This window comes from Microcoleus sp. CAWBG58, from assembly GCF_020883045.1.
GTDB lineage: Bacteria > Cyanobacteriota > Cyanobacteriia > Cyanobacteriales > Microcoleaceae > Microcoleus.
The window spans coordinates 1-57,671 of the sequence record NZ_JAHRFA010000016.1 but is presented as its reverse complement, the minus strand read 5'-3'; the positions used below and the strand labels follow the sequence as shown (position 1 = coordinate 57,671).

Sequence of the window (57,671 nt, the reverse complement as noted above, 5' to 3'; positions counted from 1 at the left end):
AACAAAATCCGCGTCCGTTCATCAGTCCAAACGCTAGTTGGAGGTGGTAACTTGATGATTCCTGTACCCGACAGGAATTGCCAAATGAACAGAAACCCTAAAAGTCCTAAAATTGGCGGCAATATATTTGACGAATTCTTTTTCCAAAACTCGCCAAAGGCTCCTTGGACATCTACTCCGCCTTTCCGATTTGTACTTACAGCCATGCTGCTAATCTCCTCTATTTGGTGCTGTTGGTTTGCGAGACTAAATTATGGGAAGTTAGAACCCCATCACACTATTAACTGTCAACGGTTACACAATCTTGCTGTCAACTGTCAACGATTACACAATCTCGTTGTCAACTGTCAACTGTCAACTGTCAACTGTTTAATCACACTTTTTTAATAGCCAAACTCTTGAGGTAAGCTTCTGGCTGCTCCGGATTAAATTCTATGCCATCAAAGAATTTCTCCTTACCACGAGACGTACTTTTGGGAATATCAGCCTCAGCAACTCCTGCTAATTTAGCTGCTTTCTTCCAAATATCTGAGCGGTTGACTTTATCAATGAGTCCCTTTTTGTCTGCCAAGGTTTTTGTTGGCAGGAAACCCCAGCGAACGCTTTCGGTAATGAACCACAAATCGTGGCTCTTGTAGGGATAAGAAACGTTGCCGACAGGATCTTTCCAGTACAGCGGGCCCATGTTGATGTCGTTGATGTCGGGTTTGCCGTCGCCCATCACATATTTGCCTGAAAAGGGAGGGGTCAAAACTGCCGGAGATACATCAAAGAAGCTTTTTCCAGAAACAATAGAAACCAATTCGGCTCGATTTTCGGGCTTGTCGCACCACTGCTGTGCTTCAATTATTCCCGCTAGCAAGGCTTCGGTGGCTTTCGGGTGTTTGTCTACCCAGTCGCCGCGAATTGCTAGATATTCCTCTGGGTGGCCTTTCCAGATTTCGGCAGTCAGGGCTGACATGAAGCCGATTTTTTCTTTGACAATTCGCAGAGGCCAGGGGTCGCCTGTACTGAAACCGTCCATGCTGCCGGTTTTCATGTTGGCCACGGTTTGGGCTGCCGGTACTGTTAGCAACTCGACATCTGCGTCGGGATCGATGCCGTTGGCTGCTAGCCAGTAACGAAGCCACAAATCTTGGTTGGCTTTGGGAAAGGTGTAGGCTGCTTTGAAGCGGGTACCTGCTTTCTTGAGTCCGAGAATGTAGTCTTGGGCGGATTTGTCTAGTTTGAGTCCGAGGCCTTTACCTTCATGTTTGGCAGCGATCGCAATTCCATTTCCCTGAGTGTTTAGCTGTAACAGCACGTACATCGGGATGCCGGCTTTCTCCTTGGTGATCAGGCCTTTGCTAATCAAGTAGGGCATGGGCATTTGCCACTGGCCGCCATCAATGCCGCCGCCTGCTGAGCCGATTTCTACGTTGTCTCGGGCGGAACCCCAGTTGGCTTGTTTGGCGACTTTGACATCTACCATCCCGTATTTGGCAAAGAAGCCTTTTTCTTGGGCAATAATTAATGGTGCTGATTCGACGATCGGGATATATCCCAATGTAATCTTCGTGCTTTCGATGCCTTCTACTCTTTTCTCGTTTGCCACCGCAACTGCTGATGTGGCAACAGGGGCTCCTCCAGCCTTACCAGCACCACCGTCAGCAGTTCCACCGGGCTCGGGCGGATTTCCCAAACAGCCTTTGAGCAGTACGGAACTGACGGCAGATGCACCTGCTGTAACTATAAATTTGCGCCGCGAAAAATTTTCAGAAAATTTGGTCATAGCCTAGCCTCGCTCCAATACATAATCTTCTGTAACGACATCACTGAAGTTTATCAAAGCACTTTTTGCTGTTCGCTAAATTTGGCTTAGGGAACTGTTTTAAGCGCGGGTTGGCAGTAAGGATGAAAAAACTTATTGTTACCATAAGCTTTTATGATATCCCTGCTGATTTGACTCTTTTGATTAACTCAATATTGCGATCGGCCAAGTTGTGTTAACTCGCCAAAAGCGAGTTCTACATTTAATTGGCTTGTTTATTCAGTTTACCGTACTCTTGTTGTGATTATAAAACAAATATTAAATTTAAATTATAAGTAAATGTTTTAGGCGGTTGTTCTCAATAAGTAGCTGTTTTTTGCAGGTCGGGTTTGAATTCGGGAAGTGTTCATATAAAAGTCTCTTGTTTATAAGGGTTTTAGCGTAAGGCCCTCTGGGGGGGATGCCACCTCATTGTCAATAAGCCGGAAATTAGGCTGCCGCCAGTCATTAATATTGCTTAATAAATCTCTAATTTTTGGCAAAACCGAAAAGAAGTATTCTGCGATACAGAATTATCGTACAATAATGTTGTAGGGAAAATTTATCATCAAAAACAGTCGATCGCCCTTAGGGATGGAAATGGCGATCGGGAATTCAATCCCTAAGGGCGATCGTCAAAACCTGTACAAAGCGACCCAACAGCAGTAGTAGTCGAGTCTGGTTTGTCGCCACCAACAACCCAGGCGGGCCCTCTTGGCACAGCCCCTTGAATCCACATTACCGACAGCGTTGCAGATACATCCTCGCAACCATATCTCCAGGATTAGCTTGCAAACATTTCTCAAACAGTTGAAAGGCAGTCTCTTTATCCGAGGAATGATAGAAAACGATCGCCTGTTCAAAAGTGCTTTTCATGGCTAACTTCCCCTCTCGCAATTCGGGCACATCGGCATCGAAAACCTCATACACAGCTACCTGTTCGGACTTCCCCTTGACTCGAACGCGATCGATCAAACGAATGTGATATTTTCCCGGATTTTTCAATACCATAAATGTGCGATTGCTAATCAACAAAGGCACACCGTACTGTTTGGTTAATCCCTCCAAACGAGATGCTAAATTCACCGCATCCCCGATCGCAGTACCATCCATCCGAGATGCACCACCCACCGTTCCTAGTATTAATGTCCCAGTATTAATACCAATCCCAATTTTAATTGGCGGACGTTCCGGTCTCGTGCGCGTGATATTATAGTCAGCTAGTCTTTGTAGCATCGAAATTCCACCCCTAACTGCCCCATCTGCATCTCCACTAAATAAAGCCATAATTGCATCACCAATATATTTATCAATAAACCCATGATTTTCAATAATTGCTGGTTCCATCCGAGAGAGATAACCATTAATAAACTTAAAATTATCATCCGGCGTCATCCTTTCTGATAGACTTGTAAAATCTCGAATATCAGAAAACAACACCGAAATTTCTTGCTGAATATGTTCGCCTAATTGAATATCAAGAAAACTCTTTTTTTCCAATAACTGAAGGAACTGACGGGGTACAAACCGTAAAAAAGATTCATTGAGTGCTTGCAAATAACTTTCTTTTTCTTGAAGTTCGGCAATTAGTTTAGCTTGCTGGCGAGTCAGCGCTTCTAACTCTTGATTCATTTCTAGAAGTTTAGCATTTTTTTCTGCCAGTTTCTTATCTTGAATGTAACTGTGAACAGCTTCTGCTACCGTTAGTCTTAAATCTTCATTATGCCAAGGTTTACCGATGTATCGATAGAGTTTAGCGTATTTGACCGCATTAGTAACCGCTTCAATAGTAGCTTGACCCGTCAGCATTACTTTCAGCGTTTTTGGGGAAAGTTCGTGAACGCGGCGCAAAAGTTCGTCTCCCTTCATATCCGGCATAATGTAATCGGAAATAATTAAGGGAATTTCATCTCCATCTTCAAGTAATTCTCCAAGCAATTCTAACGCATCCTCTCCCCCTTCAGCGATCTCGACTCGATACTCTTCTCCAAATGATTTTCTCAATTCCGCTTTCAAACTCGTCAAAATGATAATTTCATCATCTACACAAATAATGACAGGTTTTTTTGCAACTTTTGTCATAGTTTTTTTAATCCAGACTTGACGATATCGATCGACTGATTGGGCGACCAGGGTTTAAACAAACATTTATCTACCTTAGCTGCTGCATAAGCCCGCTCGATAGCTTTTTTATCTGCTTGTCCTGTCAATAAGATTTTGACAATTTTAGTAATTTTCTCATTAACTGAAACTAGAAATTCGTTGCCTTTCATTCCGGGCATTAGCCAATTAGAGACAACCAATAAAATGCTAATATGATGTTTATAGCCTTTCTCAAAAAGATGAGGTACGTCTGAGATCTGGTATAACCGCTTAGACTAAGAGGGCTTAAGCCCAACAACATACCTCATCTTTCTGATAACCGCTATATTTAATTCATCAATAATATTTAGTGCTTCTTCAGCATCTTGGGCAATTTCACAAGCATAGGAACTGCCTAGTGCTTTTCTCAATTGGGCTTTCAAACTTTCCAAAATTACAGTTTTATCATCAACACACAAAATAACGGGTTTAGACATGGTAGTTAATCGGTTGACGGTTGACGGTTGACGGTTGACGGTTGACGGTTGACGGTTGATAGTTGATAGTTGATAGTTGATAGCACTTGACAAAGGAAGGAAGATAATTGGAGGAATGAATAGTCTGATTTTAATTTCTCTCGATCGGGCTTGGGGCTTTAAACCAATTCTTTGCGGTAACTGTTGGCGGAGCAACCCGCGACGCAAATCAATTGCTGAACCATTGTTTAAATTGATGTTAATCGGTTTAAATATATGCTTGATTTGTTGAATTTTAAATTGTAGACTAATATAGTTCGGGACTTTTTTGTGGTTAGAGGCGGGTTTGTTTAACCTGTTTGCGGGCTTTGGGATATTGATGAATCTGCCCCTACAGATTGTTGAAAATGATGCACGATTTCAACCAGCACGAATCGACTGGACATGATATTAGTTGCTGAATTTGTCAGACCTGATGGATCTGAATGTAGAGATACCTAATGGAGTAGAGACAAGAAAATGATTCCTGAAGCAGAAACTTCATTATCTTTACAACTGCTTTGCAGTATATCAGGATTTTTTTAATTTGGTTGATATTTATAATTTATTTTGAGTATTAATTCTTGATTCTGATCTTGACTTTGGCTTCGGTGTATGTATAGAACAATAATTGTTTTTTTATCGGAATAATTTACCGCAGAGGATGCAGAGGGAGTGAAGAGAGAGATGAATAATAGCGATGCTAATGGAATTGATATTACACGATCGCACTTTTGATCGTAAACCATAATTGGTTTGAGGGTGATGAATGCGAGTTAGGCGTCATGGATGCGGACTCGCATTCCTCACTACGAACCTTTGTCATGGATGCGGACTCGCATTCCTCACTACGAACGTTTGTGAGGACTTTAATTCTAATTTTTGCGGACTAAAGTCCTCACTACGAACCTTACTGCGAACTTTTAGCGAATGCCGAATCTAGTTAGTTGGGCGGATCGAAGCGGTTGACAGACAGCGCAACACCGATCATTGGTAGGGCGACGCCGAAGCAAATCAGCCACTGATCTAGGTTCATGGGGGCTGTCTCGAAGATGCGATTGATAAACGGAGAGTTAGCAAAGATGATCTGCAAGATTACAGCTGCGACAATGCCGACACCGAGGGCGGGAGCTCCGCTAACTTTTTCCTGAGAACCGCTAAATTTAGCCATTAAAGAAGGCAACAACTGGCTGAGACTCAGTAGGTAAAAAATTCTGCCCATTACTAAAGCTTGAATCGCCATTGTTCGGGCTAGCGGCAAAGTTCCCCACTCGGCTTGACGCACCCATTCAAACATTCCGAAAATTATCGTCCAATTGTACAGAGAAATAGCTAAGATGCGTTTGATCCGATTTTCTGTCAGGAAAGGTTCGTTGACTGGGCGCGGCTGCTGTTTCATCACTCCGGGAGACTTGGGTTCGAAAGCGAGCGGCACAGTCATGGTGATTGAATTGAGCATATTCAGCCAGAGGATTTGTAGCGACAAAATCGGCAATTCTCGGCCGAGTAGAGTGCTGAGCAAAATTGTCATTGATTCTCCGCCGTTGACTGGGAGAATGAAGCTGATGGATTTAAGTAGGTTTTTGTAGACCGATCGCCCTTCTTCTACCGCATACTCGATCGACGCAAAGTTATCATCGGTCAAAATCATGTCGGCGGCTTCCTTAGAAACCTCTGTACCGCTACCCATGGCGATGCCGATATCCGCTTGTTTCAGGGCGGGGGCGTCGTTAACGCCGTCTCCTGTCATGGCGACTATTTCGCCTTTTTGCTGCAAAGCTTCTACGAGGCGCAGTTTTTGTTCTGGGGCGACGCGCGCAAAAACTGAGCCTGCTTCTACGGCTTCGGCGAGTGTGTTTTTGTCCATTTCGGCGAGTTGGGCGCCGGTGTAGGCTACAAGTTCTCTATTGTGTTTGGTTTTGCGGAATCCCATGCGGCGGGCGATCGCCCTGGCGGTAGCGATGTGATCGCCGGTAATCATTTTAACTTGAATGCCGGCGGTTTGGCAGGCTTGGACGGCGGCGATCGCAGAGGCCCGCGGTGGGTCGATCATGCCTTGGAGTCCGAGGAAAACTAGCCCTGATTCTACGTCTGAGTGAGCAACGGAACTCTGTTCGTGGGGAACGATTTTTTTAGCAAAAGCTAGGACGCGCAAGCCTCGATCGGCCATTGCATCGACTTGCTGGTGGATTTGCTGGCGATCGACTTCTGTCGGATTTCCTTCAGTATCGAGACTGGAACCGCAGCGGGTGAGAATTGATTCGACAGAACCTTTGACATACAAAATTTTGTCGCTTGTCGGAGTTCGATGCAGTGTCGCCATGTATTGAAACTGAGATTCAAAGGGAATTGAATCTAGGCGCGGCATGGATTTTTCCAAGACTTGTTGGCTGAATTCTGCTTTTTTACCTGCTGCAATTAAAGCTCCTTCTGTCGGATCGCCGACGACAATCCAATCATTATCTTTGAATTCTAAGTGAGAGTCGTTGCAGATCATTCCGGCTTGCAAACATTCTTGCAAAGCTGGAGATTGAGTGACACTAATTGGCAGTTGGTTGAGTTCAATGTCGCCTTCTGGACTGTAACCTGTACCTGTAACGGAGTAGGATTTGCCACCAGAATAGATTTCTTGCACTGTCATCTGATTTTCTGTCAAAGTTCCGGTTTTGTCGGAACAGATGACTGTGGCGCCACCTAGGGTTTCTACTGCGGGGAGTTTGCGGACGATCGCGTGTTTGGCGGCCATTCGGGAAACGCCGACGGCGAGGGTGACGGTGATGACGGCGGGAAGTCCTTCGGGGATGGCGCCGACGATGAGGGCGACTGCTGGTTCGACGGCTTCTTTAAAGGCTGAAACTCCGGCTGGTACGGGTTTTCCCAAGCGCACGGCGAAGGTTAAGGTTGCCATTGCGAGGACGAATAGCAGCCAGTTTTGACTGAATTGGTTAAATTTGCGGGTGAGGGGTGTGGTGAGATCGATGTGGCGATCGAGTAATTGGGAGATTTTGCCGGTTTCGGTGTTGTTGGCGATCGCAATTACAATACCGCTACCTTGGCCGAAGGTAACAAAACTGCCAGCATAGGCCATGTTATCGCGTTCTGCGAGCGGCGTTTCTTGTGGCAAAACTAGATCTCCAGACTGTCCGAGTTGTTTTTCGACAGCAACGGATTCGCCCGTAAGTCCAGATTCATCTATTTGCAAGTCGCGCACTTTAACTAAGCGCAAGTCTGCGGGTACTTTGTCACCGGAAGTCAGGGTTACTAAGTCGCCCACAACGAGTTCTTTTGAGGGAACTCTTAATTTTTTGCCGCCTCGAATTACTGTAGCTTCTGTGGTGACTGCTTGGGCTAGGGCTTCGATTTTTTTCTCAGCCCCGGCTTCTTGGATGAAACTAATAGTAGCGTTGGTGGTGGTGACGCCCCAAATGACGCTGGCGTTGAGCCATTCTCCGATTAGTGCTTTGATTAAACCTGCACTCAGCAATATAATCAGCAAAGGTTGGTTGAATTGCAGGATAAATTTTAGCCATGCTGGTTTCCCTGCTTTGACTGTTAGTTCGTTAGGCCCAAATTTTTGTTGGCGGCTGGCTGCTTCTGCTGGATCGATACCGTTTTCCAGATTAGTTTCTAATTGAGTTGCAACTTTGGATCTTTCTAAGTAGTGCCAATATTTCTCTGCTACGTCTACATCGTTGGCGGCTTTTGCTGGCATAATTTTTCCTGGATTTTTGTTGTTTGGCGAGCTTTCTTTTATCGATCTTGAATCAGCACGCTCAATACAACTCCTCGCTCTAAGGAGCGTGAATATATTGAGCGACAAGAGAGTTGATTAATTGTTTGAAAGCGTTGTATAGCGGATCTAGCGAAAGATGAGGTATGTTGTTGGGCTTCAGCCCTCTTAGTTGAACTGGTTATGTAAGCTGTCAGTCATACCTCACCTTTTTGAGAAAGGCTATAACTTCCATCTATCCTACAACAGATGTGTTTGTCTTTGTGAATTGGTTTGGGAAAGTCTTTTCGGTGCTCAATCTTTTTTGGGAGTTTTCCGAACAAGTAAAAAAAGCTACTCAACTTCTTGACAGATGGCAAGTTTTAGGTTGTATAGAGTCCCTATCTCTTTAGCATAAACGGTTTGATTTCCGTACTCTTTAACTGTCTCAGGTCAATTGTCAACTATCTACTGGTACATAGCGCTTCTCAGAAAAGTGAGGTATGCCCTATGCCCTATGCCCGGTTTGGCCTATCCCCTATCCCCATGAGTACCTCATCTTTTTGAGAAAGGCTATATGTCTTCCTTGTCTTGTTTATTTTGTAGTTTCGTGCTGTGAGATTTTCCGACTGTCGGATTCGCCCACGGGCGATCGCGAGTGCGCGCGTGTTACAACCTAGGTTAAGCAACAAAATTGTGATCTCATGGAAATAGTGGTAACGCTGCTGGTGGGTTCGGCGCTGTTTGTCTGGGGAATGCACACAGGAAAGGCGTTAGTGCGATCGGGAGTGACGGCTAACGATCTGTTTAAGGGCCGAAACTCGATCGCCCTGCTGTTTTTGGGTTTTTATATTGGCTTGCTGCTGCTGGCGTTAAATCTGCCTCAAATGCCTGTTTTGCCGATCGAGTGGCGATTCCACGGGATGCGAGTAACTTGGACTCTGCTGCGGGTGATGCTGATGGGAGTCTGCGGTATTGGGTTTACTGTAAGTTGGCTGACGGCGCGATCGCAAGTAATCGCAGTAATTTTAATTGGCTTGTTGGGATTGGGGGGATTTACCAGTGCTGAAGCTTATTTCATGGCACCAATTTATGCTGATTTAGTCGATAATTTGCGGCCGAATGGTGTATTTCGGCAAACATCTAACAGTAGTTGCGCCCCTGCGGCTTTAGCCACAGTCTTGAGAAAGTGGGGAATGGATGCGACAGAATCAAGCGTAGCACGTTTAGCCGGCACAAGTCGTTTGGGAACTTCGATGCCGCAGTTAATTGTAGCAGCAAGAGCCTTGGGAATTAACGCCATAGAATTGAGGCCGACTTGGGAACAAATACAGCAAATCAATCGCCCCGGAGTGCTGTCAGTTTCGCTGGCTACTGGGGCTATCAAACGGCCGCACGCGGTGGCTTTGCTGGCGATAAATGACACTGTAGCTATTATTGGCGATCCGGCGTTCGGGAAGATTTTTTCTTTAGACAGGCCAACTTTAGCTCGATTTTGGCTGAATAATGAATACGTGCCGATTTTTCGCGCAACTGATATTTTGTTAAGTGACAAGCAAGCTGTTGATTATTTGACTAATTTAGGATATAATTCTGGCAATTTAACAGCAGATATCGAGCGCTTTCAAAAAGATAAAAACTTGAAAGTCAGCGGCAAGCTAGACCGAATGACCGAGTTAATGTTGAGCGGCCCTTTCTTGGAAGGAGTCCCCAGATTGGATGGTAAATAGTCATTATTATCAGAATTAATGAACCGCAGACAACGCAGAGGACGAGAGAAAAGAGCAAGAGAGAGTTTTTTCGCAGAGTGAAAATGGAACGCAAGCATCTCGTTTTCGCAAAAAGCATTTTTTTAAGTGCTGTCCGCCAAGAGCGTCGTTTCTAAAGCTTTGCTATGCTCTTCAAGGGCTCGCATTACAAATGCAAAACCCAGATGCACCCGAATGGAAAACGGAACAAGTCTGCCTTGTCTTACTTTTTACCCAGAACAGGAGACTAATTACTATGATTATAGTACACTAAAAAGTGCTTTACAACTCAATCAATATCATGTAAAGTACGAAAAATATTATATTGTTACACGCATTGCAATACAACCCCTAATCTTATGAGCAACCTTAAATTTTGGACTCCGGTTTATCAATTGTTTAAGCCGGATGAACCATTAAGGAACCAAGAACTGCAAGATCTCTATGTTCGTCGAGATGACAGCCCAGTCGATCGCCTGATGAACTTGTTGGCGATGGATGACACTTCTGCCAAGTTTCTGCTGGCGGGACACCGGGGTGGTGGTAAAACTACGGAATTACGGCGGCTGGAACAAAAATGTGTTTCAGATTACACAGTGGTTTGGGTTGATACAGATACTGCTCTCGATAAGTACAATATTGGTTATGCAGAAGTCGTAGTTCTAATTGGGCTGCAAATTGTTGAGCAATTGCAGAAGCTGGGTTGGAAGCTTCCTGACAAACTAGAAAAAGAATTATTGGCAAGTCTAGCGCGCGTTACCTATCAGGATAAGTTAACAGGAGGAGGAAATCTAGAACTTCCCAAACTTTTTCAAGAGTTGGGGATGTTGCTGAGAGTTGGGTTTCAGCGAGAAACTACGACAACTCGTGAAGTTCGCCCAGCATTAAGCGAAATTGTGCGTAAGGTTAACGAAATTATTGCGATCGCAGAACGGGAAAAGCCGAAGCTGCTAGTGATTGTTGATGGCTTAGATCGGAAGGATTTTGGGATTGCACTCGAAATGTTTTCTAGTTCTTTGATGACCGACCTCAACTGTCATATTGTTTATGCTATTCCTATCTCTCTGCGTTATTCCTCAGCTTTTCGTCAGCCGATGCAGAGCTTCGATAAATGTCTTGATTTGGCTAATATCCCAGTTTTTAAATGCGATCAAAATGCACGATCGACTAATGAGGCCGATAGCGTAGGACGACATATTCTGGCAACGGTGCTTCAAAAGCGCATCGGCAAGCTCAACACCAGCTATAGCAACCTGTTTCATCCTGATGCACTGGATTTGCTCTGCGAAAAAAGTGGAGGCGTTATGCGAGATTTAGTGCGGCTTGCCCGGACATCTGGAGAGGTTGCTTTACGCAAGAAAAGTAGCGAGATTAGTTTGAGCGTGGCTAAGGATGCTGTACGAGAAGATCGTCAAAGCTACACGGTTGAAGATTATCAGTTTCCTGAGCTACACGCGGTGCGTAAAACAGGGCAATTGACTACGAATGCGTTTGATTCTCCCAAGCACGGAAAGATTGTAATCTGCGATGAACTTTTACATAATAAGCTAGTCTTGGGATATCAAGATTCCGAATACGGACGATGGTTTGATGTTAATCCAATTTTGTCACCAGATCTCGAACGCTGGCGATCGATTAATCCTGGAAATCTATAGATTTATTGGACTCATTCTCCAATTATCTTAAAATTATCTGCATTGTGTTGTATCGTCGGTTGCATCTGCTTGACATCTGCGGTTTTTGTATCAAAGTCGGATTTATGCAAGAGGTCTTATGATGATGAATCCTGAAGGTATGAGTTTACAGTCTCTGGATTCTGTTGAGCAGGAGGAATTGGCTAAGTTAGTCTATGCCGTGGCATTGAGCGAGGGAAGTCTCTCTCTGTTTGCGATTACCCCTGATAGTGCTCCAAATCATCCCGTCGTTGAATCGTTTATAGCAGAAATTAATGACTTAGAAGATAATAACTTCGAGTTTTTGACGTTTCATTATAGCGAAGAATCATTATTTAACTTTTTGCATCAATTGCCAGCAGCATCAACCCAGATTGGACAAGCACGTCGAATTGTGATGGCATTTGGTTTAGAGCAGTTACGGCTGGATTTGTTGCGCCAGGAAATGGAGCAGCTTAATTTAGGACGGGAATTGATATTTCAACATAATTTAGTGTTGGTTTTTTGGCTGAATCGCGAAACTTTTTTAGAGGAGTTTCGGCGACAGGCGGCTGATTTTTGGGATTGGCGAGGCAAAATAGCTATTTTCAAAACACGCCCTCAGCTCGATCCGTTGTTGTATCCTTATTTAGAATGGTTGATTTCCGAGAATTCACGACTGAGAGTTAGTGGCGTGATGCAGGTAAATCGACAGGTTGATATTTCTCTCGATCGCATTTATGTGTCGCTTCAGGGTTCCTGGGAAGAGAGGCGAAGTCAGTCTTTTAAAGAGCGCATATTTTCAGCAGAAGCGCCGATGTACCTCAGCCAGCTTAGTCTGGGAGTTGCGCTCGGTGCAAATGAATGGGAAGATGGGCTGCATCAAGCCAGAACACCGCAACCCAGATTTATCGATGAATCGAGACTCGAAAGTACATTAGAGTTCCACGTAGAATCTGATACTCGGCAGCAGCGCGTGACTAAAATCTTGGATCTAGCAGAAGCGGTTCGCAAGCATACCTATTGCCTGATTTTGGGCGATCCAGGAGCAGGAAAAACAACTTTGCTGCGGTATTTAGCCAGACATTTTTCCTTGGCTCAGCGCGATCGCAAATCGGTTGTTCAAGGAGGCAAAGAAGAGGAACTAGGAGAGACGCGACTGCCGATTTTGTTTCGGATTGCTGATTATGCTGAACGCCTGACAGATAATCCTGATTTGAGCCTCGTAGATTATCTCCAGCAGTTTTATCGACAATGGGAACATCGCTTTGATTCCTCCGATGGAGACTCGGTGGCAAATCTGTTGCTCAACCGTCTCGCAATGGGTGATTGTTTGGTTTTGCTCGATGGCTTGGATGAGGTTTTTGACCAAGATAATCGATCGCAAGTAGTTCGGCAAATCAATCGATTAGTCGATGACTATCGCAATAATAAATTTGTTGTTACCAGTCGGATTGCCGGGTACAAACAGGCGGCTTTGGGGAGTCGGTTTCAGGAATTTACAATTACCCCGATGGGCGATGAGCAAATTGATGAATTCCTCAAACGCTGGTGCTTGGCAGTTGAAATGGCGCAACGTCCAGACGTTGACTCTAGCTCGCAGCAGCGAGATGCAGATCGAGAAGCCCAAGAGATTGTTCAGGAGATTTCGAGCAATCAAGGAGTCAGGCGGTTTGCGGCTAATCCTTTGCTATTAACAATTTTGGCGCTGATTCACCGGAATGGAACTCGACTGCCACAACGACGGGTTGAACTTTACCAATTGGCTGTCAAAACTCTAATTGAAGATTGGCAAATAGGCCGCAATGTTCCCTATCAAGCGCGACACCGACAACTGATTTTGGTTGAAGAAGATGTGACAGCTTTGCTGGCTCCGCTGGCGTTGCGGATGCACGAGGAAAAGCCTTCTGGTGTGGTTGCTCAGGCAGAAGTTGAAACATGGTTGACGCCACATATGGCAGAGTTAAAGGGCGTGGATGAGCCGATCGCGTTGGAGTTGGTGCGGCAGTTTTTGCGGAAGGTGCGGGAGACAACCGGGCTGTTTGTTGAGCGGGCTCCGGAAATGTATGGGTTTATGCACCTGACGTTTGAGGAATACTTTGCGGCTCGACGGATTGCGGACAATGAGATTGATGATATTTTGAATATTATTAGTCCTTATCGCAATCAGGCCAGGTGGAATGAACCGATTTTGTTGGCATTGGGATATATAAGTAACGATCAAAACCGACTTAATCGTCTTCTCAAAAAGCTATTTAGTCATTTGTCGGACTATCAGCCAAACATTATCGGCCAGGAAATTCAACTCAAAAAGGTGGCGGATGTTCTAGTTTTGGTTTGGCACTCAGTAGCAGAAGGAGATGTGCGGGAGTCGGAGGGAATGTGGCAAGATTTGCTATTTGTGGGTCAGATATTGGCGGAAGTTCGGGTTACTTCAGCATTCTCTACAAGGCCGATCGATCTTTTGGTATCAACTTATTTAGGATTGGATGAGGATTTTGCTCAGGAGCCGGTTCAGCAACTGTTAAAGCGGTTGCGAGGAATAGAGGCATTTAATCATCAAGTTTGCGATCGGTTGCAGCTAGCTGCGGATAATCGACAGTTGTCGGAGGAGCAGCGGAACCGGGCGCTGGTGGGGATGCTGTATGTGGCTTGCGGTAATGCTGGAGAGTTGTTGGCGCAGCGCGTAGGGGAGTTTGTACAGCGGTTAACGCCATCGTTGTTTAACGATTTGCGGGGGTTGGTGGCGGAGTTGGGTGCAGAGATGACGACCCCCCTGAAGTGGGGTTTAGAGTCAGAAAATCTCAGTTTTGAGTATCGAAAGTCTTTAGCCTTTGTGACCGCATTTTCGTATTTGAGGGCAGATAATTACGATCGGGCTATTGAACATTTGCAACTGCTAGCAGATCGAGATGATTGCTATTTAGATGGTTTTGTGCAGTGGGCGATCGCTATTGCCTATGAGAAAAAAGATAATTACGAGCAGGGATTGCAATACTATCAGCAATGTTCGGATAAGTTGAATTTTGATGCGGATGCTACTGAATCGTTAATTTTGTGGAGGTATCGGGGTGTCTGTCACAGATCTCACAGTCAATACGAAAAATCCTTAGAATGCTTTCAGCAGGCGATCGCCATTGCACGGCAATCGAAAAATTTCAAAGCTGAATGCAATCTTCTCTGGAACATTGGTAACAGTTATCAAGAGTGGGGCAAGTATGCAGAGGCGATCGCCCATCACGAACAAAGCCGAGACCTCTATCAGCAGTTGGGCAAAGAATCTGATGTTGCCAACCAGTGGGACTGGATATCGGATTGTTATCGAGATTGGGGCAAGTATCAGCAAGCTTTGGAAGCACAACAGCAGAATTTAGCAATTTGTCAACGACTGGAGGATAAGTCTGGAATTGCCAGTGCCTATTATCAGTTTGGACGAATCTATAAAGCTTGGAACAAATATGCAGAGGCGATCGCCCATCATGAAGAAAGCCGAGACCTCTATCAGCAGTTAGGCAAGGAATCTGATGTTGCTGGCCAGTGGTTATGGATATCCGTTTGTTATCGAGATTGGGGCAAGTATGAGCAAGCTTTGGCAGTACAACAGCAGAGTTTAGTGATTTATAAACGGCTGGAGAATCAGCCAAATATTGCCAGTGCCTATTTTCGATTGGGACGAATCTATCAAGAGTGGAACAAGTATGAAGAGGCGATCGCCCAATACGAACAAAGCCGAGACCTCTATCAGCAGTTGGGCAAGGAATCTGATGTTGCTGACCTATGGTACTGGATATCCGATTCTTATCGAGATTGGGGCAAGTATCAGCAAGCTTTGGAGGCAGAACAGCAGGAGTTAGTGATTCGTCAACGGCTCGACGAGCAGTCTGGAATTGCCAGTGCCTACTGGCAATTGGGACGAATCTATCAAGCTTGGAACAAGTATGCAGAGGCACTCGCCAATTACGAACAAAGTCGAGACCTCTATCAGCAGTTGGGCAAGGAAACTAATGTTGCCAACCAGTGGAACTGGATATCCGATTGTTATCGAGATTGGGGCAAGTATCAGCAAGCTTTGGAGGCAGAACAGCAGGAGTTAGTGATTCGTCAACGGCTCGACGAGCAGTCTGGAATTGCCAGTGCCTACTGGCAATTGGGACGAATCTATCAAGCTTGGAACAAGTATGCAGAGGCACTCGCCCATCACGAACAAAGCCGAGACCTCTATCAGCAGTTGGGCAAGGAATCTGATGTTGCGAACCTGTGGAACTGGATATCCGATTGTTATCGAGATTGGGGCAAGTATCAGCAAGCTTTGGAAGCACAACAAGAGACTTTAGCGATTCGTCAACGGCTGGATGAGCCGTCTAGGATTGCACTAGCCTATTATGAGTTTGGACTAATCTATAAAGCTTGGAGCAAGTATGCAGAGGCACTCGCCCATCACGAACAAAGCCGAGACCTCTATCAGCAGTTGGGCAAGGAAACTAATGTTGCCAACCAGTGGTACTGGATATCCGATTGTTATCGAGATTGGGGCAAGTATCAGCAAGCTTTGGAAGCACAACAAGAGACTTTAGCGATTTGTCAACGACTGGATGACCAACTCAGTATTGCCGATGCCTATTTTCGATTGGGACAAATCTATCAAGCCTGGAACAAATATGCAGAGGCGATCGCTCATCACGAACAAAGCCGAGATCTCTTTCAGCAGTTGGGCAAAGAATCTGATGTTGCTGGATTGTGGAACTGGATATCTGCTTGTTACCGAGACTGGGGCAAGTATGAGCCAGCTTTGGAAGCACAACAACAGGAGTTAGTAATTCGTCAACGGCTAGATGACCAGTCTGGAATTGCCAGTGCTTATTTTGGATTGGGACGAATCTATCAAGAGTGGAACAAGTATGCAGAAGCGATCGCCCATCACGAACAAAGCCGAGACCTCTATCAGCAGTTGGGCAAGGAATCTGATGTTGCCAACTTGTGGTACTGGATATCCGATTGTTATCGAGATTGGGGCAAGTATCAGCAAGCTTTGGAAGCAGAACAGCAGGATTTAGCGATTCGCCAACAACTGGATGGCCAACTCAATATTGCCGATGCCTACTGGCAGTTTGGCAAAATTTATTACAGATGGGAAAATTACGATACAGCCACTCAATACCACCAGCAAAGCCGCGACCTTTATCAGCAGCTAGACCACCAACAAAAGCTGGCACGTCAGCTTAGAAACATTGCCAATAGTCAATGCAAACATACTCGTCAGATAACCGTTCAGACCACAGTTCTCGCCCAACTAACTCAAGCCGAACAAAACCTCCAACAAGCCATCCAAATCAACACCAAAGGCGACTACCAAGCAAACCTCGCCTACGACCACATCAGCCTCAGCCTCATCTACGCCGAACAACTCCGCCACCTCCTTCCCAACGACCCAACCCAACCCAATCTCATCGTCCAATTTAACACCAGCTATCCTATTGGCTTCAACATCTTGACCACCCTCGGCGAAACCCTCAACCAAGCCGAAGAAAGCCTCAAAATCGCCCGCGCCTACCTCGAAACTCCAGCCCTACAAAATCTCGATCTGGCGATTACCCTCACCCAACAATCCCTCGACAGCTTCCAAACTTACAACCGCCGTAAACTTCAAGCCGAAGCCCTCAAACTCCTCGGTGAAATCTATCAACACCCAGACAAAACTAATCCCAATGCCACGGAAACCGGGCTGCAATTCCTCACCCAAAGCCAAGCCATTTATGAGGAAATAGGATTCATTGGTACGTAGTTGCGCTTGGGCGCTCTTTTTATAGCATTCATCAAATATCTCACAAACAAATACCGGGCCAACTATCAATTGACTGAGTAGATTTAACCACATTCATCCCCGCCTGCGCGAATCTTAAAAAAGCTGCATCTGCTTGTTCAGTAAAATCTACAACACCCGGAACCACAACCGGCGAAGTACAATCTTCCAACAAATAAACCTTCTTGGCTAACTGCGAATCCAGCGCCAAAATTTCAGTCAACAAATCATCAATCGTCCAAGCAACGCAGTGACTTTTAGCTTGTCCGGCAATAATTACCGCATCAAATTCTAGCAGTTTATCCATAAACTTAGCATTTTTTTCGGCAATCGGATTGCCGTCGAATCCTGCCAAAACTTCCGGGCGCAAAACCGAATAATTTTCTGTAAGCGGATTACCACCTTTGATTTCAAAAAGTGCTTGGCTTTCGCGGGCGATCGTATGAAAAAATATAGCTTCTTCCACAGCGGAAACTAAGGCGTGTCCGATGCCGCCCAGCATCGAGTGATACGGCCAAATTGTCAGGGGATATTTCCCATCGTCGCTGAGTTTTTTGACGTAGTGGAAGGCGTGTTTTTCCAATGCGTCAAAGTTTCCACCCGCGATGCTGTCAGCGACGGCTGGGTTGACTTTCCAAATTCCTTGCAGCACATCTTCCAGAGTAATTAATGTGGCGGCGGGAATAGGGTGTTCGCCTGCTGCGTTTATCCAAAATATGGGATGGAAAATTTGCATAGCCGTGTGCGTGTCCATTGTCGGCGCAATCGTAGTAATTGCGTTTAAGTTCCGATAGATGAATTCGCACAGGCGCAAGTTATCATCGACAGCACCGCTACCGGAACGCCCGCCGACAAACAGTTCAAATTCGGGAATACAAAATGTATTTTGGGCATCAATTATTAGCAAACAAATTTGCTTTTCGTCGCTAGCTGCTGGCTGAATACTATGTTTCAAAGCCCAATTCTTAGCTTCAGCCGCTCTTTCTTGATAGGGAACTCGCCAGATTTCACTGATTTTATGGGCGTCGAAATATTTTGGAATTGGAAGTTGTATTTTTGCGCTCATGGTTGATATGTTGAACAGTTGACAGTTGACAGTTGACAGTTGACAGTTGCCTCTATCTAAAAGTCCGAGGATTAGAGTAATGAATAGTCTGATTTTAGTTTCTCGGGTGCATCTGATGTTGGCAAATATATCCGTATGGGCTATAGCATGACCTCGGTGAATATGGGATTATAACTAATAACTTATATGCGATCGTGCTTCGCCCTCTTGAAAAACGAGATTCACCCAATTTATTCCTCAAGGGAGAGGCTTGCAAGCAATTGTTTCTGGTAAGTTAACAACTGCTATATAATGCTGGTATCTATCTATTTATCGGTCAATTATGGAGCCAGAAGCCAATCAGATTTCTAGCAGGTATACTTTTAAACGCAGATTGTTGTTTTTGTCGATCGCCCTTGCAGTCCCTTTTTTAATTGTAGCAACTAGATCCGCCTACGTTCAAGGACTGTTAAGAGCGGTTTTAATCCAAATCGAGCATTTAGGCGTCTGGGGCCCGATCGCCTTTATCGCTACCTACAACTTCGCTACGATACTATTTATACCTGGTTCCGTGCTGACCTTGGGAGGCGGAGTGCTGTTTGGGCTGTGGTGGGGTTCGATATACGTGTTAATCGCCGCCACCTTAGGGGCGACCTTTGCTTTTCTGATCGGGCGATACCTGTCGCGCGATCGCGTGGTAAGATATATGGAAGCTCACCCAAAGTTTCAAGCCCTCGATCGCGCCGTTGCTAAAGAAGGATTAAAAATAGTCTTTTTGACACGTCTTTGTCCTTTATTTCCGTTCAATTTGTTGAATTACGCTTTGGGGATTACTCAGGTTTCTTTGAAAGATTATGTATTAGGTTCCTCGGGCATGATTCCCGGAACTGTGATGTACGTTTACTCAGGCTCTTTGGTAGGAAATATTGCAGCTATATGTACGGGCAATCAGCCTGCAAATCCTCAAGCCGAACTTGTAAAATGGTTGATTAATACCATCAGTTTTACGGCTGCTGTCGCCGTCACTATCTATATCACTCGGATTGCTCGCAAAGCTTTAGATGAAACTATTTAATTAGGAACATTTGCTCATGTCGCAGTCAAAAGTCGATCGCCTAACAGTCCCCCCGATGGACGAATACAACCAAAAATTAGTCTCCTACTTGCATCCCCCAGATTGGGTAAACCCGCAGCCTGCTAGCAGCTACAACTTAGTAGTAATTGGCGCGGGCCCCGCCGGATTAATTGTGGCTGCGGGTGCCGCAGGTTTGGGTGCAAAAGTTGCTTTGATTGAAAAACATTTGATGGGCGGCGACTGTTTGAATGTCGGTTGCGTGCCTTCAAAATTGCTGATTCGATCGTCTCGTACTGTCGCCGATATCGGGGAAGCAAGTAAATTTGGTGTTAGCGTTCCTAACGGTACAGAAATTGATTTTTCAGCCGTAATGGCAAGACTGCGGCGCATCAGGGCGGGAATTAGCGATGTTGATTCTGTGGAACGCTACCAGCACAAATTAGGAGTTGATGTTTTCTTAGGTTCCGGTCGCTTTACTAGCAATTCTACCATAGAAGTTGCAGGTCAAACTCTTAACTTCAAAAAAGCAGTAATTAGCACAGGCGCAAGGGCGCTAGCACCGCAAATTCCCGGTTTGCAGGAAGCTGGATATTTAACAAATGAAACTGTATTTAACCTCACAGAAAAACCTCAGCGTTTGGCAGTAATTGGCGGTGGGCCGATCGGCTGCGAATTAGCCCAAGCTTTTCGGCGCTTGGGTTGCGAAGTCGTGTTGCTGCACAAAAATGCTCAGATTTTGGATAAGGAAGATATTGATGCTGCTAAAATCGTGCAGCAGGCTTTTGTGAAAGAAGGAATTCAGCTACTTCTAGAATCGAAAATAGAGCGCGTTGAAAAAACAAATGCAGGCAAAATAGTTTATTATCAATCTCAAGGCAAGGAAGCGTCAGTAACGGTAGATGAGATTATTGTCAGCGTAGGGCGATCGCCAAACGTGGAAGGATTGAACCTAGAAGCTGTCGGCGTGCAGTACGACACACGAAGAGGTGTATTTGTCAACGACAACTTACAAACAACCAATCCCCGGATTTATGCCGCCGGCGACATTTGCATGAAGCATAAATTCACCCACGCTGCGGATTTTGCCGCCAGAATGGTGATTCAAAACACTCTGTTTTTCGGACGCAAAAAGCTCAGCGCCTTGACTATACCTTGGTGTACCTATACTAGCCCAGAGGTGGCGCGCGTCGGATTGGGCGATCGCGAATTGCAAGCTGCGGGGATTGATGTCGATACGTTTTTAATTCCTTTCGATACAGTCGATAGAGCAATTATAGACGGCGAAGACGAGGGTTTTGTGAAAATCCACGTTAAGAAAGGTAGCGACAAAATATTAGGTGCAACGATTGTAGCGCGACACGCTGGAGATATGATTAGCGAGATTACTTTAGCAATGGTAAACAATATTGGTTTAGGGAAAATTGCTAGTGTCATTCATCCGTATCCGACGCAAGCCGATGCGATTCGCAAAGCTGGGGATGCGTACAATCGCACTCGTTTGACACCGTTTGTCAAGAATTTGTTTAATAAATGGCTGGCTTGGACTCGGTAAACTTTTAGAACACCCGGCGGTTAAAACCGCGTCTATAAAAACAAAACCCGGATGGTGCGCGGGTTGAAGAACGAGGGGTTAAAATTAGATATTGTCTTCAGTCCGCGGAGGCGGACATCGTTTGTGTAGACGCGGTTTTAACCGCCGTCTGATCTTTGATTGTAGCATTAGGGATAGTTTGAAATTCACCGACACTCAACAAACATTTATAATCGACCTGGTAAAAAGTAAAACCGACTAGCATTGCCATAAAGATACTTGATTCCCTTGCAATTAAGCAAACTATTGTAATCGCGCTCTTCCTTCATCAGTCATCCAGTATCGTGTAAATTCAGAACTAGAATATTTCCGCTCCTCAATCAATCCCTGTTCTTTAAGTGCCTTGATTTCGTCAATGTACGGACCAGGCATTTCTGGATGAGAGATGCTAAGGTAGCGGTCAATTTGATACCAATACCACTTACCATCATGTTGAGCTATTAACTGTAAAATTTCTTTTTTGATTTCGTTTTTCATGATTGAGCTACCAAAAGCCTCAACCATTTCGCGATTTGAAATCATAACTATCACCAAAATAACACAACAACCCAGATCAAAAATCCCCTTCATCAACTTGAAATACCGTCAATCCAAACGACCTCCACATATCAACTACTTGCTGGCGATCGTCCAAAACAAACTTAATGTTATACTTCCCATCAATATGCTGGCGGTAGATTTCCTCTTTCATAATCGCATCCTTCCTCATATCTCCGGTTTTTCGCAGATAAAGAGCGGCATAATTGACCTCGTACTGCCGCAACCATTGTTCAGTTTGAGGCTGACAGTCATCGGTTCGGCCCGATACTACGATAATATTAACGCTGGACTGCCACTTGCGGACGGTATCTAAGACGGGCTGATTCGGTAAATCGCGATCGCACTTAGAAGCATCAAAAGGATTTCTACCATTGAGAAGCGCTAATGTACCGTCCATATCCACAAGAATTGCATCCGGCAAATCCGGGTTATATTCCGGCGGCGCAATCGGAACCCGCACGTACTTATTGTACATCTTCATTATCACATCTTTGCCCACCGAATTAAGTCTTTTTAAATCCCGTTTAATACACTCCTCCACCGGAACTTGCAGGAAAGAATCATTGACTTCAACGATGGCTTTACCCTTAACCAACTCTTTGATATGATCGATGTGAGGCCCGAAATTAGTATCATCAACAATCACGTGCTTGCCACTTTCCAAAGCCATCAGAATAATCGTATCTCTCAACTGCACAATAAACTTTTCATTCGCCGGAGACCAATGAGAAGCATGGGCCATTTCTCGAAGTAAATCTTTATTGCTACGCACCCATCTTGCAGGTTCAGACAGCAGCAATTCTCTCGCAAATTGAGATTTTCCAGATGCAGGTAAGCCGACAAGTACAATAACTCTTTTCATTCTATATATCCTAGCTATTTAAAAAAAATCTCAGGTTCGTAGTGAGGACTTCAGTCCTCATTCATCCCCGGTTCGTAGTGAGGACTTCAGTCCTTATTAAGCCTAAGAAGGACTAAAGTCCTTACTACGAACTTGGAGAAGGACTAAAGTCCTTACTACGAACTTGGAGAAGGACTAAAGTCCTTACTACGAACTTGGAGAAGGACTAAAGTCCTTACTACGAACTTGGAGAAGGACTAAAGTCCTAAATTGATATAATCCAAACCCAATAACTCCTCTATCTTATGAATCGTAACATCGCGGAGAGCTTCTTTCACTCCCGCAACCCTGCGAGCCCGCAAAGAAAACAAAATCCCGGAATACGGCAAATCTTTCACAGCTAACGCAAAATCTTTCTGCACTTCGATATGTTCGTGCTGTCGGTAAACCTCCTCGATTTCTTGAACTAACAATTCATATTTACTCTTCACTTTTTGATACAAGTCAATCCACTCGGGAAAATAAGCTAAAAACTCTTCTCCTTCGTTAGTCAAAACAATTTCGATCATCCGCCGCGTCGAAAATCCTTCGCGGAGATGGGAAATCGCCACATATTGCGGAGACTTAACCTTAACTCGGTTAAAGTTATCATCGCAAATGATATACCCTTCCGAATCCATCGGATCTAAATGTTGAGCGGCTTCGATAACTTCTTTCCAGCTAGTTAAAGGATAGGATTCGACTACTTTCCAGACATATCTATTTGCCCAAAAAAGGGGATCTGTTTCTCGCAAAGTTTCAGTATTGCGAACCCCGTGCAGCACGATATCATTGTTTTTTTGTTGCACAACTATTCTATTATAAGGTGTCATCAACTCAAAGATAAAACACTCGTCTGTGGCTTCTGGTAATTCATAGCCCAATTCTTGCCAGACTTTCCAAAAAAGTTCGGCAAAGCTAAATCCAAAACCGTTAACTTCGCCCGCTGCATCGGGAGTGCCGCTAGATTGCACTCTCCATTCTCCCTGATAAAAATACAGTACAGTCAGCGAACCGTCTAATTTTTCGTAAACCTTGGCGCTACTCCAATCAATTGCTGCGGCGTGGCCTTCCCCGTAGTTAAAAAATTTGTCGTAGGGATAAGAAACAATCTCCCAATTTTGAGATTCATCTAAAATAATGCCGCGGCACTGCTGGACTATTTTTTCGCCCAGCGGGGATTCTATCTGCGAATATTTCAGACAGACTAAATCGGGATATTGGCGGTGGCGGGTAACTTTGATATGATAAGTTTCGCACAAAGTTTCTAATCCGTGCTGGCGTAAATACTCTTGCAGTTCCACGTTTGACTCCTAAATTACTCGCCTTCTCTATTTTATCTGTTACTTCATATTTCCGTGCATTTGTAAAGAAAATTTAAACTTGCTTTTTTCCTGAATGCCTGCTGTGGCTTTTGTATTTGGGAGTTGTGTTGTAAATTAAATGAACGCGGTTCAGTGCAAAACTAGACTGTTTCGACATTGAGGACAAAAATAGTGAACAATAAATTATTACTTTTGGCGACTTCTGCGTGCGTATTGACTGCTTTAGTGCCTGTATCGCAAGTTTTCGGTGCGGGAAAATTGCCGCAGATGCTGGCGGAAACAAAGCCTGTTGCTAAAGCTGATGCTGCTGTGCCTGTAAGTGAAATTTTGCCAAAGTTAAAAGGCAAAACGCAAGTACCTATTTTTATCCCCAGCTTGGTTCCGGTTTCGCAGAAACTTTACTATCGAACCCAAAGTAAACCCGACAGCTATATTGTTTCTATGGAATTTACAGCAGATTGCAAAGGTACGGGCGCTTGCACTCTTGGAGAAATTAGAGGTCAAAAAGGTGGTGAGTTTTCGACTAAGATCGAAGGGGTAACTAAGACTTTAAAAACTGTTCAACTTGCGGGCGGAGTGAAAGGAAATTTCCACAATGGTTGCGGGGCTTACTGCACGGCTAATCTTGAGTGGAAAACTCAGGGTTTTATGTATACTGTAGCGATTAGAAATGGAGCGGAAGCAGATTTAATTAAGATTGCCAATTCTGCTATTCAAGCTGGTAAACGCTAGGATAATTTGCGATTTTGTAGAGAAACGAAGCAATTTTAGTCTTGGCGATTGCTTCGTTCCTCGCAATGACAGAGAATATTATAGCCTTTCTCAAAAAGATGAGGTATGGCTGACAGCTTACATAACCGCTGAAATCAAGAGGGCTCTCTTCCCAACAACGTCCGCGAATCTTTGTGAAAACCGCTATATATATTTTGGGAGCCTTGAAACCAGTTAAGCTGGGGAAGCAAGAGAGAATGGTTGTGATGTCTACAGGGAAATCAGGATGAGGGGAAAAAGACTATTTTGGGCGATTTTTGCTGGTGTGATGACTGCTTTTACGATCGCACTTTTGACGCCCAATTCCGCGCTAGCACGTCTTGAAGTGTCTGTGACAGAAATTCGCTGGTTTAATTATACCTCCAAAGATGGCTGGCAATCGATCGATTTTATTGTGCCCGATCGCAATACCGCACAATCTACCAGCAGCCGCAAGCTGCGCCCTTACGACGTTCATCTTGCCAAGATGTTTGAAATTTCGCGTTTTTTGTGCGATCGCGATCGCACTTCTGAAGGTTACAATTGGTCTTACCAAGCCGCAAATGGCAACATTGACATGGGAATCTTCAAAATTAGCTGCGAGATAGCCCGTTCCACCGCCACAACTTACGGATTGGGCAAACCCGAAAATACAGTCATTCGCCGCAACTTTAATCAAAAAGACGGCCGCCCTTCTCTTGCCGTTGTAAAATATTCAATTCCCACTCTGAACGTTGCTAAAAATAGAGTTTTACAGTGGAGAGATTTTGTCCAAAAGTTTCCCCCAATCCCCAACAATTCAGGTGCAAATCAAGCTAAAACTCGTTTTCCTGTAAGTAACATCTTTGGGCAAATCAAAGGCAAGACGCGAGTACCAGTTTTTCTGCCGAGTATGCTTCCTCTATCGGATACTCAGGAACTTGATTTTGATATCAAAGCTGGCTCCCACGGCTACATTATTGAAATGTATTTTGGCAAAGGATGTCGCGGGGGAGCCTGTACTTTCGGCACAATTGAAGCGAAAAGAGATGAAGCGATTTCGCCGCCTTCGCAATTGCCGAGAGATACTTACAGAAGTATTGAATTAGCAGGCGGAATGAAGGGAACTTATTTCAATAGTTGTGGCAATTATTGCATTGCTTCTGTTGAGTGGCAAAGGCTGGGAGTGCTGTACCGAGTAAGTGTGAAAAATGGACGACAGTCAGATGTTGTTGCGATTGTAAATTCTGCACTTCAAGCCGGACAACGTTAATAGGTACGTAGTTGCGCTTGAGCGCTCTTTCGCACAGACAAGAGAAGAGCGCTAAAGCGCAACAACATACCTTAAAACGTACCTTAATAACTTACACTTGTTTCGCGATCGACTCGACATAAAAAGTAACGGGCTACATCAAGAGCATTTTTCATGGTTTTATGACTTTAGTGATTTGACAAATTAACTTTTGATGGTACTCTATTAGCCTGGTTGAGAAGTTCGATCGCAATTACATCATTACATTTCTGTATTAGGTACGTTGTTGCGATGAAAGCGCTCTTTCGCATAGACAAGAGCGCTTTCATCGCAACTACATACCTTAAGACGTACTTTAATAATCTACATTGGTTTCGAGCTCGACACGACATAAAAAGTAACGGGCTGCCGCCGGCTTCTAGCGCGTTCACCCGCATTAACTCTAGGAAAATCATACATCCTCGGCTGCCTTTGGCTCGAAATGCCGATCGGCTCAAGCCACCCAAGCCAACCCAAAATTGGAAACACCCTCAAAGCTCGCTGCTGCTACGGGTCAATATCTGGTATTGCTATTTTATCGCCCGAATTGTCCCAACCAGCAATTAAAGTCCCCACCTGCGGTACGCTAGATCAGGTGAATATACTGGCTCATTTCAAGCTATCCTGCGATCGATCTTATGTCCCCAACCACATCTGCCCCTTCCCGAACCGTCCGCATCGGTTCTCGCAAAAGCCAACTCGCCCTCGTTCAAACGCACTGGGTGCAAGCAGAATTACAGAAACGCTTCCCGCAACACACTTTTGAAGTCCACACCATGTCCACCCAAGGGGACATAATTCTTGATGTCGCCCTTGCTAAAATTGGCGATAAAGGACTTTTCACCAAAGAATTAGAAACGGGAATGCTGAACAACGAAACGGACTTTGCCGTGCATTCCCTCAAAGATTTGCCTACCAACTTACCCGAAGGTTTAATATTAGGATGCGTCACCGAACGGGAAAATCCCGCTGACGCCCTGGTAGTTCACTCCAAGCACAAAGACAAGCAACTTGACACCCTCCCCGAAGGTGCAGTAATCGGCACTTCTTCCCTCCGCAGGCTGGCTCAACTGCGGCACCATTTCCCTCATTTTGAATTCAAAGATATTCGCGGCAATCTCAACACTCGACTCGCTAAATTAGATGATGGCGGTTACGACGCAATTATTTTAGCAGTTGCCGGACTCGAAAGATTGGGAATGGGCGATCGCATCCACCAAGTTATCGATCCTGAAATCTCCCTCCACGCCGTCGGACAAGGTGCTTTGGGCATCGAATGCCGCGCCGGAGATCCAGAAATCCTGGAAGTTATTAAAGCTCTAGAACACTCCGAAACCGCCCAAAGATGTTATGCTGAACGCGCATTTCTGCGGGAATTAGAAGGCGGCTGTCAAGTACCGATTGGCGTCAATACCAAAATAGAAAACGGTCAATTAACCTTAACCGGAATGGTATCCAGTCTCGACGGCCAGCGATTTGTCAAAGATACTGTTTCCGGTGCAGCCGAGACTGCTGAAATGCTGGGAATAGACCTCGCCCACCGCCTGCGCGCCCAGGGAGCGAGTGCTATTTTAGAGGAAATCTTTGTCGAAGTTCAACGCGGTTCATAAATGCGATCGGCATCTATTTTTCACGGCTTTGAAACGCGATTTATCGCATTTGGTAAAATAAACATAAATGGCGGTTCGCTTTTGTTTTGACAGGTACAATAGCAGTCTGATGGTAGATTTTAGATGGTGATTTTAAATAAAATTGCCAAGTTCACAAATATCTGACTAATTTAGGATGCTCCGCAGGATGTTGAGAACCAGGTTTATGGATAGATACCTTGCTGTAATACCAATTTTTTATGAGGCCCCGTAGAATCCGATCCCCCCAGCCCCCTTTCCAAGGGGGAGCAAGAATTCAAAGTCAACCCCTACTCCCCTTGGAAAGGGGGATTTAGGGGCATCGGGATATGTGCAACGACCCATTAAATTGCTGTAAAGCCCAGGATTTTTCGTGGAAACCGGGTTTCTTTGCATCAGCCCTATAATTGTCAATATACCAATCCAAAATCTGCAATCAAACATCGACAATAAATCAGCCACCTATTTCAGGGAAATGCAAAATATGAGCGCTCAGGAAACTCAATTAAAGCTAGAATTGACAAAAGTTCAGCAACTTTATCGCAAAATGCAGGCAGATCGGAAAGCTTTGCAGCAGCAATTGAAAGAGTTGAAAACTCAGGCGGGAAACTCTTCCGATGTCGTCGAGCAAGTTTTGCCCTCCATAGTTTCAGTTTACGTGATGGATTGGGATACAGGAGAAGAAATTTCTTCCGGGAGCGGTTTTTTTGTATCTCCTGACATAATTGTCACTAACTATCACGTTATCGAAGATATTGCAGATGAAGATTACTTCTACGAAGAAGATGAAGTCGAACAGGTTTTAGTGGAAACTTACGACGGAAAGTTGAGAATGGCAGAGGTGGTATTTACAGGCAATGCGGAAGAGGATTTAGCATTGCTGTTGATTACTGGTTTTATCATCGATCCGGCAACAGGGGAACAAGTGGAGTCTCCCGAAGAATATCCTCCCCTAGAATTGTGTTTTGATGTCAAAGTGGGCGATCGGGTAATTGCTGTGGGCAATCCTATGGGACAGTTTGCTGCAACTGTAACTCAAGGTATTATTACTGAAATTCGCGAACCGGAAGAGTATGAGGTGGGCGAGGATGATGAAGATGAGGTTGCCGAGGTGAAGGTGTTGCAAACGGATGCGGCGATTAATCCGGCAAATTCGGGCGGCCCGTTGATTAATATGGCCGGTCAAGTGGTTGGGGTGAACACGTGGGGATTGGAAGATGCTGATACTATTAATTTGGCGATCGCCTCCGTTGCATTGGATGACTTTTTAGCTGGATTTGAGGAAACTTTTGAGGGTGAACCTGATGAGGAATAGTCAGTTATAGCGCAATACGGTTTACTTAACGCTTTTGATAAATTTCATCTGACGATTTTTGGATTATAAAGAGGTGAAATAGATCTTAAGAAGATTTTACCGCAGAGAACGCAGAGAACACAGAGAGGGGAGGGACAAAAGGTTTTTTTACGACATCCAAAACCCTCGCAATACTCTTCCCTCTGCGCCCTCTGCGCCCTCTGTGGTTCAAAACTCTTCTCTTGATGGAGTGGATTATAATTTAATACGGTTTACTTAACGCTTTTGATGAATTTCATCTGACGATTTTCTGGCAATACAGCCATTTTGGGCAAGTCAGATTTTTCTTAAGTAAACTGTATTGAGTTATAGCGTTCTTTTTCTTGACAAGCTTTTAGGAGGGGCGATAGCCTGTTTTTTATCTATTCACAAAGCAAAGCGATCGCCCTTCCACACAAAAAAGCCGTCCTTCTAGCGATTAGTATTGAATATTTATTTATGCAGCCTCAGTCAAAGTCCTGACACGCAAAACTTCATTACACATTAACGGTTCAATTTCCGACTCAGCTAAAGTAATTACAGCTATAGTTTCACCTAAAGCATTAAAAACTTCGAGACTGTAACCATCCTCATCGGGGTGAGGATGATGCTCAACAATAGTAGCAATATCTCCCCGACAGAGTTTGTGGTTGGGTACATCTACTCGTAATGCTACTCTTTTCAACAAGGGAAATTTCATTTTATTTTATTTTATACCTCCTTATTGGGATATAGGGTGATAAACTTGGTTTTTCGTGAAGGAAACTAAGTCATCCAAATAGTTACTAGCGAGTAAAGTAAATTTTACGCTTGACAATAGCGATCGCACTTCCCCCAAAAAAGCGATGAGCTTGACAAAAGCGTAAAACAGGTGGTAATCTGAATAAGATGAATATAAATGGAAATTTTAATTATGCCAATTGCACAATTATTTCCTCTGCTTAGTAATTTATCTCGTGTGGATAAATTAAGAGTAATAGAATTTTTGGTTTCTGAGTTAGCAAAAGAAGAAGATTTGGCTAACTTAGAGTCTAAAGATAATTATTTTGAAATGTTGCATAATTCCGATGAAGGAGCACGTCAATTGGCACAGTTTTTAGAGGAACAAAAGCAACTGCAAAATGCTTAATGGTGAAAAATACTCTTTTGCCTCTCAATTCAATCGCTCTGGCGAGGTATCTTATGCGCCTTATTTACCGATAATATTAAGCTATCGAAACCAGTCAATTGAAGTGATGGGGTTGCTGGATACAGGGGCAACCATGAATGTTTTGCCTTATGAAATTGGTTTACAATTAGGGGCTGTTTGGGACGAACAAACCTTTGTTATTTCTTGATCTGGAAATCTGGCAAATATCGAGGCTAGGGCTTTGTTGTTGTCAGGGACAGTCAGCAGGTTTGCACCAGTTAACTTGGCTTTTGCTTGGACTAGACAAAGAAATATGCCGCTCATTTTAGGCAGGTTAAATTTTTTGGCTGAGTTTGATGTTTGTTTTTATGTATCTGAACTAGGATTTGAAATTGCGCCTAAGCAATCTCACTAATAGGTGGTTACAAGCGATCGCCCTTCTACACAAAAGAGCGATCGCCCCATAATATCTTTAGGGGCGATCGCTCTTTTGTAAAAGGGGATGAAAAGAGCGATCGCGAATTAGAAGGGTAAAGGAATCGGAACGCGATTCCGAATTTCTTGTTCAACTCGTTGCTTAACTTCGTTTTTAAGGATGTTAGCAGCAACACTGGCAAGGCTGACATCGCCGCTGGCCGCCACATCAAATAAACATCCTTCTAGGCGTTCGTTTGGTACTTCAGCTTTACGACAAGTTTCTTCTGCAAGTTGTACGGCTTGGGGGGCAAGCATCCGCAAGATTACGAAACCATCAGGAAAAGATTTATTCGTGAAGCTATCCGTATTTTTGCCAGCGGGATAATCAAACAGCGATTCTGTTTGGGAAACACGCCAACTATCGCCAAATTGCCGATGAATGGAGTCTAAAAAGGCTTCCGTCAAAGGATCAATAGGGATAGGAATCCAGCGGCTAACATCAAAGTTGCTTAATACAGATCGGGCAATGTTCATCGCTTCTTTATTTTCTGCAATGACGCGACCATCACGAGTCATAAAGTCGTCTGAGGGGTTGCCGTTGAAGTTGCCGAGCAAGCCTTCGAGTTGACCGCGATCGCCTTCGCTTGCGCCCGGTGTCACTTCAACAAGCTTGTTAAAAATCTTCACGGTTACTTGCTCGCCACTGGGCCACTGCACGAGGTAGCTGCCACTGCCCGTGCGAGCAACAAAGCCACCACCCGATAGGTTTTGTTTTTCCCCTGAGATGGTTTTGCCGTTAACGCGCAAGGGATCTTGGGTGTTGTTATCAGGGAAATCTTGGGAATAGATAGCGACGCGATCGTTGCCGACTCGCATGGCGGCGGCGATATTTATTGCCAGGGATGAGCTCGATCCATAGGGGGCTTCGCGAACTTGTACCTCGAAGTGTTTGTCTTTCGATCGGGTAAGGACAAATTCACCGATCGCGTGGTGATCGTATTTTTGACCGTCAAAGCTTGTGAGATGTGGATCGCCCCAAGAAGATCCCTGAACTAGGTTCTTTGTAGCCGATCCAATCATATCAGTTGCAATCTCAGCTTCTTTTTGAAAAACCTGTGAAAAAGCATCCCTATAACCTTCCATTAAACTAAAAATACCACACCAGTTTGGATGTTCCCTGCACCAGTCCCTATAACCAAACTCATCTTTAGGGATGCTTTTGTAAAATTGAATAGCCTCATAAGCTAGGTAGGCCATAGAAGCAAGTGTAACAACTTGACCAACAACAGGTATTAATCTCAGACCAACCGATCCTACACCCCTTAAGAGGGGTATAATGGCCTTCCCATTTCTACTAATTCCACTGACCATATTTCCAAGATCGCGAGCTGTTTGAGGGGAACTAATAAGTTTTCCTAGCTTGGGAATATTCTTTTCAACAAATTTATATCCTTGAGAAGATTTTTCTTTGAGTGCTTTTAATGCTGTGTCTAAAGCAGCCTTATATTGTCCTGGAGATTTATTTTTGGCGATGTCCTTGAGGTTGTTTGGTGTCTGAGTTTGTTTTCCACTCCACGTAACCGTATCCTCAGTAATACGCTGTCCTAATTCTTTTCCTGTAAAACTAACATTACTGGCTCCTATTGAAGCATAATCAATAGGCATCTCCAAAGACTTTTGTAGGGTAGGCATCCTGCCTGCCATTGACGGGCTTTTCTGAAGATTTTTAATTGAAATAGCGCTCTGAAAATTTGTATCATAATTTAGGTTTACAATCGAAAAAAATATTTTTTCACTGGCTGTAGAGGACTCAAGCTCACCCCAGTAAAGTTTGTGATTTTTGCCTGAAACTGTTGTGGTTTTTAAATCTGCTCCTTGTGCTATCCACGCTGTATCTTCCACTTGAAAGTCTTCATCCTGCAAGTTTAGATTGCCTATAGCATTGAGGCAACTATCCTTGCAGACATTAACTTGACTTTCTCCGGCTTCACTCTGCTGAATATCAAAGACGGTGGCGAAAAGCAGATCATCTTCGTTCGCATTTGATGAAATATATGCCCTATAGAACCAAAGGCTAGAGCCTGATTGCTTAATATTGTTAGGATTTTGCCGCTCAGATGGCTGACGATCATTATCAAAATCAGGACGCACCGGCTGATTCGGCCCCGGATCTTGAGGAAACGGCGGCGCTTGCGGATTACTCCCAGGCAGCACATTCGGTGCATCATCAAACTCCCCCGGAGCTCGCTGCACTAACCAATCCGAAATATTCCTTTCCACAGCAGGCGGAGTCGCCGCCACCACCCGATCGCCCGACTGAGCTAAATTCACCGTGCAAACCGTAGAATTAAAACTAAAAACCGTACAAAGTGCAGCCAATAAAGCCCGATTGACAATCGTACCAGGAGCCAGCAAAGCACTCATTAAAACAGCAAAAAAGCTGACAATACCCAGAGCATAAATACGAAACCGACGCATAAAATACCTCACGTAAACAATTAACTAAACATCCGCATTCCGATCGATCTTGTAGGGGCGGGTTCGCCAAGATATTTGACACCCATCGACAAATTCGTAAACCCGCCCCCACCCCACGCAAAAATTAAAGAATGAATTGAATTTAACGGTGTGGGGGATGTTATTCGGGTTTATTCGTTGGGTGGGGGCGGGTTTATCAAGATTATCTGTGGGTGACAAAATTCATCGGCGAACCCGCCCCTACGAATTTTATTCATGTTTTACTATCAATTTCATCCCTCATTTTGCCACCTCATGAAAGTGCGATCGCCCTCACGCCCTAAAACGGTAAAATCCTCCGAATACCCCGTTGAATCACATCTTTAACAATATCTTTACCAAAATCTCCAAACCAACCCTGAGCCTCCCCAGGCTTTACCTCTTCCGCATCCACATTAACTGGCGGTTTATTATCAATTTTAAAAGCAGATTTATCTATCCCCACCTGCGACATCATCCCCACAAAAGTATTAATCGGAATCGCTGAATTAAACCCCGTTTTCGCCTCTCCCGTATTTTGTCCACTCTCATTTTGAACTGCTATAATACCGTCAGTATCTCCCTGTCCGTGAATACCAATCACTCGACCACTAACATCAAAAACAGGCCCGCCACTCATTCCCCGCCGCGTCACCGCAGCATAACGCATCGTATATCCTTGATCGTTACTTGACCGGACATTAGTAACTTGCCCATTGGTAAACTGATATTCTCGTTCTTGACTCCCCACACCCGCAGGTAAAGGATATCCCGAAATATAAACCCCCGATCCAATCGTTGCTTCATCGGAATTGCTAATCGGTGCAACGGAATATTCTTCGTCACTTTCAAATACCACAACTGCTAAATCCGGCCCGATCTCATTATTCCGCAAACCCTTGACATCCGTCACCTTATGCTCTTTCCCCTTAGAAGTCCGAATCATAAATTCAGTATTAGGATTTTTCACGACATGATTTGCCGTTAGCACCGTGTATGTTTTACCTTTCTTAGTAATAATTACTCCAGAACCACTATCTCCTGGACTCAGGATATTGTTGATCTGTACTGTAGTGGGAACTGCTATTTGAGCGACTTCTTTAGCAGTTTTTGCCATGACAGGCTGGCTAATCATAATTGCTGCAACTGTTGCAGTTCCTGCTACGATCGCCGGAACATAATTAAAACGAGAAACTCCGAAATTCATAAATAACTCCATTGATAATCTGAAACAAAATGTCAAATAATGGCGTACAAGTTCTAAATTTTGTAGGGGCAATCCCTCCGTGGCTCCCCCAAATTTCGGGGATTTTGTAAGGGCAATCCCCCCGTGGTTGCCCCAAATTTAAGGGCGCGCACGGGGGCACCGCCCCTACAAAGAAACTCGCGCATAACGCAAATAGGTACTAATCGGAATTCCCCAACTAGAATTAACCATGAGTTCCAACATTGCTCCCGATGGCTCAGTTCCATCCTCAAAGGCATAAATTCCAAAATCTGGATCGCCGTTCTTCATCCGACCATTAATCCCAATTAAAAGCCCTCGATCGTTAAAAATTGGCCCGCCGCTCATCCCTACAGCAATATCATTTGTGTATCCCAAACGATATCCTTGAGCGAGGGATTTTGGCGGCAGCACCGATACAGCACCTTGGGTAAATCTAAATGCCCGAATTCCTTGCTCGAAAGTAGTTGTTAAACTGCGGCCCCGATACATCGGAAATCCGGCGGCAAATACGGGTTCTCCTACTCTTAATAAATCAGTGCTAATTTGGGCGACTTGATAGGTGTTGGAACTGCGAAATTGGACGATCGCCAAATCCGCATTTCCCAACTGTCTCGGAGCACCCAGCAGCCGATACCGCTCACCGTCCGGGGCGATCGCGGTATGCTGCTGGCTGAAACCGACAACGTGCCAATTTGTCAGCACCGTGTACACTTGACCCTGCCGCTGGACGATCGCCCCGGAACCTGAAGCATCAGGCGTTAAAATACGTACCGTCGTTAACTTTGCCAACCTTTCAACATCGGCATTTTGAGCATCAGTAACGGGAGAATTTGCGCTAACTGGTTGGGCAATAACGCTGCAACTAGCTGGAAAAATACTCAGCACAACCGCACAAACTCCCGTCAGTCCCAGTCTTCGCAAATTCATCACCTTAAAGCTCCCGCGATCCGGCACCAGTGCTCGGTTGGGCGGGGGCTACTCGCGGTTGCCCTGATGCGGGTGTTGGCGCAGCTACGGGCGCGATCGTACTTCCCTCGTCCCCCAACCTGCCGCTGACATCAATGAACGGAATACTGTCCTTGCTTTCAGACAGAGAAGGCGCACCCGCTTGTCCCTCCCGCCAAGCCAAGAGATTATTCAGTGTTTTCACTGCATCTTGATTCGGTTTCAGTGTAAATATCAATCCTTGGCAGCGGCCGTTTACTTGGCTGGCAGTGCAAACCACTCGCTGTCCGTTCATTAGCCCTACAGTGATGAACTTAAGCTCTTTGTTACTGCGGAAAGTTTCCAGGCGACTGCTCACCTCGCGACAACGAGTCGCAGGATCGTACCCAGCACCGGAGAAATCATTAGAAACCCACCGAATCCAAGGTTCTCGATTTCCCTGTACGTTTTGATACATCGTAATCGGCACACCGCTTGAATTGTCGCACCAAAAACCGCGCTGTCCCGGTGCCGGTTGACTTTGAGCGGGTTTAGCGCTTAAAGATACGCTGCTAAGGGCGATCGCGATCGTCCCTACTGTCAAAGCAGTCATTGATTGCCATTTGCTCATGATTATTAACTTCTCTCAAAAAACTAATTATTTGCCAATAAACAACTAGCCGGAAAAGTGACAAATGCGATCGCACGGATCGCCTGCTGCCATTTCCCCAGCCCCGCGAAACTCACATCCGTCACAGACTAGGTTTTATGTCACCTATATTCAGTTGATTCAAACTTTAATGCTGTCAGCCCTCACAGCCGTACAGCTTAGATGCACTTTAGGGTTGAAAAACCCTAAAATGAAATTTTACATCATTCTCTTCTATTTATCAATACCCCAATGCAAAAAATTTATTAGCGATCGCCCTCGGTTGAAAAACCCCATTTATTTAGCAGATCCCGGTAAGGAAACAGCAATGCCACGTCCCTACAGATATCGCGTAAAATCTAGCTGTTAGCGTGTTTAACCTGACGGATTAGCGTAATAGCCCGATCGCACTTTACCTTCTCGACTTCCACTCCTCAACATCTTCATCAGTAATAAAATACCGATAATGAGTCGAACCCTTAACAGTTACCCGAATCAAATTTTTCTTCTCCCTCTCACTCTCAATAGTCACCTCTCCAAACCCAGTTTTTTCCCAAGTTTCCGACAGAATGTCCTCGATTTTATCAAAAACCAGATTAATCGGATTATCCCTACTTTCTCGCCCCGATCGCATATCTGTTTCCACCTTCTGACTGGACTTAGATTTACTATTACTCTCTCCCGCTTTGTCAGCCCGATCGCCCGCAGCATCATTTGACACAAACCCCATAGCTTTTTCCTCCCCAAATTTCAGCCTCTATAGGTGTTTAGGAAAAAGCCTTCTGTTTTTACGCATATTGGCAAGTTTTGCAACAATAATTTACACCATCGCCCCCAGCGCCATTCATACATGGTCAGGTACAATACGTGCGATCGCAATCAGTACGTCCGCCATTAGCAATTCCCAGTATTTGTATCCGAACTATCAAAACGCATCTTATCTACCAGAAACTCCATACTTCCTACCTCTAAGGTCGATTTGAGACTAGAGATTTGAGACAGGAAATTTGAGATTTCCTTCACAGCCTCTACTAAATGCTTGAACTAAGCACTAAAAAAACTGCTTAACCATCGACAATAGAGATTTATACTTGTTTTTGGACAGCACGTTAACATTGTGCCACTACCCATTTAAACTTGATCTAGACTAACTATCCCAAGGAACACAAAAAAATAATGCGTATTTTATTTGTATCCGCCGAAGCAGCGCCCCTAGCCAAAGTGGGCGGTATGGGCGATGTCGTCGGCGCTTTGCCTAAATTTCTGCGCCGCATGGGTCACGATGTCCGCATCTTCATGCCCTACTACGGCTTCATCCCGGACAAAATGGACGTTCCCAAAAAACCCGTCTGGAATGGGGAGGCCATGTTCCAAAGCTTCTCGGTCTTTGAAAGTGTTCTGCCGGGAACCGATGTACCTTTATACTTAATGCAACATCCATCTTTCTTACCCCGCCGCGTTTACGGCGGTGTCGATGAAGATTGGAGGTTCACTTTCTTTGCTAATACTGCTGCTGAATTTGCCTGGAATCACTGGAAACCCCAAATTATGCACTGTCACGATTGGCATACGGGAATGATACCTGTTTGGATGAGCCAAGACCCCGATATCAGCACAGTTTTTACTATTCACAATCTAGCTTATCAAGGGCCGTGGCGCTGGCGTTTGGAGCAGATGACTTGGTGCCCTTGGTATATGCAAGGTCACAATACAATGGCTGCCGCGGTGCAGTTTGCCGATCGCGTAAACACAGTTTCGCCCACCTACGCCGAGCAAATTAAAACCGCAGCCTATGGGGAAACATTAGAAGGTTTGCTGTCTTACGTCGGCGGCAAGATGTCGGGGATTTTGAACGGAATTGATACAGAATCTTACAACCCAGAAACTGACAAATACCTCCACCAACAATTCAGTGTTGATACTATTGATAAGCGCCCAGTTAACAAAATTGCGCTGCAAGAAGAAGTCGGCTTGGAAGTGAATAAAAATGCCCTGTTAATCGGCATGGTGACGCGGCTAGTAGAACAGAAGGGATTGGATTTGATCATTCAAATGCTCGATCGCTTCATGGCATATACCGACGCTCAGTTTATTGTACTCGGAACTGGCGATCGCTACTACGAAACCCAACTCTGGCAAATGACCGCCCGCTATCCCGGCCGGATGTCCACCCAATTACTCTACAACGACGCCCTCTCCCGGCGCATTTACGCAGGCTGCGACACCTTCTTGATGCCCAGCCGTTTCGAGCCCTGCGGCATCAGCCAAATGCTCGCCCTCCGCTACGGTTGCGTCCCCATGGTGCGCCGCACCGGCGGTTTAGTCGATACCGTATCTCACAACGACCCCATTAATGATACCGGCACAGGTTACTGTTTCGATCGCTACGAACCCCTCGACTTGTTCACCTGCATGATCCGAACTTGGGAAGGTTTCCGCTACAAAGATAAGTGGAAAGAACTGCAAAAGCGCGGCATGAAAGAAGATTTTGGCTGGGATATTTCTGCCAAAAAATATATCAACTTGTACAGCGAAATTTTGGGAATTTCACCAGAAGAAATCGCACCGGAAGCCGAACCAGAACCAGAATTGATCGTTGATAAAGGTTAATTGACAGTTGACAGTTGACAGTTGACAGTTGACTGTTAACTGTTAACTCTTGTTAGTTTTTGGTTCCAATGCCCAATACCCTGTTTGGCCTTCTTCCCAATGCCCAATTCCCAATGCCCTGTTTGGCCTTCTTCCCAATTCCCAATGCCCAATGCCCAATTCCCAATGCCCTGTTTGGCCTTCTTCCCAATGCCCTGTTTGGCCTTCTTCCCAATTCCCAATTCCCAATTCCCCATTCCCAATTCCCAATTCCCAATTAATCAACAAATAAATCGAGAGGTAAATGACCGTAAGTCCCGCTAACTCCATCTTCCGAGGAAAATTGGCACGATACTAACACGCCCCGATAAGTTCCAGGATAGCCATCAACATAATAGGAACCCTTCAAAGTATTGAACTTAATATAAACCGAACCAGTAAATGCAGCAAAAGCACTGGGATCTAAAACAGCATCATATCCCAAAGCCTTCAAATAAGTTGCTAAAGCTGCAAAACCCTCATCCGTCGAAGTCGCGCAAACTCCAAGCATTTGGTAATCCGACAAACTTGCTACCAGCAAAATCGCTTCACGCAGCGCCTGTTTTTCCAGCGGCGATGCTACAGATTGCATATCCAGACAAGTAAAATCCTTGAGAATTTGCTGTGCTGCTTCTACGGTTAGGGTAGTCGGGTTGTGAGTAGACATCAATTGCTCTGATATTTCCAAAAAGTACGATCGACACTCGGGCTACTCGTCAACGGATTTCTGCCATTGCAACCCTCGACCGACAGCCGTAACACTCGCGCCAGCACCGATTATAACGCATTGTGGGTTCTGGGAAGCATTTTGGGAAGCACTTTGGGCGATCGGCTTGCGGCATCCCACACTCTACCTAGATTCCAAAGAAATATCAAAAAAATGTCAAGTTAGCTGAATTTGCCTCTATTAATAGTAGAGATAAAAAGCACACAAATTGGCAAAGAAAGTATGAAGTTCGAGCAATTGTTAGAAAACATACAATTCCTGCAAAGGTTTCTTTTTCGGCAGCTACACAAAGCCAAACTGATTTACTTATTGGTAATCTTTGCCCTCAGTCTAGGTATTTCTAGCTGGACAGTAGAATCTAACTTCATCAGAATCCCTATAATCGGCTTTCACGATATTGTAGACACTCAAAATCCCGCAGAACTGCCACCGAACAGGCCAGCATTTTCCATTGACTACACCAAACAAGATTTGTCCGTATTTTTAGAATATCTAGCCAAAGAAAACTATTGGTTTTTATCATCTCAAGACTTGTACGTATACTTTATCGAAAAATCACAGCCAATACCCGCTCAAAAAATTGGTCAAAAACCGATTATGATCGCCTTTGACGACGGGTATAAAGGGGTTCATAAAAATGCACTTCCCATTTTAGAAAAACTAGCAGTTGCCCACAAAGAAAAGGGCAAGTTTGTGTTATTTGTCAACCCCCTGTTTTTAGGTGTTGATATGGGCAAAGATTTTGTGGCACATACTACTTGCAATGATTTAAGAGACGGATACAAAAAAGGTTTTTATGACGTTCAGTCTCACGGCTTTGCTCACAAAAATTTTACTCAAATTGACGGAAAAGAATTAGAATTTGAAATTGCTAAATCCAAGTCAGAGTTGAGAAAATGTATGGGAGATTTAGACAAAAATAAAGTGATAGGCGCTCACATCGCCTATCCCTACGGCGCATCAGACTGGGAAGTAGAAAAGATTTTGCCTAAATATCATTTAACAGGCTTTTTGTACAACGACCGTTTATTTAGAGTAAACCGACTGGAAAATAATTACCGAATCTCTCGTATCACTGTCGATAAAGATATGTCGCCTAGAGCTTTAATTCGCATAGCTAAAAAAGCTTCTACTCTGAGAAAGAAAGAGTAGCTTTAGGCAGCATTTCGGTTTTGTATAGCGGTTCTCATAAACAATACTTCGGACATTTTTTTAACGACTCTGTAAGCGTTACAGCGTAAGCCCTGGCATTTTTAATGTTTTTTTGAAACTCCGGGCTAGACTTAAAGATTGAAAAAATACTCATCCCTATAGCCATCAAGGGTTTGAGATACTCGATTAGATCTAAAACTGTCCGAAGTATTGATAAAGATTCGCGGACGTTGTTGGGCTTGGGCCCTAAGAGTTTAATTGGTTATATAAGCTGTCAATTATACCTAATCTTTTTGAGAAAGGCTATATATCTCCTTGATTGAGCGAGTTAATTTATCCCCAGAGTGACACAGACGCGCGCCTATTGTGTCATCGGGTAAATAAGCTATAGCCTTTCTCAAGCGTGGTGAGGTATGCCCGATGCCCATGCCCTATGCCCATGAGTACATCATTTTTCCGAGAAAAGCTATAGTAGTTTTTACTGGTGTTTTCACCTTTAAATCAATCCGCGTTTTTTCAGCTTTGCTAGCGCATCTTCCGCCGCATTTTTCTCAGCATCTTTCTTGCTTTTACCTTTACCTTCTCCATAGGATTTGTCTCCAACATAAACTTTAGCGAGAAATTCTGGCTGATGGGGTGTTCCTCCTGCTTGGACTGTCACGTATTTGGGCGGAGTGGTGTCACCGTTGGCTTGTACCCATTCTTGAAAGCGGTTTTTCGAGTCTACAGTCGATCGCGTTTCCACCACATTGTCAGGAACAGAATCAAACATTTGCCATACAAACTCGCGAACTTTGTCCATATTTTCGGTGTCGAGATAGTAAGCGCCAACGAATGCTTCAAAGGTGCTGCTGAGCAAATTTGGATTAGTAATTCCACCTTCTCGATAAGCTCCTTTGCCGAGCCGCATTTTTAAGTCTAAACTGATTTCGGTAGCAAATCTGGCTAATTGTTTTTCATCTACCAATGCAGAACGTCGGCGAGTCATTTGATCTTCTCCCATTTCTGGGTGACGCTGATAGAGATATTCGCCACTGAGAAATGTCAGCAAAGCATCGCCGAGAAATTCTAAGCGTTCGTTATCTGCTTCGCGGAATGTGGGGTTTTCGTTGACGTAGGAACGGTGGGTTAGTGCTTGGCGCAGCAGTTTTTGATTGTTGAATTGGGGAATCGTTATTTGGAGTTCTTGTGTATGGTTAGTTAATGGCATGAAAATTTAGTAATGGTTGGTGTTGTTATTATGCGAACATTAAAGAGCCGCAGATGGCGGTTGGTTTGGAGAATCTAGTTTATCAAATAAACTGGATTTTTGCTATCTGCGGCGGGGTAAATGTCGAGGTTGTTTATGCTGTGACTTTGCAAGTCTCGATCGACTTCGGCAATTCATCGATCGAGTAAAATCTATCTGCAAGCTTTTTGAGATTGTGACTATCATTACCTTTACGGGCAACAATTATTACCTTCTTCCCCTTTTCATGCAGCTTCTGAATCAAGATTTCACCGTAGCCGTCTCCAGAGACAATAATAAATGTGTGTGGATATAGGCTACTTGAAGCCTCACTAAAGCAGTCTGCTGACAAATGAAAGTCTACAGCATTTTTAATGTTTTGGGATACATGACAACATTCAAAATTTTGAGAACACAAATTTACTTGTGCGGCCTTATTTTGTTGTTGCTGCCAATTATCGTAAACTTTGCGGTTAACTACATATCCAAATTGATTGGCAAAGAGTAATAAATCTGGGGATCGTTTTAAAGTTGGGATGTTTTGATAATCCCAATAAATGGAAACTAAAGCTTGCTGTTGATAGATCGATCCATTTGAGGTTTGATGAGTGTCCATTTGAGTAATTCCTACAACTGGGTGGGCTGGACAGCCTCGACATATCACGCATCTAGCATTAATGGAGTTTTGTCTGTGGATTTGCTCAAAAATGAACATCTCGGCATCAGACAATCTGTTACCATAAAATACTGTGATTTTGTAGGATTTGATTAGCGTCTTAGCTACAGGGTTGATAGAACTGTAGCAAGCTTAGTAGCAGCCCGTTGAAGGGAAATCTAACTCTATAATGTTTCGATTTATGTCAAGCTTGTGAGTAACCGGGAAAAATTAATTACATCAAGACTCTTTACGCTTGTAATTGTTTCAGGCGAAATGCCGTGTAATTAATTCGGAACTACTACTTATTAACTTGTTAAAACGACATTAGACTTAATTTCCGCTCAACGGGATTCTAGAAACTTGCTACAGTTCTATCAACCGTATAGCTAAGACGACTCAATCAACATTCCTTAATTTTGAATGCGATATTTAGTTTTAGCTCTGCCTTTAATCTAGCGTTTTGAATTTTTGATGTCAAGTATTTAGTAAAAATTATTTTTCTGACATTCTCAGACCTCAGAGCAATATTTTCCTGAACCTAACACCGATCGCAAATTACAGACCCTGACGAGAGCAAAACTTCGTTTCTACAAGATTTGGCGGCTGCTAACCCAAAATATCGCGAGAAACCCGGTTTCTCACCCCCGTGCGATCGCCCACAAGCCCCTTTACACATCGATTCATCCTGCTGACAAGCAGCATTTGAAAAATAAATGTAAAAATATGTTGCAAAGTTTGTACTGCTGTGTTAAGTTTAGTTACATAAGGTTGAAATACAACGAGGTTTATGGTCATGGAAAACAAAGACGCAAAAGTAGGCTTCACCGAGTTCGCTGAAACCTGGAACGGTCGTTTGGCAATGCTAGGCTTTGCGATCGGCTTAGCTACCGAATTCCTCACCGGTCAAGGCATTCTTTCTCAAATCGGTTTGATGTAATCAGCTTAACTCCATACAAGAGCTGTAATTTGTGGGGGCGATCGACCCCCTTACAAGTGCGATCGCCCGCACGCAAATAAGTCCCTTCACTCACAGTGAAGGGACTTTTGCATTTTTTATTAAAAATTCAAACCAATGGCACAATCAAAAAACTTTTTCGTCTCAATATTTATCGTCAGTCAAACTCGATCTTTCCTAAGCAATTCCTACTGAATCCAAAATTCTCGCTTTAGGAGTCAAACCAGTAAGCTTCACCAAACCTTCTTGTTTGTGAGTCCGCAGGCTGTTACCTAAAATCATCTCCGACAGATCCGGCATTTCCTGCCAGCAGCGCGAGCAGAACCAATAAACGCGATTGTGGCGAGCGTGGCGTAACAATTGAGAGGAGCAACAAGGGCAACTATTCATGATATTTTAAACCTTCTTTAAGATATGGATCGATAAACCAATTGATTACAGAGATTGATGAATGCCGCTGTATCTCTACTCCAGGCACAACAATAAAAAAGCTCTTTTCACTCCAAACTTTGAGCGTCTGACAAGTAGCACTTTTGGATGCCCAACAGCAACACCACAATTAGAAGCTGAACGCCCCAAGGAGCCCAAGAGAAACCCCAAATAAAACAACCCAGTCCGGCCAAAGCCACAAGAACAAAAATATCTTGAGAGGTTTGCCAGTAAATCCAGACGGCTGCCAGAGAAACTATCAGTAGCAAAATGTAAGCTGAGGGCATAGTCGTCTTCTCCCAAGGTTTCGGCAAACAGTCAGGATCGATCCCTGACGATGTGCTTAAATTAAAACTTAAACCTGAAGAACTTATGAAGATAAGCAAGTTGTTACAAAAAAAAATATAATTCTGCCCGATTATATTCAGCATAAAAACCGAGCAGAAATAATTTGTTTTTTTGGTTAGATATTTCACAGATTTTAAGGCGCACAATCCTCTTCGAGGGCTGCGCTAACGACCTATGCTTCCTGCCAGCCGAGAGCTTCAGCCACCTGAGCAGCCAAAGACATCGGTTCAAAAGGCTTAGCAATCACACTCACCACCCCCAAATCTGCGAACATCCGCCTGTCGCTAGCGAGAGCCTTAGCCGTCAATAAAATTACCGGAATGTGATGGGTAGCATGATTAGCTTGTAACTGTTTAAAAGTAGTAGGCCCGTCTTGGTCGGGCATCATCACGTCCAGGAGAATAGCATCAGGCTGTTCGGCAAGAGCCTTAGCCATGCCCTCGCGACCAGAACTTGCGGTAAGGACTTCCCAGCCCCCCACCACCTCAAGACTGACTTGAGCCACTTCCCGAATATCTTCGGCATCGTCAATAACCAAGATGCGTTTGGCAGTCAAAATTAACATCTTTTTTAAGAATCAGAACTGATCACAGACTAGAGGCGAAATGTGAATGTTTTGTAAAGCAAACTTTTTTACCGATCGGACTTTACTGTAAAGCTGCAACACTGTACAGAAGGAAGAAGTTCGGCAACGGATTGTGTAACGGATGTAATGGATGTAACGGATGGAAGAGAAATGGAAGTCGGAAAAAGGAAAGCTTTTCTTCTTCCTCGCGAGAGAAGCAATCGGCCGCAAGGGTTTCAGCAATTAAGAACGTCCTAACCGCTTTGGTCGTTGCTACACAACGGAGTCGCCAAAAATCCGCTGTTCGATCGAAAATCGCGATTTTGCCCGTCCCTGCGTGTATAGTCCCTCTTTGCCAAAATTGACAGTCTCGATCGCACTTCAGATGCCTCGAAACTCGCTTTTTTAGCGTTTCTGTTGCTTGCAACCCAGTCTTTTGGTAAAAAAGCCTGGTTTCTGCATCCAGGATGGATTGAAAATTTTTGCATTAATATTTTTTCATTAGTCATGGCGAATGCAATCTACCTAATGGGGAATATCATCTGTCGAATACATTAACTACCTTTCGTCAACCTTCTCTCTCGCACATAACTGGCAGACGTAAGAAAAAAGTGCTGCCCTCGCCCAAAACGCTCTCCACCCAAATCCGGCCCCCGTGCTGCTGCACGATACTGCGACAAATAGCCAGCCCCAAACCAGTACCTCCCTTTTGGCGACAATCAGAAGCATCAACCTGTTGAAAGCGCTCAAAGACCATCTCTAGCTTGTCCGCCGGAATGCCGCGTCCTTGGTCTTTAACTGCAATCAGGATTTCCGAACTCACGGGTAAGTGCGGATTGGTGGCAGTCTCGGGAGACAACAAACAAGGAGACGACACTGACTTCAACTCAGCTTTTTCTGCCAAATCCGGATGCTCGATCGACTCACCGCTCAGCCAAATCGTAGCACCTGCGGGCGAAAATTTTATAGCATTGCTGAGTAAATTTGTCAATGCCTGAATTAGCCGATCGGGAACAGCGAGCAATTGCGCCCTCACAGGTCTCACAGACAGAGTAACTCCAGCCTGCTGGGCCATTCCCTGCATCTCGTCAGCCGCCTGCAACATCAGATCCGCGACATTGCAAGTTTGTTTGATGGCAGTGCTGTAATTAGAATCCATGCGCTCTAAATCCAGGATGTCGTTGATCAAGCGCACCAACCGGTCAGTATTAGCTATCGCAATCTCCAGCATCCGCTTGGCTTTCTGGGGGTGAGCCTCAAGCAGGCCGCTGTTGAGGAGACCGAGTGCCCCGTGAATCGAAGTCATGGGCGTCCGCAGTTCGTGGCTGATAACAGATATGAATTCATCTTTCATGTGCTCGATCGCAAGCTGATCGGTGATATCTTTAAAAGTCACCACAGCGCCAATAATTTCGCCTTGTTCTCGCATCGGAGCGACAACGTACTCAACTGGAAAACTGCTGCCGTCTTGCCGACAAAAAACCTCATCCGTGACACGCCGAACCTCTCCGTCTCTCAAGGTGTCTAAAATTTGAGAACATACTGGGTTCGAGAGTTTTCCCGTGGTTGGTGTGGCGCAGTCTGGGGCAAGTTGAGAGCCGGAATTGATATCTGTTGCAGGTGACATTTGCTCGTTAGCGCAGCCCTCGAAGAGGATCGCCTTCGAGCATTCTGCCTGTGAACGGTGTAAGCTTTCATACAGCGGTCGATCGAGCAAATGCTTCAATTCGCAACCAGCCATTCTCACCGCCGCCGGATTGACAAAAGTTACTTTTCCCTGTTTGTCCAACCCGCAAATTCCTTCTGCTGCGGAGAACAAAATCATTTCTGTTTGGTGGCGGAGTTGTTCGAGAGCTTTTTGAACTCGCTTGCTATCGGTGATGTCGCGAGCGATAGTTGAAATGCCCGTTACTGCTCCTGTGGCGTCTTTAATCGGAGAAATTGTCAGAGACACATCTATCTGTTCGCCGTCTTTACGCAAGTGTACGGTTTCGTAATGGTCGATCGTAGTTCCAGCCCGAATATTTTCCAGAATTTGGGGTATTTCCTTGGGGCGTTCGGGAATTGCTAAAATCTCGATCGACTGCCCCTTGACTTCCTGCGCGCAGTAGCCGTAAATCTTCTCGGCTCCTGCATTCCAGCTCTGAATTGTCCCGGCGAGGGTTTTGCCCACGATGCCGTCGTCGGAAGACTCGACAATCGACGCCAAGCGCACGAGTTCATCTCTAGCTTGCTTGTATTCAGTAATGTCGCGGCCCAAAATCACGATACTTTTACGTCTGCCGTCGGCATGAAATACGGGTACTTTAATTACATCGTAGATTTTTACAGTACCGTTCGATCGGGGAACCACTTCTTCTCCCCTACAAAGAGTACCTTTTTCCCACGCTGCTCGATCGCTCACCTCGCAAGCCTGTAGAGCCTCCCCGTAAAAACTGCTGAGTTTTCCTAACTGAGTATCTGTGAGGCTCCGGTAGTTATCTGCTGATAGCTCAAACAATTCCAATATGGCTTGATTTGCCTCCTGCCACCTGCCCTCGCCATCTTTAAAGCAGACAATATCTGGCATGGCATTCATCAGCGATTCGAGATAGGAGTTTTCTTGGAGTGCAGCTTCTACCTCTCCCCGCTTGGCGATTTCCCGTTGCAAATTTTCGTTTGCCGTTTGCAGCGAGTCGATCAACAAACTTTCTGTAAAAGTGCGTTCTTTAATTACTTGTTGAAGTCTGTGGAGTTCTAACGATAGCTGCCTGCGAGCTAACAAATTTTCTACGCGCAAGTGCAGTTGGCTGGCATCTATGGGACTTACTATCAAATCATCAATTCTGCCTTCGAGTTGTTTGGAACTCAGAAAAAACTGCTGCTCGGAAATAGTCGGCGTTTGGGATTCTATCAAGAGCAAAAACGGTAAAAAACTAGGCTCCGCCGCAGTTTTTAATGTTTCAACCATGTGCCCGATACGATCGAAGTTTGCCTCGTCGAGAATGCACAAGTCAAAAGCTATTTTTGGAATAATAAATTCTGAGTTTGGTTCGGAAGTCCAATCGAGTAGCATCACCTCATGCTCAGTGTTGAGGTGTGCGATCGGCAAGGGTTGTTGGTAGCGATCGATCGAGAGCAAAATGCGGCTCATTAGTTTGATTATTTCCCAATGACTAATGATTTGATGTCCGGTAAATTCACCCATTATCAGGTTTGTAGTCAGGACTTCAGTCCTCATAAAACAGAGGAATGAATTCCTCACTACGAACCAATTTTCTAGCGCAGGTTTGTAGTCAGGACTTCAGTCCTCATAAAACAGAGGAATGAATTCCTCACTACGAACCAATTTTCTAGCAGGTTTGTAGTCAGGACTTGTGTCCCGATCAAACAGAGGACTAAAGTCCTCACTACGAACCAATTTTCTAGCAGGATCGACCGGAGGCGATCCAACCGATCGAGGTAAAAGGCAGCCGGATCTGAAGGCTGAAATCAAGAAAAACTGATAATTCTTGAATTTTAATTGTTTGCTAGGTGAAACAATCACTGATATCAAATACGGCAACATCGGAATTATACCCTGCAAGCCGTCCCAGCAGATCTCTGTCGATCGCTTGCAGGGGGACGGCAATACGGGAGCAGGGAAAAATATGATGCCGATGTAAACGGAATTATATGCTGCAAGCGATCGCCCTGCGAGTTCGGTATCGATCGCCCGCAGGACGCAAGCAGGCGAAAATTTTAGGCTGATGCAAATGGAAACCCTATGATGACTAATGATAAGGTTCGCGAGCGGGGACAGCACTACTTACTACTGACTACTGATAAGGTTCGCGAGCGGGGACAGCACTACTAACTACTGACTACTGACTACTGACTAATCACTAATCACTTTTTACGGCATTCCAATTCCAATCAAAGAATCGAACGGCATACAGCTAGAGTAGCGCTCGCCTTCCGATAAAACCGCAATCAGCCTCATTTGCCAGTCTGGCATAATGTGCAAATCCGCCCAGGGTACTGCTACCTCCAAACATTTATCCAGTCCGACTTGAGCGCGGCTGATGCGGGGCTGCCACTCATCGCGCTCTCCTGCTTCCTGAAACCAAATCGATTTGGTGAGCAAATTAATCTCTAACTGATGGTGGAAGCGATAGTTTATGGGTACTTCATCGGGTACACCTGACAGCGGAATCAGACTGTTGTGCATTGTGCGATCGGGATAAAACCAAAACAAATTTAACTCCGGCGGGCAATCAATGCCCGGCCGCACCCCAGCATTGAAGTCGGCGCGAAGGTAAAAATTCAAGTGATCTACCCCGTACCAAAGCCGCTGAATTGCCGAACTCCGGTGCATGGTACCCCTTGCTCCCCCAACTTCAATCCGGCCGGCTTTGTCCCAATCCTGTTCGTTGCCGATACCGTCGATAATCGGGTGAATAAAGCTCAGCGGTTGGTGGTCGCCTTGAACCTCGTGTGCCTCTACTTGTTGCAGCACGGACGGGGGTACAGGCTCGCCGAGAGCTTCGTAGATTGCTGCTACGTGTTCGCGGAACAGCCGATCGAACATAGCATCTTGATTGGACGTGTGGCCTTCGCCAAACCACCAAAACCAATCGGAACCTTCCGCCGCATATAGCGCTTCCCAAGCTTCGGGATTGCTCTCTTCTGTGGCTTCTGGATGGTTTGCCAGCATTTGTCTGGCTGGGCCTAACAAATCCCAAGCGCGATTTTTGGCAGGATCGCCGATCCAAGTTGTCAGGGAACCGTCTACCCAAGAACCGGTATGCAGTTGGGCTGCGGGAATTGTTTCGGTGGCGGGGAATTTTTCGAGAAATTCCGACACTGTGACTAATTGGATATCGGGATTGTCGCTGAGAGTTTGATAGAGTGATTCTAAGAACGGTTTGCCATCTTGAGGATAGAATTCCCAGCAATTTTCGCCGTCTAGGGCGATCGTCACCAACCACGGATTTTCTAAAGATGTGTGGCCGTCGGGTTGTCGGTGTTTGAGAGTTCTGCCGATCGCCTCCAAGTGTCCCACCAAATCCGACGCTGCCTTCTTCGGTTCCATCGAACCGTAGGTAAAACCAATCAAATCAGACAACCTGTGGTCTCTAAATACGATCGCCAAATCGCCATCAGGAGTTTCTAAACGATAAGGGCGATATAACAATTCTGGTTCGCAAACATTCCCCGCCCCATCGCGGTGAAAAAAGTGTTTAATTGTCCACCCCAATACCGCCTCATCCGAGACAATCCATTTAAACCCTTGTTTAGCAATGTAGGGCAAAATTTCCGGGCTAACTGCCTGTTCCGACGGCCACAAACCCCGCGGCTTACAATCAAATCTGTCTTGATACATATCCCAAGCTTTTCTCAAATGTCTCGGAATATCTTCAGCCCACTGGAACCTGTGTTCTGGCAGAGTCATGTTAGGAATCGCTATGCGGCCGCCATTTGTGTCAGCAAGCAGCGGCAAAATCGGGTGAGTGTAGGGGGTTGTGGACACTTCCAACTGTCCCTCAGCTTGCATTTTACGGTGCTGGGGAATGATTCTGGCGAGAATTTCTTTTTGTTTTGAATAGATCTTTTTGCGATCGGCCAGATTGAAATTTTGTCCTTGTTTCAGCCACCCTGCAATCTCGGGGTCATCCCAAAACAGCGGATCGATCCAAGCTAAATTGTGCCACGCCAGCAAGTCACCAAAATCCTGCACTTTCCAGTTTTCCAAGCACCACTGAATGCCTTTTTCCTGCCGCTGAGTGTAGAGTTGAGCGTACCGGGGATGCGGCTGAATCAGGGTGTGGTAGTTGGCATCAAAGAAGTGTTCTAAAATGAACTCTTGTTCTGCGATGTTTAAAGTTTCTGCTGCCTTGAGAGTTACCGCCAAGTAAGGGTCTAATGCTTTGTCGGCGATGCAGTCTTCTATCTGCAAAATTAAGGACGGAACCAGGTTTACAGTTTGATGCAGCTTGGGATATTTTGCCAGAATCAGCACTAAATCCAAGTAGTCTTTGACTCCGTGCAATCGCACCCAAGGCAGTCGATACTCGGATGCTCCGGCGCTAGTTAGCGATCGTGATTTGTAGAGGGGTTGGTGTTGGTGCCAAATGAAGGCTACGTAAAGTGGATGAGACATAAAATTTTGGTAATGGGTAATGGGCAATGGGTCATTATAATTGGAAATTGTAATTGGTAATTGGTAATTGTAATTGGTATTTTGTAATTTTGTCTGGGAGGCATAACTTCTATCTTTAGGGTGATGCACAGCGCACCTTGTCCCTATTAAATAGCGCTTCCAACCTCTCAATTGCAGGTTGATGCTGCACGCATTACCACCAGCGAGTAGCACATGAAACTACTTTTTGTATCTAGGGCTTTCATTCAATTGATAGTTAACCGCTTGAGGGCGACCTCTAACTGGAAGGAAGAGGATTGGAGTAATGAATAGTCTGATTTTAATTTTTCCTTACAAGGGAGAGGCTTTCAACCAATTCTTTCTGGCAATTGATAAATAGTAAGTAAAAGTCAATAGCCAACATTCAATAGTCAAGATTAAACTAACTAATGACTAATGACTGCTGACTATTGACTAATTACATTACCTGTTCAACTTCGGAGATTTCTGGGATGGCCTCGCGCAGGCGGCGTTCAATGCCCATTCTCAGAGTCATTGTGGAACTGGGGCAAGAACCGCAAGCTCCTTGCAGTCTCAGGTGTACGACTGGGCCGTCGATTTCTACCAGTTCGACGTTGCCGCCGTCGGATATCAGGTAGGGGCGCATTTCATCGAGAACTGTTTCGACGTTATCTCTGGTTAGTGCTAGTGTCGTCATATTTTTGCCTCAAAAATTATTCGTACAATTGACTTAGTTCGATCGTACCGTTACTTGCCGGTGAACTACCAGACGCTGACCGATACGGCGGTACAGTGCTGGCTTCCTGATTCAACGGGGATAGCGTCCAACAAAACCGAAGTTTTGCCTCTTCGACTTACATCCCCTCCACAGGCAGAAGCGCTAGTTCCTAACGCCAAAATCCGCAAGGCTTCATTTCTAATATTGATTGCTGCATTTAGATCGCGGTCATGGTGAGTACCACAATACTTGCAAGTCCATGCTCTGACATCAAGGCTGAGATTATCAACTCGATTCAGGCAAACATGGCAAGTCTTTGAGCTAGGGAACCATCGATCAATTTCGATATATTGTTTTCCTTCACTTTCAGCTTTGTATTTCAGCATTGTGCAGAACATACCCCAGCCAACATCACTAATCGATGAAGCTAGATTAGGATTTTTAACCATGCCTTTGATGTTGAGATTTTCTACTGCAATAACTTGGTTTTCGTTGACTATCTTGCGGGATAGTTTGTGCAGAAAATTTTCGCGACATCTCGCAATTTTGGAGTGAACTTTTGCCACTGCCAATCTTGCCTTTTTACGGTTCTGACTACCTTTATTTTTACGAGAAAGTCTTTGCTGTTTGCGCTTTAAGTTCTGCTGATGCTTGACAAAGAATTTAGGATTATCAAACTTAGAGCCATCACTGGTAATCGCAAAATGAGTTAGTCCAACATCAATACCAATAGATTTATCCACTGGTACTAATTCAGGATTAGCTTTGCCATCATCAACCAAGACAGATACGAAGTATTTACCGTCAGGATTGCGAGATACTGTGACCGTTTTGATATCGCCATCAAAATCACGATGGCGCTGACAATGAACTAATCCAATCTTAGGCAGATTAATCTTGTCACCATCAAACTTGACGTTTTGGGGATAGCTAATCGACTGCCTACCATGCTTTGATTTAAATTTAGGCAACATTGCCCTCTTATCAAAGAAGTTTTTGTAAGCAGTGGACAAGTTCAAAGCTACAACTTGCAAACATTGAGAATATGAATATTTCAACCATTCATACTCTTTCTTGAGAGCAGGAAGTAAACCTTGTATGTATCCTCTAGTCAATCCCTTACCAGTATTTTTATAGGTTTCTTGACACAGGTTTAGCGCATAGTTCCAAAACCATCTCGCACAGCCAAATGACTTTGCAAGCAAGCTTTCTTGCTCACTTGTGGGATAGATTCTGTATTTATACGCTTTATACATTTATCAATAATGTAGAATACTGATAATATTATAGCAGATAGAATTGATATTGATTCGCTGTCGCTCAATTTGTTTTCTGGCTCGCTTTCATCCCGTCACTCATCCTTGTAAACGGATAGAGTGCGGGACTTCCCGTTCGCGTTAGTTAAATCAAGTTGCGTCCGAGACACTAATCGCAAAACCCGCTTTCTCCAACAAAACGGATTTTGCAATTAATACCCGTTGCCAGAATTAATTCAACTTTAGGAGAGATTCTCACTCCAGTTGTCATCCGTGATTATCAACTCTGGAATCTTCAACGCGCAAATCGAAAAGGGTATAACCCTAGACTACTGCTGGTTCTAGCAGTTTGACGTTGGAGTAGTTAAACTCGGTTGTCGTTTGTTGACCTTTTTCTTTCGATCGCACTACTTGCTTGGTCATGACATAATAGTCGCCTACTTTGTCAAAGGTATCTTCAAATTCCAGTTCTCTGATGATTTCGTTGGTTTCGGGGTTGCGGAAAACGGCGTCGTAGTGGCTCGCCAAAGAACCTTCGGGTGTCTCTAAGCTTTTGTGCGTGTCAATGACGAAAGCCATACGGCCCATCACCCGGCTGACTTGACAAATTGACAGACCTCGGATTTTATAATTCGAGCCCATCGAGTCGCCTTGCACTAAAATATCCACAGCGTCGGTACTGTCCTTCTCACCGAGGGTGAAGCTGTTTTTGCCGTGGGATTTTTCAAATGTCGATCGCTTGCGGTGGGTAACAATGTCGCGCATTTGGGTGTAAACGCTCTGCTTTACTTCCTCATCCGCAATTCCACTGACTTCCACTGTCATGTCTGGTTTAATGGAAACATGACCCGTATATACTTCGTCGCCTTGTTTGAGTTCAATATCGGCGCTGTAACCGGGAAAGTTGGCATCCCAGGTGTAACGGTGTTCGTAAGCAGCGCGAAACAAATCGCGAGCGTTGGCTGGCTCTGTCATAAATCTCTCTTTCTATTTACACCCATCTAGTTTAGCGTAACCGCTCCAAGCCCCGCACGGCATGGGCGGGTTGCCGACTCTCACAGGTTCCCGAATGGGCTGCTGTCGCTAGGCTATTAACTTTACCGCCACAAAAATTCACTTTCGGTCTCAGTTGCTATGATGTCAAAATAAAGTCACGCAATGACTGGTGATTAAGCTCGCGATCGATCGCCATACATCACTCTTAGTTATGGTTATCTTAAAAAAAATTCTGTCCGCTTTTTAGAGTTTGCACCTGTGGCAACTATTAGATTCCCTAATTAATAAAATGCTAGAAACAATTTACAAATACCTAGAAACGTTGCAGGAACAAGTTAAGCATTTACCACATCCCCAACAGGCAATTTTAATAAAAACTGTGGAAACTCTGTCAACTTCTTTGCAAGAAATGGCAACCAGCCGCCAGTTTGAAAGTGCGACAAATAACGCGGCAAAGTTAGTTGAGGCGGAAAATTTAAATCGTCTTTTGGAACGCACTGTCGCCCAGCAAGCGGCGCAACTCAGAAAGCTACAGGAGCAGTTGAACGAAGAAATCAACCAGCACCGCCGGGATAATAAAGCATTAACTAAAAGCGAAGCCAAACTTCAGGCTGCGCTCCGTAATTCTCCAGATATAATTACTATTGTTGGCTCCGACGGGCGAGTCCGATATCACAGCGCAGCGCTAGAGAGAGTTTTGGGTTACAAGCCAGAAGAGAGAATTGGCAAGATTCATGGCGAGTTGATCCATCCAGACGATTTGCTGAGTTGGAAGGCATATTTTGGCAAGTTGCTAGAATTTCCTGGAGTTGGGGCGACCATTGAATATCGCACACGCCACGCGGACGGTTCTTGGATCTACTTGGAGTCGATCGGCAATAGTTTGCTTCACGATTCTAGCGTACAGGGAATTCTGATTGCTTCCCGGGAAATTGAGGGACGCAAGCAAGCAGAAAGCGCACTCCTGGAGTCGCAACGGCACTACAAAATTATGTCACAAATTACTTCGGATTTTGCCTATTCTTTTAAGGCACTTCCCAACGGTAACTTTGTTTGTGAGTGGGTAACGGAAGCCTTGGCGCGCGTGAGCGGTCATCTCCCTGAAGAATTAACTGCCTCGGGCTGGTGGAGTTCAGATATCGTTCACCCTGATGACAGGGAAATGTTGATTAAACAATTAGAAGGCTGTACTTCTAGAGGTATGGGGGTCAATGAGTATCGAATTGTTAACAAAAATGGTGGTGTGCGCTGGGTGCGAGACTGCTGGCAAGCGGTGTGGGACAAAACTGAAGGGCGGGTTGTTCGTTTGTGGGGCGCTTGTCAGGAAATTACCGATCGCAAACAAGTAGAATTGAAACTGCAACTCGTTAACAAAGTTTGGCAAGCCCAGATTGCATCGGCGCCGCTGGCGATTAACTGTACCGGCAATGACGGCCGCACCCTTGTCTGGAACCGCGCCGCCGAAGAACTTTTTGGCTGGACTGCTGCTGAGGTTTTGGGCCAACCATTGCCGAATATTCCTGAAGGACAAAAGCAAGATTTTTACGCGCTGCTGAAATCTGCGGGTAATGGCAAGCCGGAAAACGGTTTGGAAGTGTCTTTGCCCAAAAAAGACGGTAGTTCGATCGATCTTTGGCTCTGGGCAGCACCCGTACAAGATGCAGGCGGCGAGACAGTCGGCAGTATCAACATATTTTCTGACCTTTCAGAACGCAAGCGCATAGAGGATGAGCGCCAAAAACTAGCATCCCTGAAAAATATGGAAGAACCTTTTTGGGCCCGCTATGTCAGCCCTGCAAAAACCAAGAAAAAAAATGGGGATAACTAATTCTATCAAGCACAAGTAAAAAATATTAAAATTGCGAAGCTGCAATCTTCTGCTGGCGATATCATCTCCGTTCAACAGTTGACAGTTGACCGCTTGACAGTTTGAGAGCGACCTCTACCTAGAAGGAAGAGGATTGGAGTAATGAATAGTCTGATTTTAATTTCTCCCTCAAAGGGTTCCGGCATTCAACCAATTTTTTCTGGTAAAATATCCGTTGCAGATTTGTAGTCACGAAGTCCGTATTCTGAGTTTTTTGAGGACGGACTTCCTCACTACAAAGCTATGCGATCGGTCTATCTATCCCACATAATATCATAATAAATACACCCTGATTCTACCTTTATTATTTGCTATGCTGTGTTAGACACAACCCTAATGACCTAAAAATAATTTAGTAACCAGCTATCGAAGTTCTTGAAAAAATCTATAGCAATCAGAGCGGATTGGCACAAGATAAAAACCTTTTTGTCTGGCTAGACTCCTTGTTGAACAAGGATTTAAATTTTTCTAGAACTAGCAAATAAATTAGTATTGCTATATTGCTATATAGATGCAAGTGTCACATTTTCCAGGCAGAAGACTTGTGTGCCCGATCAATACTCGAGTTTTTGAATGCGGGAATTGCATCTTTACTTGTTTAGAGATTTTTGTTGACTCCTCAAAGCGTCTAACTCTATGTGAGCCTGACAAGCTTTACTTGACTGAATGGAATCTAAGACATTACCAATTACCTTGGAAAGATGGAGAGCCGAACGGTGAGCTTCTTGGATAAAAGCTCTTTCCTCTATTGGATCGTCTGCCATATCATCTACAGTTAGTTGTAGATAGCCGATGATGTGATTTAGTGGAGTTCGCAGCTCGTGGGATGCGGTTGACAAAAACTCTTTTTTAAACTGGGACAGTTCTTTTGTTCGCTGGCTGCGCTCTTGGTAGAGGGTGGCTAGGGCGATCGCACTTCCGACTTGATCCGCAACTTCTTCTGCGAATTCGATCTGGGCTTGAGTCCAAGATCGATCGGCATTACCATCATTCTCCGACAAGTTGCCCTGGCACCGGTGCAACTTAATTATGCCATTAGGTTGCTGTTGATAAGCGGTAGCGACCACTAGCACCGAATGTCGCTCAAAAGGGTCATCGGCTGCGAAGGACTCCACGACCACCGGTTTTAGGGTCTCTAGAGCTTGAGTGATATGAGGTGCTGACGTGAGCGAGATTTCCACTCCCAGCATAGGTATAAATGGTTCTTGGCAGTATTCAGCAGCCACTTTGACTTGCTGGCTAGAACTTTGATAGGGACAAATGACGCAACGGCTGACACCTAATGTTTGTCCGAGAGAGTTGACTGTTTGTTGCCAAATGGTATCGAGATCCAAAGTTCGACGAATCTTTCTGCCAATTTGGAGCAAAAGTTTTTGCGATTGAGCTGATACTTGCTGATTCATAGCAACCCTTGTTCTACTACTAAACTGGCAAAAGTCTACCACTCCACTAACACAGCAGAAATTTACTTAATTTACCAGACGCAAACTGTCCAAACAGAGGCTTGCGTAATTACACTTAAATGTTCCCACAGTTAGTCAAAAAATAGTATATCTTTTTAGTATCTTTACAATCTCTTTATGATTCTCACATAAAACTAGAAGCGTCAAGTCTTCTTAACAAAACTTTACAATAGGGCTGTGGAAGTTAAATCAGTCCTATGGGTGGGCATTCAGTTCTGGTAAGGTTAGGGATTTTTGCGGGGGTTTATTCGCAGGTGTGAGCCGCGAAGAGACAGAGCGAGACGATCTGTTGTCCTACCCCCCCCAATGCCATTGATGCGAATTCTGCGTGGGTTCGGTAGCGGTGGGGCGATCGGTCTGAGTGGAAAACACCGAAGGAGGGAGATTGGTGGCGGACAAGGTAAAATTTGATACTGCGGCGGGCAATATAACTGTGTTTTTAGGGAAATAGCCAATTATCAATGATTTTTATGCGCTAATTTGTAATTAGGGATACACCGATCCCGATATTATGAAGTGAGTGATATATAGCCTTTCTAGCTCCCATATGAGGTACTCACGGCCATTGGTTTGTAGCATTAGGCGAAGCGAAACGGAGGGATGGGGCAAACGGGAGCATCTCAGTTTTGCTTTTTACAATGCTCGCACTGTAAAAAGAAATGTTTGTTGCAAAAATGAGATGCTCCCGGCCAAACAGGGCATGGGGCATACCCATTAGTCACAAGTTAAGCTAAAAACACTGTTGTCAATGAGTAATCTTACTCATTTTTTACCGAAATACCAATTAAAATATGACTCCATTTGTTCCCTTATTATTGCCGAAAAATTGTTCGGGACTTCTTTGAGTTCCAGGAAAAGCAGAAATAATTAGCCTGACATGAGGTTTTCGCATTCGCGATCGAATCCCTAAATCTTGATTTTTCTGATCGGCAAAATACTTAACTAGATCAGAAGCTGCTCCTTTTTGATAAGCCACAGAAAAATG

General features: G+C 44.8%; 50 protein-coding genes and 1 pseudogene (1 of these 51 running past the window's edge). 18 read left to right on the top strand and 33 right to left on the bottom strand.

The window, feature by feature from the left end; translation table 11 throughout:
- Window positions 1-206 carry the 5' portion of a nitrate ABC transporter permease gene (gene ntrB / locus QZ918_RS09685; protein ID WP_293334015.1) on the bottom strand. The gene continues 640 nt to the left of window position 1, outside the view, so only the first 206 of its 846 coding nucleotides appear in the window; it begins with the start codon at window positions 204-206; its stop codon lies beyond the left edge, outside the window.
- On the opposite strand from ntrB, the gene QZ918_RS09680 reads away from it, so the two are divergent.
- On the top strand, window positions 205-387 hold the full coding sequence (locus QZ918_RS09680) for a hypothetical protein (RefSeq protein WP_293334013.1): 183 nt from the start codon (window positions 205-207) through the stop codon (window positions 385-387). The genes ntrB and QZ918_RS09680 overlap by 2 nt on opposite strands.
- Here QZ918_RS09680 and QZ918_RS09675 read toward each other — a convergent pair.
- The 5 genes from QZ918_RS09675 to QZ918_RS09655 all read right to left on the bottom strand — a co-directional run bounded on the left by QZ918_RS09675 (window position 374) and on the right by QZ918_RS09655 (window position 8,098).
- On the bottom strand, window positions 374-1,771 hold the full coding sequence (locus tag QZ918_RS09675) for a CmpA/NrtA family ABC transporter substrate-binding protein (protein WP_293334011.1): 1,398 nt from the start codon (window positions 1,769-1,771) through the stop codon (window positions 374-376). The genes QZ918_RS09680 and QZ918_RS09675 overlap by 14 nt on opposite strands.
- A 756-nt stretch (window positions 1,772-2,527) precedes the next feature.
- On the bottom strand, window positions 2,528-3,871 hold the full coding sequence (locus QZ918_RS09670; RefSeq protein WP_293146255.1) for an adenylate/guanylate cyclase domain-containing protein: 1,344 nt from the start codon (window positions 3,869-3,871) through the stop codon (window positions 2,528-2,530).
- Complete coding sequence (locus QZ918_RS09665; RefSeq protein WP_293334009.1) at window positions 3,868-4,071, bottom strand: response regulator; 204 nt, start codon at window positions 4,069-4,071, stop codon at window positions 3,868-3,870. Before QZ918_RS09665 ends, QZ918_RS09670 begins: the two co-directional genes overlap by 4 nt.
- 96 nt (window positions 4,072-4,167) lie before the next feature.
- Entirely contained in the window at window positions 4,168-4,575 is a 408-nt protein-coding gene (locus QZ918_RS09660) for a response regulator (RefSeq protein WP_293334006.1), read from the bottom strand.
- Window positions 4,576-5,329: 754 nt separating this feature from the next.
- Window positions 5,330-8,098, bottom strand: a complete 2,769-nt coding sequence (locus QZ918_RS09655) for a cation-translocating P-type ATPase (protein ID WP_293334003.1) — start codon at window positions 8,096-8,098, stop codon at window positions 5,330-5,332.
- A 701-nt stretch (window positions 8,099-8,799) separates the two neighbouring features.
- Between QZ918_RS09655 and QZ918_RS09650 the strand changes: the two genes are divergently transcribed.
- The 3 genes from QZ918_RS09650 to QZ918_RS09640 all read left to right on the top strand — a co-directional run bounded on the left by QZ918_RS09650 (window position 8,800) and on the right by QZ918_RS09640 (window position 17,277).
- Window positions 8,800-9,825 carry a cysteine peptidase family C39 domain-containing protein gene (locus QZ918_RS09650; protein ID WP_293334001.1) on the top strand — a complete coding sequence of 342 codons (1,026 nt, stop codon included), beginning with the start codon at window positions 8,800-8,802 and terminating at the stop codon, window positions 9,823-9,825.
- A gap of 377 nt (window positions 9,826-10,202) precedes the next feature.
- A complete protein-coding gene (locus QZ918_RS09645; protein ID WP_293333999.1) occupies window positions 10,203-11,498 on the top strand; it encodes a P-loop NTPase fold protein in 1,296 nt (431 codons plus the stop codon).
- A 118-nt stretch (window positions 11,499-11,616) separates the two neighbouring features.
- The gene (locus QZ918_RS09640) at window positions 11,617-17,277 is read left to right on the top strand and encodes a tetratricopeptide repeat protein (protein ID WP_293333997.1); all 5,661 of its coding nucleotides are present in this window, start codon (window positions 11,617-11,619) and stop codon (window positions 17,275-17,277) included.
- Between the two features lie 40 nt (window positions 17,278-17,317).
- Here the strand turns inward: QZ918_RS09640 and QZ918_RS09635 are convergent, their stop codons facing one another.
- The gene (locus tag QZ918_RS09635) at window positions 17,318-18,361 is read right to left on the bottom strand and encodes a cysteine hydrolase family protein (protein ID WP_293333995.1); all 1,044 of its coding nucleotides are present in this window, start codon (window positions 18,359-18,361) and stop codon (window positions 17,318-17,320) included.
- Between the two features lie 322 nt (window positions 18,362-18,683).
- On the opposite strand from QZ918_RS09635, the gene QZ918_RS09630 reads away from it, so the two are divergent.
- Complete coding sequence (locus QZ918_RS09630; RefSeq protein WP_293333993.1) at window positions 18,684-19,415, top strand: TVP38/TMEM64 family protein; 732 nt, start codon at window positions 18,684-18,686, stop codon at window positions 19,413-19,415.
- A 16-nt stretch (window positions 19,416-19,431) separates the two neighbouring features.
- Window positions 19,432-20,967 (top strand): mercuric reductase, encoded by a 1,536-nt coding sequence (locus tag QZ918_RS09625; RefSeq protein ID WP_293333991.1) that lies wholly within the window; start codon window positions 19,432-19,434, stop codon window positions 20,965-20,967.
- Between the two features lie 282 nt (window positions 20,968-21,249).
- Here the strand turns inward: QZ918_RS09625 and QZ918_RS09620 are convergent, their stop codons facing one another.
- From QZ918_RS09620 to QZ918_RS09610, 3 genes are all read right to left on the bottom strand, one after another.
- A complete protein-coding gene (locus tag QZ918_RS09620) occupies window positions 21,250-21,528 on the bottom strand; it encodes a hypothetical protein (RefSeq protein WP_293333989.1) in 279 nt (92 codons plus the stop codon).
- Between the two features lie 31 nt (window positions 21,529-21,559).
- The gene (locus tag QZ918_RS09615; protein WP_293333986.1) at window positions 21,560-22,408 is read right to left on the bottom strand and encodes a phosphatase domain-containing protein; all 849 of its coding nucleotides are present in this window, start codon (window positions 22,406-22,408) and stop codon (window positions 21,560-21,562) included.
- 236 nt (window positions 22,409-22,644) lie between these two features.
- A complete protein-coding gene (locus QZ918_RS09610) occupies window positions 22,645-23,730 on the bottom strand; it encodes a T4 RnlA family RNA ligase (RefSeq protein WP_293333984.1) in 1,086 nt (361 codons plus the stop codon).
- Window positions 23,731-23,922: 192 nt separating this feature from the next.
- On the opposite strand from QZ918_RS09610, the gene QZ918_RS09605 reads away from it, so the two are divergent.
- The 4 genes from QZ918_RS09605 to QZ918_RS09590 all read left to right on the top strand — a co-directional run bounded on the left by QZ918_RS09605 (window position 23,923) and on the right by QZ918_RS09590 (window position 28,714).
- Window positions 23,923-24,483, top strand: a complete 561-nt coding sequence (locus QZ918_RS09605; protein ID WP_293333982.1) for a hypothetical protein — start codon at window positions 23,923-23,925, stop codon at window positions 24,481-24,483.
- A gap of 265 nt (window positions 24,484-24,748) precedes the next feature.
- Window positions 24,749-25,753 (top strand): hypothetical protein, encoded by a 1,005-nt coding sequence (locus QZ918_RS09600; protein WP_293333980.1) that lies wholly within the window; start codon window positions 24,749-24,751, stop codon window positions 25,751-25,753.
- A 656-nt stretch (window positions 25,754-26,409) separates the two neighbouring features.
- Window positions 26,410-27,381 (top strand): hydroxymethylbilane synthase, encoded by a 972-nt coding sequence (gene hemC / locus QZ918_RS09595; RefSeq protein WP_293333978.1) that lies wholly within the window; start codon window positions 26,410-26,412, stop codon window positions 27,379-27,381.
- A 502-nt stretch (window positions 27,382-27,883) separates the two neighbouring features.
- On the top strand, window positions 27,884-28,714 hold the full coding sequence (locus QZ918_RS09590; protein ID WP_293333976.1) for a S1C family serine protease: 831 nt from the start codon (window positions 27,884-27,886) through the stop codon (window positions 28,712-28,714).
- Window positions 28,715-29,189: 475 nt separating this feature from the next.
- Here QZ918_RS09590 and QZ918_RS09585 read toward each other — a convergent pair whose 3' ends face one another.
- A complete protein-coding gene (locus QZ918_RS09585; protein WP_293333974.1) occupies window positions 29,190-29,432 on the bottom strand; it encodes a DUF4926 domain-containing protein in 243 nt (80 codons plus the stop codon).
- A gap of 198 nt (window positions 29,433-29,630) precedes the next feature.
- On the opposite strand from QZ918_RS09585, the gene QZ918_RS09580 reads away from it, so the two are divergent.
- On the top strand, window positions 29,631-29,861 hold the full coding sequence (locus tag QZ918_RS09580; protein WP_293333972.1) for a hypothetical protein: 231 nt from the start codon (window positions 29,631-29,633) through the stop codon (window positions 29,859-29,861).
- On the top strand, window positions 29,854-30,069 hold the full coding sequence (locus QZ918_RS33085; RefSeq protein ID WP_367275296.1) for a hypothetical protein: 216 nt from the start codon (window positions 29,854-29,856) through the stop codon (window positions 30,067-30,069). Before QZ918_RS09580 ends, QZ918_RS33085 begins: the two co-directional genes overlap by 8 nt.
- A 314-nt stretch (window positions 30,070-30,383) precedes the next feature.
- On the opposite strand, the gene QZ918_RS09570 is transcribed toward QZ918_RS33085, so the two are convergent.
- The 4 genes from QZ918_RS09570 to QZ918_RS09555 all read right to left on the bottom strand — a co-directional run bounded on the left by QZ918_RS09570 (window position 30,384) and on the right by QZ918_RS09555 (window position 35,557).
- On the bottom strand, window positions 30,384-32,756 hold the full coding sequence (locus QZ918_RS09570) for a VWD domain-containing protein (RefSeq protein WP_293333970.1): 2,373 nt from the start codon (window positions 32,754-32,756) through the stop codon (window positions 30,384-30,386).
- Window positions 32,757-33,075: 319 nt separating this feature from the next.
- Entirely contained in the window at window positions 33,076-33,981 is a 906-nt protein-coding gene (locus QZ918_RS09565; RefSeq protein ID WP_293333968.1) for a S1 family peptidase, read from the bottom strand.
- A gap of 165 nt (window positions 33,982-34,146) precedes the next feature.
- Window positions 34,147-34,929 carry a S1 family peptidase gene (locus QZ918_RS09560; RefSeq protein ID WP_293197182.1) on the bottom strand — a complete coding sequence of 261 codons (783 nt, stop codon included), beginning with the start codon at window positions 34,927-34,929 and terminating at the stop codon, window positions 34,147-34,149.
- A 4-nt stretch (window positions 34,930-34,933) separates the two neighbouring features.
- Window positions 34,934-35,557 (bottom strand): COP23 domain-containing protein, encoded by a 624-nt coding sequence (locus tag QZ918_RS09555; protein WP_293333966.1) that lies wholly within the window; start codon window positions 35,555-35,557, stop codon window positions 34,934-34,936.
- Window positions 35,558-35,621: 64 nt separating this feature from the next.
- Between QZ918_RS09555 and QZ918_RS09550 the strand changes: the two genes are divergently transcribed.
- Window positions 35,622-35,945 carry a hypothetical protein gene (locus QZ918_RS09550; RefSeq protein ID WP_293333964.1) on the top strand — a complete coding sequence of 108 codons (324 nt, stop codon included), beginning with the start codon at window positions 35,622-35,624 and terminating at the stop codon, window positions 35,943-35,945.
- Window positions 35,946-35,987: 42 nt separating this feature from the next.
- On the opposite strand, the gene QZ918_RS09545 is transcribed toward QZ918_RS09550, so the two are convergent.
- Window positions 35,988-36,305, bottom strand: coding sequence for a hypothetical protein (locus QZ918_RS09545; RefSeq protein WP_293333962.1), 318 nt, complete (start codon window positions 36,303-36,305; stop codon window positions 35,988-35,990).
- 446 nt (window positions 36,306-36,751) lie between these two features.
- Here QZ918_RS09545 and glgA point away from each other — a divergent pair, with 446 nt between their 5' ends.
- Window positions 36,752-38,185 (top strand): glycogen synthase GlgA, encoded by a 1,434-nt coding sequence (glgA, locus tag QZ918_RS09540; RefSeq protein WP_293333960.1) that lies wholly within the window; start codon window positions 36,752-36,754, stop codon window positions 38,183-38,185.
- A 42-nt stretch (window positions 38,186-38,227) separates the two neighbouring features.
- Here the strand turns inward: glgA and QZ918_RS09535 are convergent, their stop codons facing one another.
- Genes QZ918_RS09535 through QZ918_RS09525 form a run of 3 tightly spaced genes read right to left on the bottom strand, consistent with a single transcriptional unit; the run spans window position 38,228 to window position 39,050 of the window.
- Entirely contained in the window at window positions 38,228-38,452 is a 225-nt protein-coding gene (locus QZ918_RS09535; RefSeq protein ID WP_293333958.1) for a hypothetical protein, read from the bottom strand.
- Window positions 38,442-38,870, bottom strand: coding sequence for a DUF1824 family protein (locus tag QZ918_RS09530; RefSeq protein WP_293333956.1), 429 nt, complete (start codon window positions 38,868-38,870; stop codon window positions 38,442-38,444). The genes QZ918_RS09535 and QZ918_RS09530 overlap by 11 nt, the downstream gene beginning before the upstream one ends.
- A 42-nt stretch (window positions 38,871-38,912) precedes the next feature.
- Window positions 38,913-39,050, bottom strand: coding sequence for a hypothetical protein (locus QZ918_RS09525; protein ID WP_293333953.1), 138 nt, complete (start codon window positions 39,048-39,050; stop codon window positions 38,913-38,915).
- Between the two features lie 102 nt (window positions 39,051-39,152).
- On the opposite strand from QZ918_RS09525, the gene QZ918_RS09520 reads away from it, so the two are divergent.
- Entirely contained in the window at window positions 39,153-40,082 is a 930-nt protein-coding gene (locus tag QZ918_RS09520; RefSeq protein WP_293333951.1) for a polysaccharide deacetylase family protein, read from the top strand.
- 496 nt (window positions 40,083-40,578) lie between these two features.
- Here QZ918_RS09520 and rnc read toward each other — a convergent pair whose 3' ends face one another.
- The 3 genes from rnc to QZ918_RS09505 form a co-directional block, all read right to left on the bottom strand.
- On the bottom strand, window positions 40,579-41,292 hold the full coding sequence (gene rnc, locus QZ918_RS09515; RefSeq protein WP_293333948.1) for a ribonuclease III: 714 nt from the start codon (window positions 41,290-41,292) through the stop codon (window positions 40,579-40,581).
- Between the two features lie 133 nt (window positions 41,293-41,425).
- The gene (locus QZ918_RS09510; RefSeq protein WP_293333945.1) at window positions 41,426-41,926 is read right to left on the bottom strand and encodes an NYN domain-containing protein; all 501 of its coding nucleotides are present in this window, start codon (window positions 41,924-41,926) and stop codon (window positions 41,426-41,428) included.
- 648 nt (window positions 41,927-42,574) lie between these two features.
- A complete protein-coding gene (locus QZ918_RS09505) occupies window positions 42,575-42,763 on the bottom strand; it encodes a hypothetical protein (RefSeq protein WP_293333944.1) in 189 nt (62 codons plus the stop codon).
- Here QZ918_RS09505 and QZ918_RS09500 point away from each other — a divergent pair.
- Window positions 42,762-42,905, top strand: coding sequence for a CAB/ELIP/HLIP family chlorophyll-binding protein (locus tag QZ918_RS09500; protein WP_325314842.1), 144 nt, complete (start codon window positions 42,762-42,764; stop codon window positions 42,903-42,905). The genes QZ918_RS09505 and QZ918_RS09500 overlap by 2 nt on opposite strands.
- Window positions 42,906-43,100: 195 nt before the next feature.
- Here QZ918_RS09500 and QZ918_RS09495 read toward each other — a convergent pair whose 3' ends face one another.
- From QZ918_RS09495 to QZ918_RS09475, 5 genes are all read right to left on the bottom strand, one after another.
- Window positions 43,101-43,313, bottom strand: coding sequence for a hypothetical protein (locus QZ918_RS09495; protein ID WP_293146201.1), 213 nt, complete (start codon window positions 43,311-43,313; stop codon window positions 43,101-43,103).
- Window positions 43,314-43,420: 107 nt separating this feature from the next.
- Window positions 43,421-43,639, bottom strand: coding sequence for a hypothetical protein (locus tag QZ918_RS09490; RefSeq protein WP_293146199.1), 219 nt, complete (start codon window positions 43,637-43,639; stop codon window positions 43,421-43,423).
- A gap of 233 nt (window positions 43,640-43,872) precedes the next feature.
- Window positions 43,873-44,265, bottom strand: a complete 393-nt coding sequence (locus QZ918_RS09485; RefSeq protein ID WP_293333941.1) for a response regulator — start codon at window positions 44,263-44,265, stop codon at window positions 43,873-43,875.
- A gap of 254 nt (window positions 44,266-44,519) precedes the next feature.
- Entirely contained in the window at window positions 44,520-44,753 is a 234-nt protein-coding gene (locus QZ918_RS09480; RefSeq protein ID WP_293333940.1) for a hypothetical protein, read from the bottom strand.
- 80 nt (window positions 44,754-44,833) lie between these two features.
- On the bottom strand, window positions 44,834-47,485 hold the full coding sequence (locus QZ918_RS09475; protein WP_293333939.1) for a PAS domain S-box protein: 2,652 nt from the start codon (window positions 47,483-47,485) through the stop codon (window positions 44,834-44,836).
- 271 nt (window positions 47,486-47,756) lie between these two features.
- On the opposite strand from QZ918_RS09475, the gene QZ918_RS09470 reads away from it, so the two are divergent.
- Window positions 47,757-47,909 (top strand): hypothetical protein, encoded by a 153-nt coding sequence (locus QZ918_RS09470; protein WP_293146191.1) that lies wholly within the window; start codon window positions 47,757-47,759, stop codon window positions 47,907-47,909.
- A gap of 230 nt (window positions 47,910-48,139) precedes the next feature.
- Here QZ918_RS09470 and QZ918_RS09465 read toward each other — a convergent pair whose 3' ends face one another.
- The 4 genes from QZ918_RS09465 to QZ918_RS09450 all read right to left on the bottom strand — a co-directional run bounded on the left by QZ918_RS09465 (window position 48,140) and on the right by QZ918_RS09450 (window position 53,335).
- On the bottom strand, window positions 48,140-50,386 hold the full coding sequence (locus QZ918_RS09465; protein ID WP_293333938.1) for a glycoside hydrolase family 57 protein: 2,247 nt from the start codon (window positions 50,384-50,386) through the stop codon (window positions 48,140-48,142).
- Window positions 50,387-50,843: 457 nt separating this feature from the next.
- Window positions 50,844-51,083 (bottom strand): NifU family protein, encoded by a 240-nt coding sequence (locus tag QZ918_RS09460; protein ID WP_193975189.1) that lies wholly within the window; start codon window positions 51,081-51,083, stop codon window positions 50,844-50,846.
- 65 nt (window positions 51,084-51,148) lie between these two features.
- A complete protein-coding gene (gene tnpB / locus QZ918_RS09455; RefSeq protein ID WP_293333936.1) occupies window positions 51,149-52,360 on the bottom strand; it encodes an IS200/IS605 family element RNA-guided endonuclease TnpB in 1,212 nt (403 codons plus the stop codon).
- A 324-nt stretch (window positions 52,361-52,684) separates the two neighbouring features.
- Window positions 52,685-53,335, bottom strand: a complete 651-nt coding sequence (locus QZ918_RS09450; protein WP_293146185.1) for a DUF3386 domain-containing protein — start codon at window positions 53,333-53,335, stop codon at window positions 52,685-52,687.
- Window positions 53,336-53,645: 310 nt separating this feature from the next.
- Between QZ918_RS09450 and QZ918_RS09445 the strand changes: the two genes are divergently transcribed.
- Complete coding sequence (locus tag QZ918_RS09445) at window positions 53,646-55,184, top strand: PAS domain-containing protein (protein ID WP_293333934.1); 1,539 nt, start codon at window positions 53,646-53,648, stop codon at window positions 55,182-55,184.
- A gap of 629 nt (window positions 55,185-55,813) precedes the next feature.
- On the opposite strand, the gene QZ918_RS09440 is transcribed toward QZ918_RS09445, so the two are convergent.
- Together QZ918_RS09440 and QZ918_RS09435 are read right to left on the bottom strand one after the other, a co-directional pair.
- A complete protein-coding gene (locus tag QZ918_RS09440) occupies window positions 55,814-56,626 on the bottom strand; it encodes a GAF domain-containing protein (protein ID WP_293333932.1) in 813 nt (270 codons plus the stop codon).
- Window positions 56,627-57,470: 844 nt separating this feature from the next.
- Window positions 57,471-57,671: pseudogene (locus tag QZ918_RS09435) on the bottom strand (hypothetical protein); the annotation flags it as partial.

Coding starts and splice junctions, on each gene's coding strand:
- QZ918_RS09545 (WP_293333962.1), bottom strand. CDS start 36,305: ATGGGGTTTGTGTCAAATGATGCTGCGGGCGATCGGGCTGACAAAGCG.
- QZ918_RS33085 (WP_367275296.1), top strand. CDS start 29,854: ATGCTTAATGGTGAAAAATACTCTTTTGCCTCTCAATTCAATCGCTCT.
- QZ918_RS09480 (WP_293333940.1), bottom strand. CDS start 44,753: ATGCAAAAATTTTCAATCCATCCTGGATGCAGAAACCAGGCTTTTTTA.
- QZ918_RS09640 (WP_293333997.1), top strand. CDS start 11,617: ATGATGATGAATCCTGAAGGTATGAGTTTACAGTCTCTGGATTCTGTT.
- QZ918_RS09450 (WP_293146185.1), bottom strand. CDS start 53,335: ATGACAGAGCCAGCCAACGCTCGCGATTTGTTTCGCGCTGCTTACGAA.
- QZ918_RS09590 (WP_293333976.1), top strand. CDS start 27,884: ATGAGCGCTCAGGAAACTCAATTAAAGCTAGAATTGACAAAAGTTCAG.
- QZ918_RS09505 (WP_293333944.1), bottom strand. CDS start 42,763: ATGACCATAAACCTCGTTGTATTTCAACCTTATGTAACTAAACTTAAC.
- rnc (WP_293333948.1), bottom strand. CDS start 41,292: ATGCCATTAACTAACCATACACAAGAACTCCAAATAACGATTCCCCAA.
- QZ918_RS09655 (WP_293334003.1), bottom strand. CDS start 8,098: ATGCCAGCAAAAGCCGCCAACGATGTAGACGTAGCAGAGAAATATTGG.
- glgA (WP_293333960.1), top strand. CDS start 36,752: ATGCGTATTTTATTTGTATCCGCCGAAGCAGCGCCCCTAGCCAAAGTG.
- QZ918_RS09510 (WP_293333945.1), bottom strand. CDS start 41,926: ATGGACACTCATCAAACCTCAAATGGATCGATCTATCAACAGCAAGCT.
- QZ918_RS09630 (WP_293333993.1), top strand. CDS start 18,684: ATGGAGCCAGAAGCCAATCAGATTTCTAGCAGGTATACTTTTAAACGC.
- QZ918_RS09565 (WP_293333968.1), bottom strand. CDS start 33,981: ATGAATTTCGGAGTTTCTCGTTTTAATTATGTTCCGGCGATCGTAGCA.
- QZ918_RS09635 (WP_293333995.1), bottom strand. CDS start 18,361: ATGAGCGCAAAAATACAACTTCCAATTCCAAAATATTTCGACGCCCAT.
- QZ918_RS09485 (WP_293333941.1), bottom strand. CDS start 44,265: ATGTTAATTTTGACTGCCAAACGCATCTTGGTTATTGACGATGCCGAA.
- QZ918_RS09555 (WP_293333966.1), bottom strand. CDS start 35,557: ATGAGCAAATGGCAATCAATGACTGCTTTGACAGTAGGGACGATCGCG.
- QZ918_RS09475 (WP_293333939.1), bottom strand. CDS start 47,485: ATGAGGACTGAAGTCCTGACTACAAACCTGATAATGGGTGAATTTACC.
- QZ918_RS09490 (WP_293146199.1), bottom strand. CDS start 43,639: ATGCCCTCAGCTTACATTTTGCTACTGATAGTTTCTCTGGCAGCCGTC.
- QZ918_RS09520 (WP_293333951.1), top strand. CDS start 39,153: ATGAAGTTCGAGCAATTGTTAGAAAACATACAATTCCTGCAAAGGTTT.
- QZ918_RS09465 (WP_293333938.1), bottom strand. CDS start 50,386: ATGTCTCATCCACTTTACGTAGCCTTCATTTGGCACCAACACCAACCC.
- QZ918_RS09675 (WP_293334011.1), bottom strand. CDS start 1,771: ATGACCAAATTTTCTGAAAATTTTTCGCGGCGCAAATTTATAGTTACA.
- QZ918_RS09550 (WP_293333964.1), top strand. CDS start 35,622: ATGCGATCGCACGGATCGCCTGCTGCCATTTCCCCAGCCCCGCGAAAC.
- QZ918_RS09560 (WP_293197182.1), bottom strand. CDS start 34,929: ATGAATTTGCGAAGACTGGGACTGACGGGAGTTTGTGCGGTTGTGCTG.
- QZ918_RS09680 (WP_293334013.1), top strand. CDS start 205: ATGCTGCTAATCTCCTCTATTTGGTGCTGTTGGTTTGCGAGACTAAAT.
- QZ918_RS09440 (WP_293333932.1), bottom strand. CDS start 56,626: ATGAATCAGCAAGTATCAGCTCAATCGCAAAAACTTTTGCTCCAAATT.
- hemC (WP_293333978.1), top strand. CDS start 26,410: ATGTCCCCAACCACATCTGCCCCTTCCCGAACCGTCCGCATCGGTTCT.
- QZ918_RS09445 (WP_293333934.1), top strand. CDS start 53,646: ATGCTAGAAACAATTTACAAATACCTAGAAACGTTGCAGGAACAAGTT.
- QZ918_RS09585 (WP_293333974.1), bottom strand. CDS start 29,432: ATGAAATTTCCCTTGTTGAAAAGAGTAGCATTACGAGTAGATGTACCC.
- QZ918_RS09665 (WP_293334009.1), bottom strand. CDS start 4,071: ATGCCCGGAATGAAAGGCAACGAATTTCTAGTTTCAGTTAATGAGAAA.
- QZ918_RS09530 (WP_293333956.1), bottom strand. CDS start 38,870: ATGTCTACTCACAACCCGACTACCCTAACCGTAGAAGCAGCACAGCAA.
- QZ918_RS09460 (WP_193975189.1), bottom strand. CDS start 51,083: ATGACGACACTAGCACTAACCAGAGATAACGTCGAAACAGTTCTCGAT.
- QZ918_RS09645 (WP_293333999.1), top strand. CDS start 10,203: ATGAGCAACCTTAAATTTTGGACTCCGGTTTATCAATTGTTTAAGCCG.
- QZ918_RS09620 (WP_293333989.1), bottom strand. CDS start 21,528: ATGATTTCAAATCGCGAAATGGTTGAGGCTTTTGGTAGCTCAATCATG.
- QZ918_RS09600 (WP_293333980.1), top strand. CDS start 24,749: ATGAGGGGAAAAAGACTATTTTGGGCGATTTTTGCTGGTGTGATGACT.
- tnpB (WP_293333936.1), bottom strand. CDS start 52,360: ATGTATAAAGCGTATAAATACAGAATCTATCCCACAAGTGAGCAAGAA.
- QZ918_RS09625 (WP_293333991.1), top strand. CDS start 19,432: ATGTCGCAGTCAAAAGTCGATCGCCTAACAGTCCCCCCGATGGACGAA.
- QZ918_RS09580 (WP_293333972.1), top strand. CDS start 29,631: ATGGAAATTTTAATTATGCCAATTGCACAATTATTTCCTCTGCTTAGT.
- QZ918_RS09570 (WP_293333970.1), bottom strand. CDS start 32,756: ATGCGTCGGTTTCGTATTTATGCTCTGGGTATTGTCAGCTTTTTTGCT.
- QZ918_RS09500 (WP_325314842.1), top strand. CDS start 42,762: ATGGAAAACAAAGACGCAAAAGTAGGCTTCACCGAGTTCGCTGAAACC.
- QZ918_RS09495 (WP_293146201.1), bottom strand. CDS start 43,313: ATGAATAGTTGCCCTTGTTGCTCCTCTCAATTGTTACGCCACGCTCGC.
- QZ918_RS09670 (WP_293146255.1), bottom strand. CDS start 3,871: ATGACAAAAGTTGCAAAAAAACCTGTCATTATTTGTGTAGATGATGAA.
- QZ918_RS09650 (WP_293334001.1), top strand. CDS start 8,800: ATGGAAATAGTGGTAACGCTGCTGGTGGGTTCGGCGCTGTTTGTCTGG.
- QZ918_RS09615 (WP_293333986.1), bottom strand. CDS start 22,408: ATGAAAAGAGTTATTGTACTTGTCGGCTTACCTGCATCTGGAAAATCT.